General features: G+C 62.7%; 62 protein-coding genes (2 of these 62 only partly in view). 31 read left to right on the forward strand and 31 right to left on the reverse strand.

Annotated features, from left to right (window positions below):
• A protein-coding gene (locus tag C5J26_RS02470; protein WP_105400361.1) for a Zn-dependent hydrolase crosses the window boundary here: on the reverse strand, nt 1-1,087 show its 5' portion. The gene continues 167 nt to the left of window position 1, outside the view; only the first 1,087 of its 1,254 coding nucleotides appear in the window; the start codon lies at nt 1,085-1,087; the stop codon falls past the left edge of the window.
• A 251-nt stretch (nt 1,088-1,338) separates the two neighbouring features.
• Here C5J26_RS02470 and C5J26_RS02475 point away from each other — a divergent pair, with 251 nt between their 5' ends.
• Nucleotides 1,339-1,983 carry a TetR family transcriptional regulator C-terminal domain-containing protein gene (locus C5J26_RS02475; protein WP_105400362.1) on the forward strand — a complete coding sequence of 215 codons (645 nt, stop codon included), beginning with the start codon at nt 1,339-1,341 and terminating at the stop codon, nt 1,981-1,983.
• An 80-nt stretch (nt 1,984-2,063) separates the two neighbouring features.
• Here the strand turns inward: C5J26_RS02475 and C5J26_RS02480 are convergent, their stop codons facing one another.
• The gene (locus C5J26_RS02480; RefSeq protein ID WP_038544528.1) at nt 2,064-3,101 is read right to left on the reverse strand and encodes a glutamine synthetase beta-grasp domain-containing protein; all 1,038 of its coding nucleotides are present in this window, start codon (nt 3,099-3,101) and stop codon (nt 2,064-2,066) included.
• Nucleotides 3,102-3,548: 447 nt separating this feature from the next.
• On the opposite strand from C5J26_RS02480, the gene C5J26_RS02485 reads away from it, so the two are divergent.
• The gene (locus C5J26_RS02485; RefSeq protein WP_105400363.1) at nt 3,549-3,746 is read left to right on the forward strand and encodes a DUF2735 domain-containing protein; all 198 of its coding nucleotides are present in this window, start codon (nt 3,549-3,551) and stop codon (nt 3,744-3,746) included.
• Nucleotides 3,747-3,814: 68 nt separating this feature from the next.
• Here the strand turns inward: C5J26_RS02485 and C5J26_RS02490 are convergent, their stop codons facing one another.
• Complete coding sequence (locus tag C5J26_RS02490) at nt 3,815-4,855, reverse strand: YeiH family protein (protein WP_206051146.1); 1,041 nt, start codon at nt 4,853-4,855, stop codon at nt 3,815-3,817.
• A gap of 113 nt (nt 4,856-4,968) precedes the next feature.
• Between C5J26_RS02490 and C5J26_RS02495 the strand changes: the two genes are divergently transcribed.
• The 4 genes from C5J26_RS02495 (at nt 4,969) to C5J26_RS02510 (ending at nt 7,247) form a co-directional block, all read left to right on the forward strand.
• The gene (locus tag C5J26_RS02495) at nt 4,969-5,868 is read left to right on the forward strand and encodes a LysR substrate-binding domain-containing protein (RefSeq protein ID WP_105400910.1); all 900 of its coding nucleotides are present in this window, start codon (nt 4,969-4,971) and stop codon (nt 5,866-5,868) included.
• A gap of 224 nt (nt 5,869-6,092) precedes the next feature.
• Entirely contained in the window at nt 6,093-6,314 is a 222-nt protein-coding gene (locus tag C5J26_RS02500; protein ID WP_105400364.1) for a DUF680 domain-containing protein, read from the forward strand.
• Nucleotides 6,315-6,400: 86 nt separating this feature from the next.
• A complete protein-coding gene (locus C5J26_RS02505; RefSeq protein WP_105400365.1) occupies nt 6,401-6,625 on the forward strand; it encodes a hypothetical protein in 225 nt (74 codons plus the stop codon).
• A gap of 139 nt (nt 6,626-6,764) precedes the next feature.
• Nucleotides 6,765-7,247, forward strand: coding sequence for a hypothetical protein (locus tag C5J26_RS02510; RefSeq protein WP_105400366.1), 483 nt, complete (start codon nt 6,765-6,767; stop codon nt 7,245-7,247).
• A gap of 19 nt (nt 7,248-7,266) precedes the next feature.
• Here the strand turns inward: C5J26_RS02510 and preA are convergent, their stop codons facing one another.
• Nucleotides 7,267-8,580: an NAD-dependent dihydropyrimidine dehydrogenase subunit PreA gene (gene preA / locus C5J26_RS02515; RefSeq protein ID WP_105400367.1), complete on the reverse strand. Its 1,314-nt coding sequence runs from the start codon at nt 8,578-8,580 to the stop codon at nt 7,267-7,269.
• A gap of 12 nt (nt 8,581-8,592) precedes the next feature.
• A complete protein-coding gene (locus C5J26_RS02520; protein ID WP_105400368.1) occupies nt 8,593-9,966 on the reverse strand; it encodes an NAD(P)-dependent oxidoreductase in 1,374 nt (457 codons plus the stop codon).
• Between the two features lie 224 nt (nt 9,967-10,190).
• Between C5J26_RS02520 and C5J26_RS02525 the strand changes: the two genes are divergently transcribed.
• Together C5J26_RS02525 and C5J26_RS02530 are read left to right on the forward strand one after the other, a co-directional pair.
• Nucleotides 10,191-10,595 carry a DUF2325 domain-containing protein gene (locus tag C5J26_RS02525; protein ID WP_038593771.1) on the forward strand — a complete coding sequence of 135 codons (405 nt, stop codon included), beginning with the start codon at nt 10,191-10,193 and terminating at the stop codon, nt 10,593-10,595.
• Complete coding sequence (locus C5J26_RS02530) at nt 10,573-10,797, forward strand: hypothetical protein (RefSeq protein WP_371681881.1); 225 nt, start codon at nt 10,573-10,575, stop codon at nt 10,795-10,797. Before C5J26_RS02525 ends, C5J26_RS02530 begins: the two co-directional genes overlap by 23 nt.
• A 208-nt stretch (nt 10,798-11,005) precedes the next feature.
• Here C5J26_RS02530 and C5J26_RS02535 read toward each other — a convergent pair whose 3' ends face one another.
• From C5J26_RS02535 to xylF, 6 genes are all read right to left on the reverse strand, one after another.
• The gene (locus tag C5J26_RS02535) at nt 11,006-11,326 is read right to left on the reverse strand and encodes a DUF423 domain-containing protein (RefSeq protein ID WP_245441098.1); all 321 of its coding nucleotides are present in this window, start codon (nt 11,324-11,326) and stop codon (nt 11,006-11,008) included.
• Between the two features lie 55 nt (nt 11,327-11,381).
• The gene (locus C5J26_RS02540) at nt 11,382-11,771 is read right to left on the reverse strand and encodes a group II truncated hemoglobin (RefSeq protein WP_105400370.1); all 390 of its coding nucleotides are present in this window, start codon (nt 11,769-11,771) and stop codon (nt 11,382-11,384) included.
• Nucleotides 11,772-11,880: 109 nt separating this feature from the next.
• On the reverse strand, nt 11,881-12,060 hold the full coding sequence (locus tag C5J26_RS02545; RefSeq protein ID WP_105400371.1) for a hypothetical protein: 180 nt from the start codon (nt 12,058-12,060) through the stop codon (nt 11,881-11,883).
• Nucleotides 12,061-12,295: 235 nt separating this feature from the next.
• On the reverse strand, nt 12,296-13,081 hold the full coding sequence (locus C5J26_RS02550; protein WP_046635213.1) for an ATP-binding cassette domain-containing protein: 786 nt from the start codon (nt 13,079-13,081) through the stop codon (nt 12,296-12,298).
• 14 nt (nt 13,082-13,095) lie between these two features.
• Nucleotides 13,096-14,421 (reverse strand): sugar ABC transporter permease, encoded by a 1,326-nt coding sequence (locus tag C5J26_RS02555; RefSeq protein WP_105400372.1) that lies wholly within the window; start codon nt 14,419-14,421, stop codon nt 13,096-13,098.
• Between the two features lie 195 nt (nt 14,422-14,616).
• Nucleotides 14,617-15,657 carry a D-xylose ABC transporter substrate-binding protein gene (gene xylF / locus C5J26_RS02560; protein WP_105400373.1) on the reverse strand — a complete coding sequence of 347 codons (1,041 nt, stop codon included), beginning with the start codon at nt 15,655-15,657 and terminating at the stop codon, nt 14,617-14,619.
• Between the two features lie 200 nt (nt 15,658-15,857).
• On the opposite strand from xylF, the gene C5J26_RS02565 reads away from it, so the two are divergent.
• Together C5J26_RS02565 and C5J26_RS02570 are read left to right on the forward strand one after the other, a co-directional pair.
• The gene (locus C5J26_RS02565; RefSeq protein WP_105400374.1) at nt 15,858-17,084 is read left to right on the forward strand and encodes an ROK family transcriptional regulator; all 1,227 of its coding nucleotides are present in this window, start codon (nt 15,858-15,860) and stop codon (nt 17,082-17,084) included.
• Nucleotides 17,085-17,131: 47 nt separating this feature from the next.
• Complete coding sequence (locus C5J26_RS02570; RefSeq protein ID WP_105400375.1) at nt 17,132-17,356, forward strand: hypothetical protein; 225 nt, start codon at nt 17,132-17,134, stop codon at nt 17,354-17,356.
• Here C5J26_RS02570 and C5J26_RS02575 read toward each other — a convergent pair.
• From C5J26_RS02575 to C5J26_RS02595, 5 genes are all read right to left on the reverse strand, one after another.
• Nucleotides 17,353-17,823: a hypothetical protein gene (locus tag C5J26_RS02575; protein ID WP_105400376.1), complete on the reverse strand. Its 471-nt coding sequence runs from the start codon at nt 17,821-17,823 to the stop codon at nt 17,353-17,355. The genes C5J26_RS02570 and C5J26_RS02575 overlap by 4 nt on opposite strands.
• A 116-nt stretch (nt 17,824-17,939) precedes the next feature.
• Nucleotides 17,940-18,905 (reverse strand): hypothetical protein, encoded by a 966-nt coding sequence (locus C5J26_RS02580; protein ID WP_105400377.1) that lies wholly within the window; start codon nt 18,903-18,905, stop codon nt 17,940-17,942.
• 254 nt (nt 18,906-19,159) lie between these two features.
• Nucleotides 19,160-19,990, reverse strand: coding sequence for a transglutaminase family protein (locus tag C5J26_RS02585; protein WP_105400378.1), 831 nt, complete (start codon nt 19,988-19,990; stop codon nt 19,160-19,162).
• 27 nt (nt 19,991-20,017) lie between these two features.
• The gene (locus tag C5J26_RS02590) at nt 20,018-20,959 is read right to left on the reverse strand and encodes an alpha-E domain-containing protein (RefSeq protein ID WP_105400379.1); all 942 of its coding nucleotides are present in this window, start codon (nt 20,957-20,959) and stop codon (nt 20,018-20,020) included.
• Nucleotides 20,960-20,971: 12 nt separating this feature from the next.
• Nucleotides 20,972-22,381, reverse strand: a complete 1,410-nt coding sequence (locus C5J26_RS02595; RefSeq protein WP_105400380.1) for a circularly permuted type 2 ATP-grasp protein — start codon at nt 22,379-22,381, stop codon at nt 20,972-20,974.
• A 345-nt stretch (nt 22,382-22,726) separates the two neighbouring features.
• Here C5J26_RS02595 and C5J26_RS02600 point away from each other — a divergent pair, with 345 nt between their 5' ends.
• Nucleotides 22,727-23,602 carry a DMT family transporter gene (locus C5J26_RS02600; protein WP_105400381.1) on the forward strand — a complete coding sequence of 292 codons (876 nt, stop codon included), beginning with the start codon at nt 22,727-22,729 and terminating at the stop codon, nt 23,600-23,602.
• A gap of 85 nt (nt 23,603-23,687) precedes the next feature.
• A complete protein-coding gene (locus C5J26_RS02605) occupies nt 23,688-24,431 on the forward strand; it encodes an SDR family oxidoreductase (protein WP_105400382.1) in 744 nt (247 codons plus the stop codon).
• Between the two features lie 58 nt (nt 24,432-24,489).
• On the opposite strand, the gene C5J26_RS02610 is transcribed toward C5J26_RS02605, so the two are convergent.
• Nucleotides 24,490-26,199: a DEAD/DEAH box helicase gene (locus tag C5J26_RS02610; RefSeq protein WP_105400383.1), complete on the reverse strand. Its 1,710-nt coding sequence runs from the start codon at nt 26,197-26,199 to the stop codon at nt 24,490-24,492.
• A gap of 408 nt (nt 26,200-26,607) precedes the next feature.
• The gene (locus tag C5J26_RS02615; protein WP_371673487.1) at nt 26,608-27,072 is read right to left on the reverse strand and encodes a hypothetical protein; all 465 of its coding nucleotides are present in this window, start codon (nt 27,070-27,072) and stop codon (nt 26,608-26,610) included.
• A gap of 349 nt (nt 27,073-27,421) precedes the next feature.
• On the opposite strand from C5J26_RS02615, the gene C5J26_RS02620 reads away from it, so the two are divergent.
• Entirely contained in the window at nt 27,422-31,141 is a 3,720-nt protein-coding gene (locus C5J26_RS02620) for a response regulator (protein ID WP_105400912.1), read from the forward strand.
• 24 nt (nt 31,142-31,165) lie between these two features.
• On the opposite strand, the gene C5J26_RS02625 is transcribed toward C5J26_RS02620, so the two are convergent.
• Nucleotides 31,166-31,678, reverse strand: coding sequence for a chemotaxis protein CheD (locus C5J26_RS02625; RefSeq protein WP_105400384.1), 513 nt, complete (start codon nt 31,676-31,678; stop codon nt 31,166-31,168).
• Nucleotides 31,679-32,012: 334 nt separating this feature from the next.
• On the opposite strand from C5J26_RS02625, the gene C5J26_RS02630 reads away from it, so the two are divergent.
• Entirely contained in the window at nt 32,013-32,384 is a 372-nt protein-coding gene (locus tag C5J26_RS02630; RefSeq protein WP_105400385.1) for a hypothetical protein, read from the forward strand.
• A 67-nt stretch (nt 32,385-32,451) separates the two neighbouring features.
• Here C5J26_RS02630 and mnmD read toward each other — a convergent pair whose 3' ends face one another.
• Complete coding sequence (mnmD, locus tag C5J26_RS02635; protein ID WP_105400386.1) at nt 32,452-33,192, reverse strand: tRNA (5-methylaminomethyl-2-thiouridine)(34)-methyltransferase MnmD; 741 nt, start codon at nt 33,190-33,192, stop codon at nt 32,452-32,454.
• On the opposite strand from mnmD, the gene C5J26_RS02640 reads away from it, so the two are divergent.
• From C5J26_RS02640 to C5J26_RS02695, 12 genes are all read left to right on the forward strand, one after another.
• Nucleotides 33,191-34,381: an FAD-binding oxidoreductase gene (locus C5J26_RS02640; protein ID WP_105400387.1), complete on the forward strand. Its 1,191-nt coding sequence runs from the start codon at nt 33,191-33,193 to the stop codon at nt 34,379-34,381. The two genes, mnmD and C5J26_RS02640, sit on opposite strands and share 2 nt — an antisense overlap.
• 124 nt (nt 34,382-34,505) lie before the next feature.
• The gene (locus C5J26_RS02645; protein ID WP_105400388.1) at nt 34,506-35,213 is read left to right on the forward strand and encodes a DUF1045 domain-containing protein; all 708 of its coding nucleotides are present in this window, start codon (nt 34,506-34,508) and stop codon (nt 35,211-35,213) included.
• A gap of 67 nt (nt 35,214-35,280) precedes the next feature.
• Nucleotides 35,281-36,138: an AraC family transcriptional regulator gene (locus tag C5J26_RS02650; protein ID WP_105400913.1), complete on the forward strand. Its 858-nt coding sequence runs from the start codon at nt 35,281-35,283 to the stop codon at nt 36,136-36,138.
• A 198-nt stretch (nt 36,139-36,336) separates the two neighbouring features.
• Nucleotides 36,337-37,044, forward strand: a complete 708-nt coding sequence (locus C5J26_RS02655; protein WP_105400389.1) for an AzlC family ABC transporter permease — start codon at nt 36,337-36,339, stop codon at nt 37,042-37,044.
• Nucleotides 37,041-37,343, forward strand: a complete 303-nt coding sequence (locus C5J26_RS02660) for an AzlD family protein (RefSeq protein ID WP_105400390.1) — start codon at nt 37,041-37,043, stop codon at nt 37,341-37,343. The genes C5J26_RS02655 and C5J26_RS02660 overlap by 4 nt, the downstream gene beginning before the upstream one ends.
• Nucleotides 37,344-37,413: 70 nt before the next feature.
• On the forward strand, nt 37,414-38,340 hold the full coding sequence (gene puuE / locus C5J26_RS02665) for an allantoinase PuuE (protein ID WP_105400391.1): 927 nt from the start codon (nt 37,414-37,416) through the stop codon (nt 38,338-38,340).
• Entirely contained in the window at nt 38,337-38,834 is a 498-nt protein-coding gene (gene uraD / locus C5J26_RS02670; RefSeq protein ID WP_105400392.1) for a 2-oxo-4-hydroxy-4-carboxy-5-ureidoimidazoline decarboxylase, read from the forward strand. The genes puuE and uraD overlap by 4 nt, the downstream gene beginning before the upstream one ends.
• 68 nt (nt 38,835-38,902) lie before the next feature.
• On the forward strand, nt 38,903-39,193 hold the full coding sequence (locus tag C5J26_RS02675; protein ID WP_046635257.1) for a nucleotidyltransferase family protein: 291 nt from the start codon (nt 38,903-38,905) through the stop codon (nt 39,191-39,193).
• A complete protein-coding gene (locus C5J26_RS02680) occupies nt 39,190-39,552 on the forward strand; it encodes a DUF86 domain-containing protein (protein WP_105400393.1) in 363 nt (120 codons plus the stop codon). The genes C5J26_RS02675 and C5J26_RS02680 overlap by 4 nt, the downstream gene beginning before the upstream one ends.
• A gap of 28 nt (nt 39,553-39,580) precedes the next feature.
• The gene (locus tag C5J26_RS02685; protein WP_105400394.1) at nt 39,581-40,081 is read left to right on the forward strand and encodes an ureidoglycolate lyase; all 501 of its coding nucleotides are present in this window, start codon (nt 39,581-39,583) and stop codon (nt 40,079-40,081) included.
• Entirely contained in the window at nt 40,078-40,434 is a 357-nt protein-coding gene (uraH, locus tag C5J26_RS02690; RefSeq protein WP_105400395.1) for a hydroxyisourate hydrolase, read from the forward strand. Before C5J26_RS02685 ends, uraH begins: the two co-directional genes overlap by 4 nt.
• The gene (locus C5J26_RS02695) at nt 40,434-41,183 is read left to right on the forward strand and encodes a metallophosphoesterase (RefSeq protein WP_105400396.1); all 750 of its coding nucleotides are present in this window, start codon (nt 40,434-40,436) and stop codon (nt 41,181-41,183) included. The genes uraH and C5J26_RS02695 overlap by 1 nt, the downstream gene beginning before the upstream one ends.
• A gap of 4 nt (nt 41,184-41,187) precedes the next feature.
• Here C5J26_RS02695 and C5J26_RS02700 read toward each other — a convergent pair whose 3' ends face one another.
• Together C5J26_RS02700 and C5J26_RS02705 are read right to left on the reverse strand one after the other, a co-directional pair.
• Nucleotides 41,188-41,589: a type II toxin-antitoxin system HicB family antitoxin gene (locus tag C5J26_RS02700; protein ID WP_046635268.1), complete on the reverse strand. Its 402-nt coding sequence runs from the start codon at nt 41,587-41,589 to the stop codon at nt 41,188-41,190.
• Between the two features lie 2 nt (nt 41,590-41,591).
• Nucleotides 41,592-41,780, reverse strand: a complete 189-nt coding sequence (locus tag C5J26_RS02705) for a type II toxin-antitoxin system HicA family toxin (RefSeq protein WP_105400397.1) — start codon at nt 41,778-41,780, stop codon at nt 41,592-41,594.
• Between the two features lie 113 nt (nt 41,781-41,893).
• Here C5J26_RS02705 and C5J26_RS02710 point away from each other — a divergent pair, with 113 nt between their 5' ends.
• On the forward strand, nt 41,894-42,637 hold the full coding sequence (locus tag C5J26_RS02710) for a hypothetical protein (protein ID WP_105400398.1): 744 nt from the start codon (nt 41,894-41,896) through the stop codon (nt 42,635-42,637).
• Between the two features lie 28 nt (nt 42,638-42,665).
• Here C5J26_RS02710 and C5J26_RS02715 read toward each other — a convergent pair whose 3' ends face one another.
• From C5J26_RS02715 to puuD, 5 genes are all read right to left on the reverse strand, one after another.
• Nucleotides 42,666-43,811 carry an alpha-hydroxy acid oxidase gene (locus tag C5J26_RS02715; protein ID WP_105400399.1) on the reverse strand — a complete coding sequence of 382 codons (1,146 nt, stop codon included), beginning with the start codon at nt 43,809-43,811 and terminating at the stop codon, nt 42,666-42,668.
• Between the two features lie 171 nt (nt 43,812-43,982).
• Nucleotides 43,983-44,396 carry a DUF1508 domain-containing protein gene (locus tag C5J26_RS02720; RefSeq protein ID WP_105400400.1) on the reverse strand — a complete coding sequence of 138 codons (414 nt, stop codon included), beginning with the start codon at nt 44,394-44,396 and terminating at the stop codon, nt 43,983-43,985.
• The gene (locus C5J26_RS02725) at nt 44,389-44,709 is read right to left on the reverse strand and encodes a type II toxin-antitoxin system HigB family toxin (protein ID WP_105400401.1); all 321 of its coding nucleotides are present in this window, start codon (nt 44,707-44,709) and stop codon (nt 44,389-44,391) included. The genes C5J26_RS02720 and C5J26_RS02725 overlap by 8 nt, the downstream gene beginning before the upstream one ends.
• A gap of 13 nt (nt 44,710-44,722) precedes the next feature.
• Nucleotides 44,723-46,042, reverse strand: coding sequence for a guanine deaminase (guaD, locus tag C5J26_RS02730; RefSeq protein ID WP_105400402.1), 1,320 nt, complete (start codon nt 46,040-46,042; stop codon nt 44,723-44,725).
• Nucleotides 46,039-47,265, reverse strand: coding sequence for a urate hydroxylase PuuD (gene puuD, locus C5J26_RS02735; RefSeq protein WP_105400403.1), 1,227 nt, complete (start codon nt 47,263-47,265; stop codon nt 46,039-46,041). Before puuD ends, guaD begins: the two co-directional genes overlap by 4 nt.
• Before the next feature lie 305 nt (nt 47,266-47,570).
• Between puuD and C5J26_RS02740 the strand changes: the two genes are divergently transcribed.
• On the forward strand, nt 47,571-47,930 hold the full coding sequence (locus C5J26_RS02740; protein ID WP_105400404.1) for a hypothetical protein: 360 nt from the start codon (nt 47,571-47,573) through the stop codon (nt 47,928-47,930).
• An 87-nt stretch (nt 47,931-48,017) separates the two neighbouring features.
• Here the strand turns inward: C5J26_RS02740 and C5J26_RS02745 are convergent, their stop codons facing one another.
• Entirely contained in the window at nt 48,018-48,935 is a 918-nt protein-coding gene (locus C5J26_RS02745) for a LysR substrate-binding domain-containing protein (RefSeq protein ID WP_105400405.1), read from the reverse strand.
• A gap of 96 nt (nt 48,936-49,031) precedes the next feature.
• Between C5J26_RS02745 and C5J26_RS02750 the strand changes: the two genes are divergently transcribed.
• Nucleotides 49,032-49,259 (forward strand): hypothetical protein, encoded by a 228-nt coding sequence (locus C5J26_RS02750; protein ID WP_105400406.1) that lies wholly within the window; start codon nt 49,032-49,034, stop codon nt 49,257-49,259.
• Between the two features lie 104 nt (nt 49,260-49,363).
• A complete protein-coding gene (locus tag C5J26_RS02755; protein ID WP_105400407.1) occupies nt 49,364-49,744 on the forward strand; it encodes a nuclear transport factor 2 family protein in 381 nt (126 codons plus the stop codon).
• Nucleotides 49,745-49,750: 6 nt separating this feature from the next.
• Here C5J26_RS02755 and C5J26_RS02760 read toward each other — a convergent pair whose 3' ends face one another.
• Nucleotides 49,751-50,674 carry a LysR substrate-binding domain-containing protein gene (locus C5J26_RS02760; RefSeq protein ID WP_105400408.1) on the reverse strand — a complete coding sequence of 308 codons (924 nt, stop codon included), beginning with the start codon at nt 50,672-50,674 and terminating at the stop codon, nt 49,751-49,753.
• A gap of 110 nt (nt 50,675-50,784) precedes the next feature.
• Between C5J26_RS02760 and C5J26_RS02765 the strand changes: the two genes are divergently transcribed.
• Entirely contained in the window at nt 50,785-51,018 is a 234-nt protein-coding gene (locus C5J26_RS02765) for a hypothetical protein (RefSeq protein ID WP_046635430.1), read from the forward strand.
• Here the strand turns inward: C5J26_RS02765 and xdhC are convergent.
• Together xdhC and xdhB are read right to left on the reverse strand one after the other, a co-directional pair.
• Nucleotides 50,992-51,825, reverse strand: coding sequence for a xanthine dehydrogenase accessory protein XdhC (xdhC, locus tag C5J26_RS02770; RefSeq protein ID WP_105400409.1), 834 nt, complete (start codon nt 51,823-51,825; stop codon nt 50,992-50,994). The two genes, C5J26_RS02765 and xdhC, sit on opposite strands and share 27 nt — an antisense overlap.
• A 165-nt stretch (nt 51,826-51,990) precedes the next feature.
• Nucleotides 51,991-54,158: the 3' portion of a xanthine dehydrogenase molybdopterin binding subunit gene (gene xdhB / locus C5J26_RS02775; protein ID WP_105400410.1), read on the reverse strand. It continues 169 nt past the right edge of the window; 2,168 of the gene's 2,337 nt are visible here — the last part of the coding sequence; its start codon lies off the right edge, out of view — the gene reads right to left on this strand; the stop codon is at nt 51,991-51,993.

Here is a 54,158-nt window from a genome sequence, read left to right on the forward strand (position 1 = left end):
GGCCGGCGCCGGAGATGATGTTCATATGGCTGTAGCCGAGCTTTTCGGCCGCTTCGCGGACCCGGCCGACCAGGACCGGGTCGAAGGTCACCGGGTCGAAATGCCCGACCGCCTCGACAGAACAGCCAACGCCCAGCGGCTCGCAGATCTCGGCCGCCTGTTTCTCGATCGTCGCTCGCATCCGGTCCAGCTTTTCCTGGGAGGGCGTGCGGATGTCGACGGTGAACACCACCTTGCCCGGCAGCACGTTGCGGGAGTTGGGCGAGAAGAACACCTGGCCGACGCCGCCGACGGCGCCCGGCTGTTCGGACATCGCCACCGCCTGCACCATTTCGAGGATGCGGCCGAAGGCAAGGCCGGCATTGACGCGCAGGTTCATCGGCGTCGAGCCCGTATGTGCTTCGCGGCCGGTCAGCGTGAATTCCAGCCACCACAGTCCCTGGCAGTGGGTGACGACACCGATCTGCTTGTTCTCCGCCTCGAGGATCGGCCCCTGTTCGATATGGTATTCGAAATAGGCATGCATCTTTCGGGCGCCGACCTCCTCGTCGCCGAGCCAGCCGATGCGCTTCAGTTCGTCGCCATAGGTCTTGCCGTCCGGATCCTTGCGGCCGTAGGCGTAGTCGATCGAGTGAATGCCAGCGAACACGCCCGATGCCAGCATGGCAGGTGCGAAACGCGCGCCTTCCTCGTTCGCCCAGTTGGTGACGACGATCGGATGTTTCGTCCTGATCCCGAGGTCGTTCATGGTGCGGACCACTTCCAACGCGCCGAGCACGCCGAGAACGCCGTCATATTTGCCGCCGGTCGGCTGGGTGTCGAGATGGCTGCCGACATAGACCGGCAGCGCATCCGGATCGGTGCCGGAGCGGGTGGCGAACATCGTGCCCATCTTGTCGACGCCGACCGTCATTCCTTCGGCCTCGCACCATGTCTTGAAGAGGTGGCGGCCTTCGCCGTCCGCATCCGTCAGCGTCTGGCGATTGTTGCCGCCGGCTATGCCGGGGCCGATCTTCGCCATGTCCATGAGCATGTCCCACAGACGATCGCCGTTGATGCGCAAGTTCTCGCCGGGTGCTGCCACCATTTTTCAGTCCTCGCCTGTTTTCACGGCCACCCGTGCGGGCGGCATGCTTTTCGTTCCCATGGTCCTCCGCGCGCCTGCTTTGAAAAAGAGGCATGCGAAGATCGGCATTGCGTTTATTCTGCTTGTCGCCGATAATTTGACCGCTTGGTAAAACATTACAATTTCCTCGGCTCCACTCAAGACGAAAATCACGAAAAATCCAGAGGAATTTCCAAAGCGCCGGGTGGACGCGGAAGAGGGCAAGGACAGGCATGGCCATCCCAAGGGCGGCGAAGACGCAGAGACGCACCCGCATTCAGGAGGAGAAGGAGGAGCGCATCCTCGAAGCGGCGCTCGACGTGTTTTCCCAGAACGGTTTCCGCGGCGCAACGATCGACCAGATCGCCGATGCGGCGGGCATGTCGAAACCCAATCTGCTCTATTATTTCCGTACCAAGGAGGCGATCCACCGTCACCTGATCGACCGGGTCCTGTTCACCTGGCTGGAGCCGTTGCGGGCGTTCGATGCGGAGGGCAACCCTGAATCCGAGATCCGCTCCTATATCCGCCGCAAGCTCGAAATGGCCCGCGATTTCCCCCGCGAAAGCCGGCTTTTCGCCAACGAGGTGTTGCAGGGCGCGCCGCATATCGAGGATGAGCTGAAAGGCCCGCTGAAGGCGCTGGTCGATGAAAAGGCGGAGGTGATCCGCGCCTGGGCGCGGTCCGGTAAGATCGCCAAATGCGATCCCTACCACCTGATCTTCTCGATCTGGTCGACGACCCAGCATTATGCCGACTTCGACGTGCAGGTGCGCGCCGTGCTCGGCCAGGACTATGCGGGCGAGGGGCGTTTCGAGGATGCGGCGCGGTTTCTGGAGCAGCTCTTCATAGACGGGCTGCGGGCGCGCAACGCCTGAAATTCCTTCGTAAGTCCGAAAACGAAAAACGCCGGCGCTGAGGCCGGCGTCTTCTCATCTACCGATTGCCGGGCCTGGTATCAGGCTGCGGCGGAAGCCCGGTTGGTGGGGACTTCGGCGATCGTCTTCAGAACCTGGGAAGCGATCTGGTAGGGGTCGCCCTGGGAGTTCGGACGGCGGTCTTCCAGATAGCCCTTGTAGTCGTTCTTGACGAACGAATGCGGCACGCGGATCGAGGCACCGCGGTCGGCAACGCCGTAGGAGAACTTGTTCCACGGAGCCGTTTCGTGCTTGCCGGTCAGACGCTTGTCGTTGTCCGGGCCGTAGACGGCGATGTGGTCCATCAGGTTCTTGTCGAAAGCAGCCATCAGCGCTTCGAAATAGTCCTTGCCGCCAACTTCGCGCATGTATTTGGTGGAGAAGTTGCAGTGCATGCCTGAGCCGTTCCAGTCGGTGTCGCCGAGCGGCTTGCAGTGGTATTCGATGTCGATGCCGTACTTTTCAGTCAGGCGCTGCAGCAGGTAGCGTGCCATCCAGATCTGGTCGGCGGCCTTCTTGGAGCCCTTGCCGAAAACCTGGAATTCCCACTGGCCCTTGGCCACTTCGGCGTTGATGCCTTCGTGGTTGATGCCGGCTTCCAGGCAGAGGTCGAGATGCTCTTCGACGATTTCGCGGGCGACGTCACCGACGTTCGAGTAACCGACGCCGGTGTAATACGGGCCCTGCGGAGCCGGGTAACCCTGTTCCGGGAAGCCGAGCGGGCGGCCGTTCTGGTAGAAGAAGTATTCCTGCTCGAAACCGAACCAGGCGTCCTCGTCGTCGAGGATGGTCGCGCGGGCGTTGGTCGCATGCGGCGTGACGCCATCCGGCATCATGACTTCACACATGACCAGCGCGCCGTTGGTGCGGGCCGGATCCGGATAAAGCGCAACCGGCTTCAGCACGCAATCGGACGAGCGGCCTTCGGCCTGCATGGTCGACGAACCGTCGAAGCCCCACAGCGGCAGCTGTTCGAGCGTCGGAAAGGTGTCGAATTCCTTGATCTGCGTCTTGCCACGCAGGTTCGGTACCGGGGTGTACCCGTCGAGCCAGATGTACTCGAGCTTATACTTGGTCATATTTTATCTCTCAGGCCGTGACGTTCATGGTTGAGCCATCCTGAGGAAGCGGCATCGCAACGATACCGCGCCTCCGGGGTAACCAGAAGAACGCATTTCCCGTGCCAGTTTGCATCGGGGCGACGGTTTTGGATTAAAAAAGTGTGAACGAAGGGCCGCAGGCGGAGCGCTGAGAGGGACTAAAGGTCCGGTAGATCAGCACGGTCTCATGAAATCTCCGAGTTTTAAAGGTTCTATCCAGATTGCTCGGAACCGGGTTCGGTTGGCACACGTTTCCCCGCCGGAGGTTCCTGCGAGCAAAATAGATCGCCGGGACCGCGCTGCCGCTAAATTAGCGCCTAGCGCGAGTCGGAAAAATGATATAAAATCATGCAATAAGCACAAAAAATGTGCAGATTTGTGCTCTGTGCGTGTTTGGATGCACTTTTGAAGTTAGGAGACGATAGGATGGCAATTCACATCCATCGTGAATCGGCAACGATCTACCAGTTTCCGGTCCGCCCAAGGCGGCGGCTGGAGGATGGCCGGACCGTGCCGACCGGAATCCATGACGTTGCCTTGAGTGTTGTCGATACCAATTGCTGGTATCACGACGAAGCGGTGCGGGATTCCGACCCGAAGAACGACCAGCCGAAGCCCTGCTGACCCCTAGATGACGAAAAGGCCGCGCCCATTAGATGACGCGGCCCCTCATTCCATCGATCTGATTTTCCTCAGAACGCGAACAGCTTCAGCATCGCGTAGCCGAAAACCGCGATGAACAGCCAGCCGAACGCGCCGAGCGCGAGCGGCCGCCAGCCTTCCGCCTTCAGCTTGCGGATATCGGTCTGCAGTCCCATGGCCGCAAGCGCCATGGACAGGAGGAAGCTGGTCGCGGTCACGAGCGCCTGGCTCACCTCTGCCGGAATGGCGACCGCGCTGTTGACCAGCATCATCCCGATAAACCCGAGGACGAACCACGGCATCGGCGCCGAGGCCTTCGAGGGGCCTTCCGCGCCGGAGCGCATGGCAAGCGCGAGCGTCATGATCAGCGGTGCCAGCATGACGACGCGGGCGAGCTTGGAGATGGTGCCGAACTGTCCGGCGACATCGCCGCCCTGGAAGGCGGCGGCCACCACCTGTGCAACTTCATGGATGGTGGAGCCGCTCCACAATCCGTAACCGCGTGCGTCGAGCCCGAGCGGGGTGGCGAGCAGCGGATAGGCAAGCATCGACAGCGAACCAAACAATGTCACGCAGGCGACTGCGTAGGCGACATGCTCCTGCTTGCCGCGCACCACGGTATTGGCGGCGATGACCGCCGAGGCGCCGCAGACCGAGGTGCCGGCGGCGATCAGGTCGGTCAGCGACCGGTCGACACCCATGGCCCGACCGACCAAGCGGATCGCCACGAAGGTGGTCACCAGTGTCAGGGCCACCATGGCAAGGCCGGCGCCGCCGAGCGAGAGGATCTGGCCGGCCGTCACCTGCAAGCCGAGCAACACGATGCCGAAGCGTAGGATGCGCTTCAGCGAAAAGCCGATGCCGGGCTCGACGGCCACCGGGACAGGGGCCAGATTGCGGATCAGCATGCCGAAAACGATCGACAGGATGAGCGGGCTCAGCGCCATCCATCCGGTCAGGTTGCGGACGGTGAGGGCGACCGTCGCGATTGCGGCGGTCAGGAGAAGTCCGGGAAGAAGCTGGGCGAAAGCCAGCCAATAGGGCGAGGAGAGGTGGGCGCGCTGTTCCGCAGTTGGCTGGATCGGCTTCATGATTTTTCCACGACAGTCTCTATTCGTCGAAAATCATTCTCTCTTTTGTAGAAACACAAATCCAATTGATAAGTTTTCTGATATCGTTCGATAAAAGCGAATGGTTTTGGACGATGACCCTCGATCAGCTTCGAATTTTTCTGGAAGTCGCCGCGCGCGAACATGTGACTCGTGCGGCGGAGGCGCTGAACCTCACCCAGTCGGCGGTGAGTGCGGCGATCTCGGCGCTGGAGGCGCGGCATGCCGTGATCCTGTTCAACCGGGTCGGGCGGCGGATCGAGCTCACCGAAGCGGGAAAACTCTTCGTGCCGGAGGCGCGCGCCGTTTTGGAACGGGCGCAGACTGCCGAGCACGTGCTTGCCGATCTCGGCGGGTCGGCCTCGGGCATCCTGCGGATCCATGCCAGCCAGACGGTGGCAAGCTACTGGCTGCCGGCCCGGCTGGTCAGTTATCACGAGCGGTTTCCGCGCGTCGACCTGCGGCTCACCGTCGGCAATACCCAGAGCGCGGCTGAGGCGGTGCTGACCGGGGCGGCGGAACTCGCGGTCGTCGAAGGCGAGGTGTTTCTGGCGGGGCTCAAACGCCGCAAGGTGGCGGAGGACCGGCTGGTGCTGGTCGTGGGCAGCCGCCACCCCTGGGCGGACGGCCGCAAGATCCGCTCAAGCGATCTTCTCGAAACCAACTGGATCATGCGCGAACAGGGATCCGGCACACGCTCGGCCTTCGAGGCGCAGCTCTTCAATCTCGGCATTGAGCCGCAATCGCTGTCTGTCGTCCTGGAAATGCCGTCGAACGAAGCGGCGATGGCGGCGGTGGAGGCGGGGTTGAGCGCCACGGTGCTTTCAAGCCGGGCAGCATCGTCCCACTCCTTCTCCGGCCGGCTTCATATTGCCGATTTCCCGATGCCACTCCGTCAGTTCTCGGCGATCTTTCATGGCGAGCGGCACGTCACCCGGGCGCTGCGCGCCATGCTCGACCTACTGAACGAGCCGGCTGAAGACAGCTCCCGCTGATCCCTTGGCCATATCCCCCACGTAAGTGCGCGCCTTGTGTGAACGATAAAATTTAAGTCGTTCAGTATTTGCGAACAATACGTCTGCAACTTGCTGTCTATTCCCGGCGGCCGACTTGCACCATCTTGACCATCAGAAGCGCGGCAACGAGCTTCGAAAGACAAGATCAAACACGGAGAGGGGCTTCGAGGAAACTCGGCTCCACCACATCAAGGAACAAGACAATGAACAGAATTTCCTCCGCCATCGCCGCAGCCCTCATCGCTTCGGCTTCGTTCGGCTCTGCCGCTCTTGCCGAAGGCGACTATTACCAGGGTGTCCAGAACGCTCCTGCCGCTTCGGCCACCGTTGACCGCATCAGCACCGGCAGCATCGGCCAGAACGAGACGCTCCAGGCCGACGTCAACACCGGCGACTATTTCGACGGCGCCAACCGCCCGAACTAACTGCAGCTCATTCAAGATACCGAAACAATCTCCGCAGGCCAGGTCGCAAACTGAAAGCCGCGGGTAACTCTGAAGGGACTACCACCATGACCAAGATCACTTCCGCTATCGCTGCAGCCCTTATCGCTTCGGCCTCGTTCGCTTCCGTCGCTCTTGCTGAAGGCGACTATTACGAAGGCGCCTCCAAGGCTTCCGCCACCGTCGACCACGTTCAGACCGGCAGCATCGCTAAGGACCAGCAGAACGCCAACCAGATCCCGGCTCCGATCGGCCGCGGTGACTATTTTGAAGGCGCAAACCGCCCGAGCTAACCTGCATTACACACAGACGAAGAAGGCCCGGCAACCGCCGGGCCTCTTTGCGTTCGTACACCCGTCTCCAGGCAATTCGCATACGCCCCGGGTCGTGGTACAATCGCCGCATCGAAAGAAGTCTTGGGAGGCAGAAGCCATGGAGAGACTGCTTTTTAGGAACCTGCGGCCGCTATATGGCTGGCTTTTCATCGTCGCCTGGTTCGCCATTCTCGGATTGATGACCTGGGTGTTTTTCCGCAACAGCGGCGTAGCGCAAGAGCCGTTCAGGGCGCTCATCCTCGCCTTCTTCTGGGGACTGGGCGGTTGGCTGGCGTCCGGATCCCTTGCCCGGCCGATCGTCTCGGTCCGGCAGGAAAGCGATGGCAGCTGGATCGTCACCCGCCGTTGGCTCTGGACCCATGACGAGGAGCGTATCGATCCCGACCGCCTGCCGTCGCCGACGGTCGAGGCGGAAAGCGACGGGGAGGGCGGCATGCACTACCGTTGTCTCCTGAAGACGCCGGAACACGGCTCCGTGGAATTCAGCGAACACCTCAAGCTCGACAGGGCCGCGCTCGCCCGTGACCGGATGGCATCGCTGATCAGGAGCGCCAGAATGAAAATGCCCCGGCCGAGCTGACCGGGGCATAGGATATGGCTTACTCGGCGGCTTGCCTTGCCATCGGGTTGTTGGGATGCTGGGTCCAGTTGGCATAGGTCGGATCGACCACCTTGCCGGTGCGCTTGTCGAGGTCGCCGGCGGGCAGGGCTTCCATGGTGATGCAGTTCTCGACGGGACAGACGTTGACGCAGAGATTGCAGCCGACGCATTCCTCTTCCATCACCTCGAAATGGCGAACGCCGTCGACCATGCTGGTAATCGCCTGGTGGGACGTGTCCTCGCAGGCGATGTGGCAGCGGCCGCACTTGATGCAGGCGTCCTGGTCGATATGCGCCTTGGCGATGTAGTTGAGGTTCAGATATTGCCAGTCGGTGACGTTGGGCACTGCGCGACAGATGACGTCGTCGAGCGAGCGGTGACCCTTCTCGTCCATCCAGTCGGAAAGACCGGTGATCATCTCCTCAACGATCTTGAAGCCGTAGGTCATCGCCGCAGTGCAGACCTGCACGTTGCCGGCGCCGAGCGCCAGGAACTCGGCCGCGTCGCGCCAGGTGGTGATGCCGCCGATGCCGGAGATCGGCAGGCCGTAGGTCTCCGGATCGCGGGCGATTTCGGCGACCATGTTGAGCGCGATCGGCTTGACCGCCGGGCCGCAATAACCGCCATGGCTGCCCTTGCCGCCGACCGACGGGTTGGGCGAGAAAGTGTCGAGATCAACGGAGATGATCGACGAGATCGTGTTGATCAGCGAGACGGCATCCGTGCCGCCGCGTTTGGCGGCACGGGCGGGGTGGCGGATATCGCTGATGTTGGGCGTCAGCTTGGTGATGACCGGCATGCGGGTGTATTGCTTGCACCAGCGCACCACCATCTCGATATATTCCGGCACCTGGCCGACCGCTGAGCCCATGCCGCGCTCGGACATGCCGTGCGGACAGCCGAAGTTGAGCTCGATGCCGTCGACTTCGGTCTCTTCCACCAGCGGCAGGATCGCCTTCCAGGCCTGTTCTTCACAGGGGACCATGATCGAGGCGACGATCGCCCGGTCCGGCCAGTTCTTCTTCACTTCCTTCATTTCGCGAAGGTTGGTGTAGAGGTCGCGGTCGGTGATCAGTTCGATATTGTTCAGGCCGAGCAGGCGGCGATCGGCGCCCCAGATGGCGCCGTAGCGCGGGCCGTTGACGTTGACGACCGGCGGGCCTTCCTCGCCGAGCGTCTTCCAGACCACGCCGCCCCAGCCCGCCTTGAAGGCGCGCTCAACATTGTAGGCCTTGTCGGTCGGCGGCGCCGACGCCAGCCAGAACGGGTTGGGGGATTTGATGCCGACGAAATTGTTGCGGATATCAGCCATTGTCGTTCTCCCTCAAGCCACTGCGGTTGCCGGCTGCGCTGCGGCAGCCAGGGCTTTTGCGATGCTTTCCGCGGCGTCACGCCCCTGCGCAACGGCGGAGACGGTCAGGTCCTCGCCGGTGCCGATGCAGTCGCCGCCGGCCCAGACGCCCTCGAGCGAGGTGCGGCCCTCGGGATCGACTGATATCTTGCCCTTTTCGAACTGCAGCGCGCCGAGGCCCGAGGCGGAGAAGGTCTGGCCGATCGCCTTGAAGATCTGGTCGGCGGCGATGACGCCGGTCTCGCCGGTGCCGATCAGCTTGCCGTCGCGCATCGCGGTATATTCCACCTCGATGCCGGCAACCTTGCCGTCCTTGCCGATGATCGATTTCGGCGCCAGCCAGTGACGGATGATGATGCCGTTGGCGGTCGCCAGATCCTGCTCGTAGGGCGAGGCGTTCATGTTGTCCTTGCCGCGCCGATAGCAGATCGTCACCTCTTCGGCGCCGAGCAGCTTTGACTGGATGGCGGCGTCGATGGCGGTCATGCCGCCGCCGAGGACAACGACGCGCCGGCCGATCGGCAGCACGCTCTTGTCCTTCGCCTGGCGAAGGGCGGCGATGAAATCCACCGCATCCTCGGCGCCCGTGAGCGCCTCACCTTCGATGCCGAGGCCATTGACGCCGGCAAGGCCCATACCGAGGAAAACGGCGTCATATTGCGCCGTCAGGTCGGAAAGCGAGAATTCCCGGCCGAGCGCCTGGCCGTTCCTGATCTCGATGCCGCCGATCGCGGTGACATAATCCACTTCGCGGGCGGCGAAGTCGTCGACGGCCTTATAGGTGGCGATGCCGTATTCGTTGAGGCCGCCGGCCTTTTCGCGGGCTTCGAGGATCACCACCGAATGGCCGTGCATGGCCAGGCGATGTGCGGCCGCAAGGCCGGCGGGACCGGCGCCGACCACGGCGACCGTCTTTCCGGTCGGTGCCTTGCGGCTATAGAACTGCCGGCCCTGTTCCATGGCGATGTCGGTGGAATAACGCTGCAATTTACCGATCTCGACCGGCTTGTCCTCGGCAGTGTTGCGCACGCAGGCCTGTTCGCACAGCGTTTCGGTGGGACAGACGCGGGCGCACATGCCGCCCAGAATATTCTGGTCGAAGATGGTCTTTGCCGAACCGATCGGATTGCCCGTCTGTATCTGTCTTATGAACAGCGGGATATCGATGGAGGTGGGACAGGCCGTCATGCACGGCGCGTCGTAGCAGAAATAACAGCGATCGGATTCAACCAGCGCCTCGTGCCTGTCGAGACGCGGGTGGAGATCGGCGAAATTCGCCTCATAGTCGGCAGCGGCGAGGCGTCCAGCCTCGATTCCGGCCTTCGGACCGTTTCCCAGTCGTTCCATCCTAAGTTCCCTCTTTTATGGATTCATGGACAACTATTGGGCAAAAGGTACCACAGCATAAAAATTTATCAAACGGTAAATTTTTGGAAATGGCGGGCCGTATCAGGGCGCCCGATATATCATGATAAAAAGAGTCCACTTTAATCTTTACTCTGAAAATCAACTTTAATATGGTGCCGGCCATCGAGGAACTGCGGTTCAGCAGAATCGGCGGCGAGGGGCATATGGCCAAAAAGCAGAAGCACAAGAACGGCAATTCCGGCGCGGCACCGAAAGGCGCCGAAACGCGGGGGCCGGCTGTCACCGACGTCCGTAGCTTTCTCTATGTCGGCGGCCGTGACTGTCAGGTGGCGCACCTGAGGGAGATCGCCAGCAATTTCGGTGCAGAACTTATCCACCATGACGGCGGTTTGCGCGAGGCGGTTTCCCGCATCGATACCGTGCTGCCCTCGGTCGACTGCGTCTTCTGCCCCATCGACTGTATCAGCCACGATGCGTGTCTGAGGGTGAAGACCGGCTGCAAGAAGTTCGGTGTTGCCTTCGTGCCGCTTCGCAACGGCTCAAAATCCAGTCTGGAGCGGGCGCTTCAGACCATGAAGGAACGCAATGATGAACGAAGAACGTCGTGACACCAGCCTTTTCATCGGCCTGCACAAGCTCGCCGAACAGAACGGCGACGGGCTGGTGCCGGAACTTTACGCGCTGCTGACAAGGCGAGCGGAAGCGGCCGCGGACATGACCAATGTGGTGGTGCTGCCGAAGATGGTTCGGGGGTCGGAGACGGAAGTTTCTCCCGCCGAAAGCGCTCGGGTGCTGGCGTTTAAGCGGTAGGCTCAATTGGACCCACCCTCTTCTCCCCAACGGGGAGAAGGTGGCCCGAAGGGTCGGATGAGGGGCGCGCAGCCATGTTAGGCGCCGAACGCATGGCCCCCTCATCGCCTCGCATACGCTCGGCACTTCTCCCCGCTAGGGAGAAGAGGGAGTGCGCGGTGGCGTTCCACCTCTTTTCTTGCCTCTGTGCAGAAGAGACCGAGAAGCCTTAAACGTCCCTTACCCTAAAAAGTGCCCCAGCTGCCACGATCAGCCAGCCCAGCATCATCCCTGTTCCGCCCACTGGCGCGGCCATCGGAAACAGCCGGTCGCCGAGATAGTGCCGGGAGACCAGGTCACCCGCGAAGATGATCGTGCCGAGACCGAGCACCAGCGCGCCAAGCGTTGCCGTGCGAAAATGCCGGTGGCCGAGATAGAGCCCGAGCAGGACCGGCGCATGCGCCAGGCACATGGTCGAGGCGGAGCCGAGGAAAGCCGTATCGCCGCCGTGGCTTGCCGCCGCCGCCAGCACCACGCCGGCCGCGCCCATCAGGCCGCTCACAAACAGAATCAACGGCCTGATATTGTCGAGTCTTTGCAACGGCCTATTCCTTGTTCTGCATATGGAGAGCCAGCCGCTCGATGGGCGGCCAGATGATCTCGCGCAGTTTCGGATTTTCGATCGTCTCGTCCATGGCGCGGCGGAAGCAGAGCATCCATTCATCGCGTTCGAGAGGTCCGATCGCCGCGCCGAAATGGCGCGAGCGCAGCCTAGGATGTCCGTGCTTTTCCACATAGACCGGAGGGCCGCCGAGATAGCCGGTCAGATAATCGTAGAGTTTCGCCTCGCTGCCTTCGAGGCTCGGGGGATGAACGGCGCGGCAATGGGCCGCTTCCGGCAGCGTGTCCATCAGGTCGTAAAAGCGTTTCACCAGCGCCCGCACCGTCGCGTCGCCGCCGATCGCCTCGTAAAGTGTGATGGTTTCGTCCGCCATGCCCGCTCGGCTCGCTCGTTCTGATTGTCTCAAGCGGTGTTACCGATCCATGCCCGCACGGGCAAGCGCTACGGCGTCGCAGATGAGGAACTGGAGGACGATGCGCCGGTCAATCAGATCCCGCATCCACCTCTTTCGCATTGGGCTCGGGCAGCGAACCGGCACCGGGCGTTTTGTCCCTGTCGGTCAGATGCTCCTTGCCGTGCGGCCCTGCCGGCGGTTGCTGGGCCGTTTTCATCCGCTTTTCCGTGTGCTCGACGGTTTCCTGTGCAGTCCGATCTTCAGCCATGTCCGGTCCTCCGACGTTTCGGTTTCTGAAAAGCCAACGTCGAGGGAGGAGAGGAGTTCCGAGATCCGGGCGATCTCCGGAGGATGCCGCAGCTGCCAATGGCCAGCCGATGTCGCAGCACGGCGCGATCCGCTTTCAAGCGATAATGCGGAACCGGGAGAGTGCCCGGTTCCGCCTCTGCGCTACCCTTTATCAGCGGCGGGCTTCAAAGGGTCGGCGCAATTCTGTCTGGCAGTCACACCACCTTCATGGCGCCGGGGCCGGGCGTGGCGCCGGGTGGCACCTTGCCGAGGATGATCATGCCGAGCACCTCGTCCTTGGTGACGTCCTCGGTGCGGGCATGGCCGACCACCTTGCCGTTCTTCATCACGAAGACCCGGTCGGCGAGGTCGAAGACATCGTGGATGTCGTGGCTGATCAGGAAGATGCCGATGCCTTCGCGCTTCAGCTGCTTGATGAGGTCGCCCACCTGCGCCGTCTCTTGCGGTCCAAGCGCTGCCGTCGGCTCGTCCATGATCAGGATGCGGGCGTCGAACAGGATCGCCCGGGCAATCGCCACCGATTGCCGCTGCCCGCCGGACAGTGCCTTCACCGGTTCCTTGAAGCGCTTGAAGTTGGGGTTCAAACGCCCCATCACCTCGCGGGCGCTGGCCTCCATGGCGACGTCGTCGAGCGTGCCCCATTTTGTCTGCAGCTCGCGGCCGAGATAGAGGTTGGCGGCGGCATCGACATTGTCGGCAACGGCAAGCGTCTGGTAGATCGTCTCGATGCCGTATTTCTTGGCGTCGCGCGGGTTGCGGATATCGGCGGTCTCGCCGTTGATCATGATGTCGCCGTTGTCGCGCTTGTAGGCGCCCGACAGGATCTTGATCAGCGTCGATTTTCCGGCACCGTTATGGCCGAGCAGTGCCACGACCTCGCCGGGGAAAAGATCGACCGAGGCATTCTCGACAGCGTGGATCCCGCCGAAGGAGATGGAAATGTTCTTCATTTCCACGAGCGGAGTGGTTTGTTCCGTCACGATGAAAACTCCTGTTATTTGGCGCGAGAGCGATAGACGGTGTCGAGCCAGACGGCGGTGACGAGCACCATGCCGACGACGATGCGCTGGAACGGCGAGTCGATGCCGAGCAGCACCATGCCGGACTGAAGCGACTGCATGACGAGCGCGCCGAGCATGGCGCCGGCGATCGACCCCATGCCGCCGGCAAGCGACGTGCCGCCGATCACGGCTGCGGCGATCGTGTAGAGTTCGTCGAGCTCCCCTTGCGCATTGGTGGCGGCGTTGAGGCGGGCGGTGGAGATCGCCGCGGCGATGGCGCAGAGCATGCCCATCAGCGCGAAGATCTTGACCGTCACCCACCGGGTCTTGATGCCCGCAAGTTCTGCCGCTTCCGGGTTGCCGCCGATGGCGAAGACATAGCGGCCGAAGCGCAAGCGGGTGGCGATGAAGGTCATGACGATGCCGACCGCGATTGCAATCAGCACCGGGATGGCAATCCCCTGCGAGATGAACAGGCCGCCGTCCGGCCAGGGAATATTGTTTGCGTCCGCGTAGCGGCGGGCGATGGCGGCCGGCCAGGGATAGTCGTTAGCGATATAAACCGCGCCGAGCACGACGATGCAGCCGAGCGCGACCAGCACGTATTCGGCCCAGACCGGGCGGCGCGGGAAGGAGAATCGCTTGCGCTGTCGGCGGGCGTTGATGATCGCCGCGATGATGGCGAGACAGGCGAGGATGCCGACGATCCAGCTCCAGGTGGCGCCGATCGAGCCTTCCGTGCCGCCGCCCATCAGGCGGAAGTTGACGTCCATCGGCGCAACCGTCTGGCCGCTCGTCACGAACCATGTGGCGCCGCGCCAGATGAGCAGGCCGCCGAGCGTCACGATGAACGAGGGCACGCCGAGAAAGGCGATGATGGAGCCCTGCAGCGTACCGATCAGCGCTCCGATGGCGATGCCGCCGGCTAGCGTGATGATCCAGATGGCCGGGTGGTTGAAGCCGAACAGTTCCGGCAGGAGCCGGGCCTGCAGCACGCCCATGATCATGCCGGTGAAACCGAGGATCGAGCCCACCGAAAGGTCGATGTTGCGGGTGACGATGACGAGCACCATGCCGGTTGCCATGACGGCGACCGAGGCGGTCTGCACCGAGAGGTTCCAGAGGTTGCGCGGCGTCAGGAAGAGGCCGCCCGTCAGAATATGGAACCCGACCCAGATGATCAGCAGCGCGCCGATCATGCCGAGCATGCGCGTGTCGATCTCGGTCGCGCGGAAGAAGCGGGCAACGATATTGCCTTCCGCCTGTCCTGCCGCTCCCGATGTCTTGGAATTCGTTGTGGACTGTATTGTCTCGGCCATGATTCGCCGTTCCCCACTTTAGCGAGACGCTGCGGCTCGAAGATCTCGTGCCGGACCGCGCCTGCGCGACGTTCAGCCGCCGGGTAACCCGCCGGGGGTACCTTTTATGCGGCCGCGCCATCTTACGCCGAAAACCGACGCCGCGGCAGAAGTGCTGCGGCGTCGGTGAGTTTATCGTCTGCGCAAAGCCATGCGTTACTTGCAGGCAGCCACTGCGCCGGCCTTGACGCCCTGGCAGGCTTCAGCCTTGCTGATCCAGCCCGCTTCGATGACAACGTTCAGGTTGTCCTTGGTGATTGCCTGCGGCTTCAGGAAGACCGACTGCATCTTCACCTTCTTCGGACCGCCTTCGAAGGTCTGGACGCCCTTGATCTCGGTCAGCTTCTTGCCACCGGCAAGCGCCAGAGCGATTTCAGCGGCGTTCTTGCCGAGTTCTCGGCTGTCCTTCCAGACGGAAACCGTCTGAGTGCCGAGCGCCACGCGGTTCAGGGCCGCCTTGTCGGCGTCCTGGCCGGAGACCGGAACCGAACCTGCCAACCCCTGAGCGTCGAGTGCCGCGATCGCACCGCCGGCAGTGCCGTCGTTGGATGCCACGACCGCGTCGACCTTGTTGTTGTTCTTGGTCAGGAACTGTTCCATGTTCTTCTGGGCGTTTTCGGGCTTCCAGCCGTCGGTATAGGCTTCGCCGACATTCTTGATCTTGCCGCCGTCGACTGCAGCCTTCAGCACTTCCATCTGGCCGGCGAACAGGAAGTCCGCGTTCGGATCGGAAGAAGAACCCTTGATGAAGACGTAGTTGCCTTCAGGCTTTGCCTTGAAGACGCCCTGCGCCTGCAGGCGGCCCACTTCCTTGTTGTCGAAGGTGATGTAGAACGCGGCCGGGTTTTCGATCAGGCGGTCGTAACCGACGACCGGAATGCCTTCGGCTGCTGCCTTTTCGACGGCCGGGCCGATGGCGCTCGAATCCTGCGCCAGAACGATCAGGGCGTTGGCGCCCTGGGAAATCAGCGACTCGACGTCGGTGAGCTGCTTTGCGGCGGACGACTGGGCATCAGCGGAAATATACTTGGCACCGGCAGCCGTAAGTGCCTTCTTGATGGCTGCTTCGTCGGTCTTCCAACGCTCTTCCTGGAAGTTCGACCAGGAAACGCCGACGACGAGATTGGCCGCCATGGTAGCGGAATGCATGGAAACGAGGATGGCCGCGCCGGCCATCAGCTTTACGAATGATCTCATAATGTCCTCCCGAGTGACGGCGGATGGGCGCTAGCCTCCGTGCTCTCCCCCCGCCAGATAATCTGCCGGAGAAAGCATTCAGCTTTTTTCTCGACAGTCGAGAAATTAGATGTCAGAGATTCCGAGGGCTGTCAATCGGCACTTGTGAAGGGGAAGGCACTGCCGTATCGACAGTTGGAGTGAGGGAGGCTGCAGGCGGAATGCTGGCGAAATCGAGCACGGAACTGGTCCGGCAGCAGAACAGCGCGCTCGTGCTGTCCGCGCTGCGTCGCCACGGCCGGCTCGCGCATACGGAAATCTCGGATGCGACCGGGCTGGCGTCGGCCACGATCTCCTCGATCACCGCCGATCTGGAGCGCGCCCGCATCATCGAAAAGAGCGAGCAGCAGGCGACCGTCGGCCGGGGACGACCCCGGGTGCTGTTCAGCCAGCGGCGCAATTGCGGTTATCTCATCACCGTCATCATCTCGTCGGACCTGATCCAGTATTCGCTGGTCGATTATGCCGGCACGCTGCTCGACCGGTTCAGCGAATCCCGCGGCGAGGGCGGCACCGCAGCCTTCCTGGCAGCCATCTCGGCGGGCCTGGAACGGGCGGTCGAACGCTCCCGCATCGACCGCGGCAGCGTGCTGCTCGTATCGGTCAGCAGCAAGGGGCTGGCGCATCCGAGCGAACCGGTGCTCGTCTGGTCGCCGGTCTTCGGTTCCCAGCCGGTGGATTTTGCCGCGGCGTTGAAAGACGGCTGGCACGCCAAGGTCATCCTCAACAACGAGACGCTGCTGGTGGCGGGCGCGCTGCTCGAACGCCAGGTGAAGACGCAGGGCGGCGGCGAGCCTGTTCTCGCGGCGCTTTCGCTCGGCCACAGCATCGGGCTCGGGATCGCACGCCGGGTCGCCGGCGGGGTTCCTGAAATCTCGGCGCCCAATTTCGGGCACATGCTGCATATGCCGAACGGTGGGCTTTGTCGCTGCGGTGCGCGCGGCTGCGTCGAGGCCTATGCCGGTTTCTACGCCATCCTGCGCGCCGCCTTCGAGGTGCCGGTGGATACGATCCCCGCGAAATTCGTGCCGGTCGCCGAAATCGACAAGATCGCCACCCGAGCCCGACAGGGCAACCGCATGGCACAGCTCGCCTTTCGCAATGCGGGCGCCGCGTTGGGCTATGGCCTCTCACGGCTGCTCAGCCTGCATGGCCACATGCCGGTTTTCATCACCGGTCCCGGCACCCGCTACCAAGACCTGCTGCAGGCGGGCATAGAGGAGGGGCTGGCGCAGACGCATGTGGTGCGGCTCGGCGGCATGCCGGGCCTGACCGTCGTGCCGGACGAACCTTCCCTAGTGTTCGAGGGACATCTCAACCTTGCATTTTCGATCGTCGACCAGGATATCATCGGTTCACGCCAGAGCATGCAGGCCGCCGGGGAATGACCCATGGCGAGTGACTGGCAGCGAACGACTGGCCGGGAGTTAAGACTATGATCGATCCGAACCATCCCTTCTACGAGCCGCTCTGGCGCCGGGTGCTGATCCCCGCGGTCTGCGCCGCGTGGGCGATATTCGAACTGGTTGCCGGAGAACCCTTCTGGGCGATCATCGTCGGCGCCATGGGTGCCTATGCCGCCTACAAGCTGTTCATCGAAAGGAAAAAGCCGCCGGCGGAGAAGCCGGCCGACGAGCCGCAGGACCAGGATCTAAACTAGCGCCAGAACAGGCCTTTGATCGCGGTGTCGATCAGCAGGTTGGCAGTCTTCATGCGGGTATTGGCGTTCTCCCGGAATTCCGGTGCGACCCCGTCGGGATGGTTGGCCTTGGCGAAATGTCGGCGTTTTTCGCCGAGCGTCGCCTCCGTGTCGGCGGCCGTGATGTCAAGCTCCGCGGCGACCTCCTCGGTCGTCAGCCGCAACAGGTGGGCGGGGATGACCGGTGCCGGCGGCTCCTCTTGCGTCAGCAGCGATTCGATTGCGATCTCGGTAACGTCCGGAAGGAAAGCGAAATAGGCCTCGGTCCCGGTGGCCGTCACCACCGGGCCGTCATCCTGCGGCGCGACGAAACCCATGCCGAGCCCCTTGATGCGGAAACCCGTGCCTGCCTCTTCGGCCTCGTCTTCACTATGCTCTTGCTTCAGTCGCGTCAGAACCGACTGGAAGACCGATTGCCCAAACAGCATGCGCCACCTCTTTTATGGGGCGGGACCAGAACATGCGAAGGTGGTGTCGAGCTTGTGCGGGCATATTGGCGGCTATCGGATGAGCCCCTCGGGGGCTCATCGAGCCGTAAGGCTCATCAGCGTACGACGGGTTCGCCGTGATATCTGCGCTTTGAGGGTTTCGAGACGCCGAAGCCGACTTCCATCATGAGCCTCGGGTGATGTTTGGCGACCGTCCCCATATGGAAGCCGAAGGGGTCTTCGACGAACCCGTAGCCGGCCTTGCCCGTCTGGGTGAGGGCGCTTTCCTCTCCGTAGAATTCGAGCACTTCTTCTGCCGGATGACCAACGAGCAGGGTCAGCTGGTGCTTGAGCCGCCGCTTGTTGTGGCTGCCGCGCATATAGACGTGCGGGCCAGCGTCCTCATCGACATTCGACAGGTAGAAGAAGAACTTCAGCATCCGCCAGTCGTCGAGATCGAAATGAAACTTGAAAGAGGCACGGCTGAGATCGGCCTCCGAGGCGGATTGAGTGGGAAAGCTCCACCACGTCCGGGTGGTGATCAGCTTGGCTTCGCCACCGAGATAGTGCCTTGCGATATCCAGAAGAAGAGGATCCTGCTGCACTGCGACCGCCGCCTCGCAATCGGCGATCCTTTCGAAATGATGACCGCTCAAGATCGCCCGTCCGAATCGGCGCTCGGCTTCCGCGTGTTCGCCGGCACGGAATTCGAGTTTCCGCTCGAAATTGCCGAAACAAGGGGTTTCGGATGCAAAACGGGCGATCTCCTGCCGAATCCCATCGGGCAGGACGAGGCCGGTAAAGATCCCGTTCCGTCGGAGTTCGTCGGCGACCATATCGGCTTCGATATCGCCGAACATCGATGTTTGCCGCTGCGCAGACTTCGAGATGGGCTTGGCGGTCAGCCAATGCGCCCGCCTGAACGGAATTGTCCGGGCCAAAAGGAACATCGGAAGCCAAGCCGGGTTTTCCCGCAGGTCGGTGAAATAGGTGGGCAGGCGTGCGGCCATTCGCCGGAAAGTTCCGCCATGGCGCGCGATCGATTCGAGATCCTGCGGCTTGGTTTTGGACGTCTCAAGCATCTGGTATCCTCATTCGGGCATGGCATTTGCCATGCGTTTCGGTAACCCGCAGCCCCGCGCATCGTAGGCAGCAATAGTCCGTGCCGCAATGCAGCATAGATTGCCGCCTCCGGAATCTTCAACCCTTGAACTGTTTGTGAAATCGGGAACACGGTGCGTGGTTAAGAAACCATTGCGCCGCACAACGGTGTGAGCCGGTGATTTACGGTCGGCCGAGAACGCCTGCTATGGCGTCCCCGGTTGTTGCGCGTCCGTCACCCCTGGGATTGCGTCTGGCCCTGCTGGCTTTGGGCCTGCGCCACCGTCAGCGAGACCTTGAGGTTTTCGCCGGCCGGGCCGAGGCGCATGCCGGAGACGGGGGCGCAGTCGCGATAGCAGAGGCCGGAGGCGACCCGCACATAACTGTCGTTCGGGCAGATCTTGTTCGACGTGTCGAAGCCGACCCAGCCGAGGCCCGGCAGATGCACTTCCGCCCAGGCATGGGTGGCGGCCTGTTCGGTCTCGCCTTCCATCAGCAGGTAGCCGGAAATGTAGCGCGCCGGGATATCCAGCAGGCGGGCGGCCGTGATGAAGATATGGGTATGGTCCTGGCAGACGCCGGTCTTTGCCTCGAGCGCCTGTTCGGCGGTCGTCTCGGTGCCGGTCGCACCCGGCACATAGGCAACGGTCTCATGGATCGTTTCCATCAGCGCGTGCATTTTTGCAAGCTCGCTGTCGCCCTTCAGGCTTTTGGCGAGTTCGCGGATGAGCTTGCCCGGCTTGGTCAGCGCCGTCTCGCGCAGGAACAGCCAGAGCGGGCAGAAACCCTGATGCGGGCCGAACACGCCGGCGCGGTCGAGGGTCTCCACCTCGCCGGAGGCGACGATGCGGATCATGTGTTCGGTGCCCTCGGTGGAGACCAGCTCGACACGGTTGCCGAACTGGTCGGCATAACCCGCCTCGATCTTGGCGCCATCGACGGTGATCGACCAGTTGATGACCTTCTGGCCGGGACCGTCGGTCGGCGTCAGCCTGAGCCGCTGCAGCGAATAGGGCACCGGCTCGTCGTAGAGATATTCGGTCGTATGGGAGATCTTCAGCCGCATGTGCGGTAAATCCTGTGCCTGTTGGGCCTACTGATAAAAGCGGTAGCCTTCGGAGATTTCGGCGCTGAGCTGGTTATTGCGGCTGACGAAATCCTCCAGGAATTCGTGCAGGCCCTGGTCCATGATGTCGGAGATCGAGCCGCGCTTCAGCGTCGAGCGGATCGCCGCCGCCGTCTCGTGCGCCTTCAGTCGCTCATCATAGGTCTGTGCCAGATAATCGAGATTGCTGGTGATCTTCTCGTAACAGTAAGCCAACGAGCGCGGCATCTGGACTTTCAGGATGAGGAAGTCGGCGATGTTGGCGGATTGATATTCGCCGTCATAGACCCAGCCGTAGGAACGGTGGGCCGAGACCGAGCGCAGAATCGATTCCCATTGGTAGTTGTCGAGCTTCGATCCGACCTGGCTGATCGCCGGCAGCAGCACGTAATATTTCACGTCGAGAATGCGGCTGGTGTTGTCTGCGCGCTCGATGAAGGTGCCGATGCGCGAGAAGTTGTAGAGGTCGTTTCTCAGCATCGAGCCGTGGAAGGCGCCGCGGATCAGGCCGCAGCGGTGCTTGATGACGTCGATCAGTTCCGGGAGGTCGGTCTGCTTCAGCTTGCGGGAAAGCCGGGCCTTCAGGTCGATCCAGCATTCGTTGGTCGCCTCCCAGGTTTCGCGGGTCAGAGCGGTGCGCACCATGCGGGCGTTGTTGCGCCCGAATTCGATGCAGGACATGACGCTCGACGGGTTCGAGGTGTCGCGCAGCAGGTAGTCGATGGCGTCCGCCGCCGTCAGTTCGGCGTGCACTTCCGAATAGGCTTCGCGCACGCCGGCGCTTTCGAGCACGCCGTGCCAGTCCTCGTCGGAGGAGCCGGCGCGGGTCAGCGATACGCGCAGGCCGGCATCGACGAGGCGAGCGATATTCTCCGCCCGCTCGATGTAGCGGAACATCCAGTAAAGGCCGTTTGCAGTTCTTCCGAGCATGTATCTACGACCTCAATCTTCCAGTACCCAGGTGTCCTTGGTGCCGCCGCCCTGGCTGGAATTGACCACCAGCGAACCCTGTTTCAGGGCCACGCGGGTCAAGCCGCCGGGGATGATCTTCACCTTGTCGGAAACCAGCACATAGGGGCGCAGGTCGACGTGACGGGGGGCAATCCCCTTGTTGACGAAGATCGGCACGGTGGACAGCGCCAGCGTCGGCTGGGCGATGTAGTTGTCAGGCCTGGCCGCCAGCTTCTCGGCGAAGTCGGTGCGCTCCTTCTTGCTGGCCGTCGGGCCTACCAGCATGCCATAGCCGCCCGAACCGTGCACTTCCTTGATGACGAGTTCCTCGATGTGCTCCAGCACGTATTTGAGGCTGTCGGGTTCGGAACAGCGCCAGGTCGGCACGTTTTCGAGCAGCGCCTTGCGGCCCGTGTAGAACTCGACGATCTCCGGCATGTAGGAATAGATCGCCTTGTCGTCGCAGATGCCGGTGCCGGGCGCGTTGGCGATGGTGATGTTGCCGGCCCGGTAGACGTCCATGATGCCTGGAATGCCGAGCGCCGAATCCGCGCGAAAGGTCATCGGATCGAGGTAGTCGTCGTCGACGCGGCGGTAGAGCACATCGATCGCCTCGTAGCCGCGGGTGGTGCGCATCTTGACGCGGCCGTCGATGACGCGCAGGTCACCGCCCTCGACGAGCTCGACGCCCATCTGGTCGGCGAGGAACGAGTGTTCGTAATAGGCCGAGTTGAAGATGCCGGGCGTCAGCACCGCGACGCGTGGCCGCCCCTTGCAGCCCGGAGGGGCCAGCGAGGCGAGCGACTGGCGCAGCAGCCGCGGATAGTCCTCGACCCGCTGCACCTTGTTCAGCGCAAACAGTTCGGGGAACATCTGCATCATGGTTTCCCGGTTTTCCAGCATGTAGGAAACTCCGGACGGCGTGCGGGCATTGTCTTCCAGCACGTAGAACTGGTCCTCGCCGGTGCGCACGATGTCGGTGCCGACGATATGGGTGTAGACGCCGCCGGGCGGCTTGAAGCCGATCATTTCGGGAAGGAAGGTGACGTTCCTCTCGATCAGCGCGCGGGGAATGCGGCCGGCCTTGATGATCTCCTGCTTGTGGTAGATGTCGTCGAGGAAGGCGTTGAGCGCCAGAACTCGCTGCTCGATGCCCTGCGCAAGCTTGCGCCATTCACGAGCCGAGATGATGCGGGGAATGATGTCGAAGGGGATGAGCTTTTCGGAACTGTCTGCGTGTCCATAGACCGCGAATGTGATGCCTGTCTTTCTGAATATGTTTTCCGCGTCTTGGGTTTTGCGGATCAGGTGCGCAGCGTCCTGACTGGCATACCATTCGTGGTAGGTCTTGTATGGCGGTCGCGGAAGGTTTTCCGCAGTCAACATTTCATCAAATGCCAAAGGCGCATTCCCCTTTTTTGGCCATAAGAGTACAACGGTGCAGGCAATGCAAGAACTGTGCGCAATTCGCGGAAAAGAATTCTGCGCGTCAAAAAATACAGGCTCCGGGCCCCACCCGTCAGTAAATGCGCTGATTCTAGCGCTCGGCAAGCATCCTATTTTAGGAGGAGGTGAATAAGCCTCCTGCCTTGAAAAACATCATCTGCCCCAAGTGGTGTCCAAGCATTGTTCAAGCGCTGCTCATCGCAATCATCAGTTTTTCTGCTTTGACGATGAAACGGGGTGGGAATAAGCAGGCGGTTTCCATGAAAGCGGCCGCTGCCGAAATCTCCGCCGGACATCCCCATCATGCTCGACCGCCTGGCTCCGGCCCTCTTCGTCCTCCTCTGGTCCACGGGCTGGATCGTCGCGAAATATGCGGCGGTGCACGCCGATCCCCTGACGTTCCTGGCCGGACGGCACGCGCTCGCCGCCGCGGCGTTTTTCGCGGTCTGCCTGATCACCCGGGCCAAGTGGCCGAAGAGCCGGGCCCAGCTCGGCCATGCAATGTTCTCGGGCGTTTTCCTGCACGGGCTCTATCTCGCCGGCGTCTGGTATGCGATCGGACAGGGTGTGCCGGCCGGCCTTTCCGGCATCATCGCCGGGCTGCAGCCGCTGCTGACCGCCATGGTCGCGCCGCTTTTCCTCGGCGAGCGCCTCAAGTCCTTGCAGAAGGTCGGGCTGGCGCTCGGGTTTGCCGGCATCCTGATCGCGATCTCGCCGCAGCTTCTCGACCTCTTCGAGCGCGGACTGGCCGGACTTGCGGTTCCCGTGCTGATCAATTTGGTCGCCATGACCTCGGTTACCTACGGGACGCTCTATCAGAAGCGGCACCTGCAGGAGGGCGACCTGTTCTCGATCGCCACGCTGCAATTCGTCGGCGCGCTGATCGTCACTATCCCGCTGGCGCTCAGCCTTGAAAACCTGCGCTTCGACTGGACGCATGAGGCGATCTTCGCCATGGCCTGGTCGGTCCTCGGCCTGTCGATGGGCGCCGTCGGCCTGCTGCTCTACCTCATACGCCGCGGCCAGGTGTCCCGCGCCGCCTCGCTCATCTACCTGATGCCGCCGGTGGTGGCGATCGAGGCGGCGATCCTTTTCGGAGAACCGCTGACCCTGCCGATGATCGTCGGCACGGTGATCGTAGTGGCGGGCGTCTACATGGTGAACCGGAAGGCCTGAGGGAGTTTTTCATTCGGTCAGGAAACGGGTGTCGATGCGAAACGGGCAGCCTTAGACAGCGGATGTAACCAACAGGAGGTACATCATGCTAACCGACAAAGTGGCCATCGTGACCGGCGCATCAAGCGGCATCGGCCGGGCTGCCGCCCTTCTCTTCGCCCGGGAAGGGGCTGCCGTCGTTGCCAACGCGCGAGGCGAGGCGGAATTGCAGAAGCTTGTTTCCGAGATCGAGGCGGCCGGCGGACGTGCGGTTGCCGTGGCAGGCGATGTCGCGGACGAGGAAACTCACCGGACATTGCTCGAAGCCGCGCTTGGCCGGTTCGGCGGCCTCGACATCGCCCTGAACAATGCCGGCACGGTCGGGCCCTACAAGCCGTTAGGCGAGGTGACGCTGGAGGAGTGGCAGCATACCCTGGCCATGAACCTCACGAGCGCCTTCCTCGGCGCCCGTTTGCAGATCCCGGCCATGCTCGAGCGCGGCGGCGGGTCGATCATCTTCACCTCTACCTTTGTCGGCACCAGCGTCGGCATTCCCGGCATGGGGGCCTATGGCGCGTCCAAGGCCGGGATCATGGGTCTGGTGAAAGGGATTACCGCCGACTACGGAGCGCGCGGCATACGCGCCAATGCGCTGCTGCCCGGCGGTACGGACACCCCGATGGCGGGAGACGCGGCGCAAAAGGAATGGGCGGCGGGCCTGCATGCCCTCAAGCGCATCGCCCAGCCCGAGGAAATCGCCCGGGCCGCACTTTTCCTGGCAAGCCCGATGGCGAGCTTCGTGGCAGGGTCCGCGCTCTATGCGGACGGCGGGAACGCCGCGGTCAAATGACAAAAAAAGAGGCCGCGCGAGCGGCCTCTTTGCTATGTTTCCCTATGCAGGGTTGCCGTTACGCCGGGCGGCGTGTGCGGCCCTGCTGGCCGGAGCGGTTGTCGTTGCCGAACTTTACCGGGCCTCCGTTGCCGCCAGCGGCCGGCCGGGCGGCTTCGACGCGCGGGCCGCGGTTGTTGCGCTGGGCAGCAGGCTCATGGGCGCCGTGTGCGGCATGGGGGTTCTGAGCCCCATTGCCGCCCTTGCGGTGTTCCTTGCGGGGCTCGGTGCGCGCCGGGCGGCCTTCGCCGTTCTGGGGACCGAACTGCTTCTTGGCCGGGCGGAAATCCGACGTGGTCGTCAGGTCGTTGTCGACTTCCGGGCGCGGAGCGTCCTCACCGCGGCGCTGGCCGCGGAAATCGTCGTTGCGACGGTTGTCGCGCTGCGGGCGATCACCATGGGGACGAGCCGGACGCTGGGGACGGTCGCCGCCCTCGGCACCTTCTGCTGCAAAGAACGGCTTGCGGGCCGGACGGTCGCGGCGCTCGGGACGGCCTTCGCCGTTGCCGCGTGCCTGGCCGTTGCCGCCCCGGCCGCTTTTGGCCGCGCCGCCACGGTTGTTGTTACCGGCACCGCCGCGTGGCTGGCGGCCGCCTTCGGGGCGTTCGCCGGATGCGGTGGTGATCTCGATGTTCATCAGACGCTCGATATCGCGCAGCAGACGCGCTTCATCGGGAGCGCAGAAGGCGATCGCGATGCCGTCACGACCGGCACGTGCGGTACGGCCGATGCGGTGAACATAGGCGTCCGGGACTTCCGGGAGATCGTAGTTGAAGACGTGGGTAACGCCGGGGATGTCGATGCCGCGGGCAGCAACGTCGGTGGCGACCAGAACGCGGATCTCGTTGTCGCGGAAGGCCTTGAGGGCGCGTTCGCGCTGGCCCTGGCTCTTGTTGCCGTGGATCGAGGCGACCTTGAAGCCGATATGCTCGAGATGCTTGGAGAGCTTCTCGGCGCCGTGCTTGGTGCGCAGGAAGACCATGGCGCGGCCGGTCGGGTTTTCTTCGAGCGACTTCTTCAGAAGGTCCGTCTTGTCGTTCTTGCCGACCACGAAGTGGACGAACTGTTCGACCTTGTCGGCAGCCTTGCCGGGAGGCGTGACCGAAACCTGGACCGGATCCTTGAGGAAGTCGGAGGCAAGATCTGCGATCGCCTTCGGCATGGTGGCCGAGAAGAGCAGGGTCTGGCGCTTGTTCGGCACCATCTTGGAAATCTTGCGCAGATCGTGGATGAAGCCGAGATCGAGCATCTGGTCGGCTTCGTCGAGAACGAGGTAACGAACCGCGGTCAGGCCGATGGCACGGCGGGCGATCAGGTCGAGCAGGCGGCCCGGGGTGGCGACGAGAATGTCGGTGCCCTTTTCGAGCTGCAGCTGCTGCTTGTTGATCGAGGCGCCGCCGACAACGGCGTTGATCTTCATCGGCGTGCCGCGCACGTAGCTCTTCAGGCTGGCGGCGATCTGGTTGACCAGTTCGCGGGTCGGAGCGAGGATGAGCGTACGGGTGGTGCGGTTGTCAGGACGCTTCGGGTCCTTGGCAAGCATTTCGATGATCGGGAGACCGAATGCAGCGGTCTTGCCGGTGCCGGTCTGAGCAAGGCCGATCATGTCGCGGCCTTCGAGAAGCTGGGGGATGGCCTGGGCCTGGATAGGGGTAGGCGTTTCGTAACCGAGCGCAAACAGAGTGGCTACGGTCTGCTTGGACAGACCAAGCTCGTGGAAATTCGTCAAGTCGAATACCTTTTCGGGGCGCCAAAAGCGTATCGCCGGACTGGCACCATGCCGTCCGGTCTGCCTTTGGCGTCAAGAACCCCGCGTGAAGTGGGAACTTGCAAGTTGGAAATTGCTCTCCAGCGCTTAAACCCTCCGGGATCGAGGGCGATCTATCTGTGCGCCTTGTTCCTTCTTCGCGGTGTCTTTAATGACGCGGGGCCAACTCACGCGGCGGCCGGAAGGTGAAAGCTGAAGCGCATTTGGTGGTTTTCCGGGCAAAAGTCAAGCAGATGTTTCGCAATCGCGAAATGGCGTGGCTTCCCCGCCGAGGCAGACGCGGCGCTCCGAATGTCTCCACCACAGCAAAAAGCCTGCCTCCGCCGGCGGCGGAAACAGGCCCTTAGGATATGCGATCAGCCTTGCGGATCAGCGCGAGCAGACTTCGACGCGATAGGGTTCGCCATAGCGGTTGCGGCGCCATTCGAGCTCGCAGACCGGCGGGTAGTCGCGGTAATAGGCGCGGCGGTAATAAACGGGCGGCGGGGGCGGGGGAGCATAGTCGTATTCCGGCTCCACATATTCAGGCTCGGCGTAGGCCGGCCGCTGCGATCCGGCGACGATCGCGCCGCCGATGATGCCGCCGGCAAGGCCAGCCGCCACGCCAGGCCAGACGTCGCGATGGCGGTCGCGGGCTTCAGCCGCAGGAGCGGTCACCGTCAGGGCGCCCGCTACGGACAGTGCGACGAGGCCGAGTGATATCGTCTTCTTCAGTGCCGACATGTTCTTTTCCTTTCCCTTTTTGTCCTCAAGGGGTGCAGAAATCGTGGCGCGCAAAGGCGGCGGATTGATGAAGACGATTTCCCGATAGTCTGAACGGACGTTCAGCTTCATGCCGCTTTCGGTTGATTTTCGTCAAGCCTGAGCAATCGCCAATGGAGATCGTGGCGAGATCGTGGCAATCTCATGGCAAGGGTTTGGCGGTGCAAAATCGGCCAAGCCTTCGATTCTCCTTCCCGATCGATCCGCGACAGCTTCATCCGCGACGCGGGCGGCGAACATTGGTACTCGACCTGAGGCTGTATTTTCGACGGGAGGCCCTGGCTTCCGATTGACAAATGCCAAAGATGATAAGTCGTACCGTTTCAACAACACGATATTAACACTCGCTATGGTGTTATCAGTCGATTGGGAGACAAACGAATCGAGCCGGATATCGGCCGGCACGAAGGAGCGGGGGAAGGTGGACACGGAAAGCGAACTCTTGAAAACGGCGTGCGAGCGGATCAACGATCTCGCCGAGCCCGCCTTCATCAAGGACAGCGCCCTCATCTACGTGGCGGTGAACGCCGCCTATGCACGCCTTTTCGGCATGCATCCGAGCGATTTTGCCGGCAATACCAGCCGCGGCCTTGCAGGCGCGCCGGAAGATGCCGACCGCAAGGAAAAGGAATGCCGGGCGATCGTCTTCGGCACCGACGAGACGGCGCTCTGCTTCGACCGCTCGGGCGTCGTCCGCCATGAAATCCACATCGAGCGTTTCCTCACGGAAGACGACCACACCTATCTCTTCGGCACGTTTGCAGCGGTTCCGGGCATTGATGCCGGGTTTGAACCGAAGCTGGTCGCCCCGGTTGCCGGCACCTCGATCACCGGTGCAAGGCCCATCGCCCCGTTCTCGCCGTTCAACAATGCGCTTCTCGACGATGCCCTCGACATGCTCGAAATGGGCATCGGCATCTACGACAAGCATAACGTCCTGCTCTACTGCAACTCCCAGCTCATCAACCATTTTGCGTCGATCTCGATCGATATCCAGCCGGGGATCACCCTCCAGGATATCCTCGGATTTGCCTATGATCGCCGCCAGCGCGTGTCGCCGGCGAGTTTCGGTCCCGATGCGCCGAGCAAGGACGCATGGATCGCCGAGCGGATGAAGCCGTTCGAGCTTCCCTATTCCGAAAGCACCGACCAGCTTTCCGACGGGCGCTGGCTGCGGAGCATCAACAAGCGCCTCGAGAACGGCCTGCTGATCGCCATCCGCCACGACGTGACCGAATTCAAGGAGCAGGAAATGCTCCTGCGCACCCATGTCTCGGAGACGGACCTGTTCCGCGCGGTCCTCGAAGACCTGCCGGTGCCCGTGTTCGTGCGAAACAGCGACCGCCAGCTCACCTATGCCAATGCCGCCTACGAGGCGATGCTCGGCAAGCCCAGGAGCCATTTTCTCGGCAAGACCGAAATGGAAATGTTCCCCGACGCGGCCGATCGTTTCCGTGTCGAGAACGACCGGGTGATGACAGGCGAGGACATCGAGAAGTCGGAGGACATCACCTTTCCCGACGGAACAGTTGTCCCGGTCATCACGCATCTGCGCCGGGTGACCACCAATGACGGCGCCCACAACCTCGTCGGCTCGCGCATGGACGTCTCTCGCATCAAGGAGGCGCAGAACAAGGCGGAGAAGATGGGCAAGGATCTTCAGACGATCCTGCACACCATGCCCGTCGGCGTGGCGATCCTCGACGAGCAGTTCCTGTTCGAATACGCCAACCCGGCCTTCTATTCCTTCTGGGATGCCGGAGAGCAGTTCGATCTGCCCGGCCGTTCCTACCGGGACTTCCTCAAGGTCAATTTCGACCACGGCATCTATAGCGGCTCGACGAGCAGCTTCGAGGAAATCTACCAGGAGCGCATCGCCGCCTTGACCGATGGCCAGGAACGGCCGCCGATCGAGGTGAAAAGCCGCACCGGTCTGGTGATCGTCATTTCCGGCACCCAGCTTTCCGGCGGAAAGATCCTGCTGAGCTACATGGACATCACGGCTGTCCGCAAGCGCGAGCAGGAGATCCAGGAAGCCCGTGCCGCGCTTGAAACTCACGGCGCGCTGATGCGCGACGCGACGAGCGCGATGTCGCAAGGGCTGCTCATCCTGCATGACGGCGAGATCATCTTCTCCAACGACGCGCTGCCGGCCATGCTCGACATGTCGGCCGAGATGGTGCGCGCCGGAGGCCTGTGGCGCGATCTCTTCCGCCATTGCGTCGAGCGCGGCGATCTCGGCACGCCCGAGGAGGCAGCGGCGACCCTCAAGGCCTGGGAAGACAATGTCGCGGCCGGCAAGCCGGTGTTTGCCGCTTTCCGCGTCGACGGCCGCAAGTGGATCCATGTCGAAGCCAAGCTTACCGGCAGCGACCACTGGCTGGCGGTGTTCACCGACGTTACCGAAATGAAGAGCCGCGAGGAGGAACTGACCCGCCTCCTGCACCGCGCCGAGGCGGCTGACCGCGCAAAGTCGGAATTCCTCGCCAACATGAGCCACGAGATCCGCACGCCGATGAACGGCGTGCTCGGCATGGCCGAACTGCTCGCCAAGTCCAATCTCGACACCCGCCAGAAGACGTTCATCGATATCATCGTCAAGTCGGGCAACGCGCTCCTGACGATCATCAACGACATTCTCGACTTCTCCAAGATCGATGCCGGGCAAATGACGTTGCGCAAGGCGCCGTTCGACCCGGTCGAGGCGATCGAGGACGTGGCGACGCTTTTGTCGTCATCAGCCGCCGAGAAGGATATCGAACTCATCGTGCGCGGCGACGTCTCGATCCGCGAGACGGTGATGGGCGACGCGGGGCGTTTCCGCCAGATCATCACCAACCTCGTCGGCAACGCGGTAAAATTCACTGAAAAGGGGCATGTCTTCATCGACCTGAGGTCGGGGGCGAAAGGCCCCGGCGAGATGATGCTGTCGATCCGCATCGAGGATACCGGGCTCGGCATTCCCGAAGAGAAACTGAAATCGGTCTTCGAGAAATTCTCGCAGGTCGATACGTCCTCGACGCGCCGCCACGAAGGCACCGGCCTGGGGCTTGCGATCACCGCCGGCCTCACCGAACTCTTCGGCGGCTATATCGACGTGACCAGCGAAGTCGGACGGGGCTCGGTCTTCACCGTGCATCTGCCGTTCGAGGTGGTCAGCGAACGCAATGTGCTCACCAGCCTGCCGATCAACACGAGCGGCGCCCGCATCCTCGTCGTCGACGACAATGCGGTCAACCGCCGTATCCTCAACGAGCAGCTCACCATGTGGGGCTTCGATACGGTCGCAGCCGAGAGCGGCGCCGAGGGTCTGGCGATCCTCAACGAAGCCGCCCGCATCGGCGTCACCGTCGACGCCATCGTGCTCGACTACCACATGCCCGAGATGAACGGGCTCGATTTCGCAAAACACCTCAGGCGCGACGCACGCTTCGACGGCACCGGCGTGGTTTTCCTGACCTCCATGGACATGGCTGGCGACGACAGCATGTTTGCCGCCCTCAACGTCCAGGCCCATCTGATGAAGCCGGCGCGCGCCAATCTGCTGCGCAGCACGATCATCGATGTCGTCCGCTCGATCCGCACCAAACGGCGGGCGGTCGAAGCGGGGCAGGCGGCTGCTCGCCCTCAGGCCACAGTGCGGACCCTCGCGCCGGTTGCCGCACCCACGCTGGTTTCTTCGACGCCGGTGATTGCCGAACAGCCGGCGGCGCCGGTCTCCACGCCGCCCATGCAGGCGGCGCCGACGCTCGACGTGCTGGTCGCCGAGGACAACGAGGTCAACCAGATCGTTTTCACCCAGATTCTGCAGACTACCGGCTGGCTGTTCCAGATCGTCAAGAACGGTGCGGAAGCGGTCGAGGCGTGGAAAAAGCACGATCCCGCGGTGATCATCATGGACGTCTCGATGCCGATCATGAACGGGCATCAGGCAACCCAGAAAATCCGCGAGCTCGAACAGGAGACGGGAACTCATACACCGATCATCGGCGTCACGGCGCATGCGCTGGAAAGCGACCGCGAACTCTGCTTCCAGGTCGGCATGGACGATTATCTTTCCAAGCCGATCAGCCCGGAGGCACTGGAAGCCAAGGTGCGCAACTGGCTCGGCGGCGCGATCGTGAGTTCCGTTTCAAGCTGAGCGGGCAGGACGTATCCAACCCTTTCAATATCGCCTTTCCCGCGCCGCCCCGGCAACCGAGGGAGCGGGCATGGTGTCGGTAATCCTCATCTGCACCTTGCCTGTCGTCGGTTGAAACGTGATCCAGCGCGCCAGATCGTCGCCGAGGCTGGTGTCGACAAGCTTGATGCCCTCTTCCAGAAGGAACCGCCTGGCGAATGCGGAATTGAGAGAGCCCGGATCGTAGCCGCTCGACTTTCGCGTGCGGCCGCCAAAGAGCTTGGCCCTGAGATTTCGGCGTTCGGCACCGAAACGATAGAGATCGTCGACCAGTGTGCGCATGGCCAGATCGCCATAACGTTCCGGGCGTTCGGCGATATCCAGTCCGCCGCACGTCGGCAGGATGAAATGGTTCATTCCCCCGCTATTGGTGACGGGATCGTAGATGCAGGCGGAGACGCAGGAGCCGAGAACGGTCATCAGGATCGTATCGGGATCGGCGGATACGGCATATTGACCGCCCAGGATATGAATATGGCGGGTGTCCGTGAAGTTCATCCAATGCTCCGATCCCGTGCATGCTGTTATCACTTTCCCGCAAAAGTATGAAGGCGCTACGCGAACGGGAAGGCCCAACAATGAATGACGAGAAATACTGGCTGGCACGCATTTTGTAATTCCAGGGACGGGGGCAGGGGGCGGTCCGCGCTCGATCGGGAGCGGCACGCGCGCGTAGAGCCGACCGGACACCTCGCGGTCGATCCTGTCACAGGCTTTCTGCCGCGAGGGGCTTTCCGTTCAGGGAGCGTTAAGCAGGGCATGTGCATTGTCCGGGAATATCGGGCCTTTTCCTGCCGCTCGCAGGCGCTCGGTGGAAACGGAGACGCTTGTGATGAAGAAGATAATTGTCTCGGCGCTAATCCTGGCGGCCACCTGCACCAGTATCGTGGTACCGGCCGGTGAAGCCGCGGCCCAGCAGTGGGACAGACACTACGACCGATATGATCGATATGACCGATACGATCGCCGCGATCCTCCGCCTCCGCCGCGCAGGCGTCATAACAACGACGGCGCCGTGATTGCCGGGGGGCTGGCCGCCGGCGTCATCGGCGGCCTGATCGGCGGCGCGCTCGCCAATGGCGGCGGGCCGCGCTACATCGATCCGCCACCGCCGCCTCGGCCGCGCTGCTGGTTCGAGGATCGTCGCGTCCGCAACGCCTATGACGGCGGCTGGCACATGGAAAGCCTGCGCGTCTGCCAATAGGCGGCCGTGCGATGTGATGGATGGCAGCCGGTCTCAGGGCCGGCTGTTTTGCGTTGGGCAGAGCCGATCAGGGCGCCGGTTTTATGCCGCACAACATCTCGCGCTTGCCAGCAAAGCCGGGCCGCCGCTCGACCGTGAAACCGGCGGCCTGCAGGTTCCGCCTCACGAAGCCGGCGGCCGCATAGGTGCCGAACGTGCCGCCGGATAAGGTCTTGTCGTAGATCGCCTGCATGATTTCCGGCGACCACATGTCCGGATTGCGCGCCGGTGCAAAACCGTCGAGGAACCAGGCGTCGAAATCCGCATCCGCTACAGAGACGCCTTCGAGCGCGGGGCCGCAGACGACCGTCAACCGGGTCTCAGCGTCAGCGTCGATCACGACATGGCCGGCGGGTTTGTCCGGCCAGACCTCGATCAGCGCCTGCCGTTCCGCATCGATCTCCGGCCAGCGGGCAAGCGCCCGGTCGATCTCGTCGCGCTGCATCGGGTAAAGCTCGAACGAGGTGAAATGAAGCTTCGCGCCTGCGGATCGAAAAAGCTTCCACTGCCGCCATGTTTCGCAGAAGTTCAGCCCGGTGCCGAAACCCAGTTCGCCGATCCGGAAAGTCCGGTGCCTTTCCCAGCGCTCCGGCAGGCCCCAGCGCTCAGGCAGGCCATTGCCGGCCAGAAACGTGTGGCCGCATTCCAGCCGACCGTCGGTGCGGCAATAAAAGTGATCGCCAAACTTTTGCGAATAGGGCATATCGCCGTCATGCCAGTCCAGGGTCTGGCTTTCGGTCACACGAATTTCAGGATCACGGTCGCTCATGGGACATGCGGATAATCCTGCCGGCTCCGGCGGTCAATCTCATGTCCTTCCGCCATCCGCCGATCTCGTCATCCTGGGCGGCGGCATCATGGGCCTCTGGGCGGCGGTCAAGGCGGAGCGGCTCGGTATCAGTACCCTGCTTGTCGATGCTGGCCCGCTGGGGCAGGGGGCGAGCGGCGGGCTGCTCGGCGCCCTGATGCCGCACATGCCGGACAAGTGGAACGACAAGAAACAGTTCCAGTTCGATGCGCTTCTGTCGCTGGAAGACGAGATCATAGAGCTCGAAGCCGAGACCGGCGTCACCTGCGGCTACCGCCGCTCCGGCCGACTGATCCCGCTGCCGAAGCCGCACTTACGGAAGATCGCGCTCGGGCACTCGGCCGATGCGGAAGCCTGCTGGCGGCGCGGCGACCGCCGTTTCCATTGGCATGTGCTCGACCGTCCCCCGCAAAAAGGGTGGCCGGATGCCTCATTCGCAGCTGCCGGACTGGTGCATGACACGTTTGCCGCCCGGGTTTCGCCGCGTGGCCTCGTCTCGGCGCTCGTCGCTTATCTGCGGACGGCCAGCAACGTTCGGATCGTCGAAGGCGTGGAGGCGGAGGCGATCGACGCCGCAGGATATAGGATTATATTCCGTAACGGCGAAACCGTCGCCTTTGGCCACTGTATCGTCTCGACAGGCCACGGATCTTTTTCGCTGCTCCATGGCATTTCAGCGCCGCTGAAGCGCCCGATCGGCCAGGCGGTCAAGGGGCAGGCAGCGCTCCTCAAGGCAGACATCGATCCCGCCCTGCCGGTGATCTTCCTGAACGGCCTTTACGTGGTCGCCCATGAGGGCGGTCACGTCGCTGTCGGCAGCACCAGCGAGGATGTGTTCGACGACCCGTTCTCGACCGATTCCCAGCTGGATGAGCTGATCGCGCGCGCCCGGGCGCTGGTGCCGGCCTTGGCCCAGGCCCCGGTCGTCGAACGCTGGGCGGGATTGCGGCCGAAGGCGATCGACCGCGATCCCATGGTCGGCGCGCATCCCGATCACGCCCGAGTGATCGCGCTCACAGGCGGTTTCAAGGTGAGCTTCGGTATCGCGCACAGGTTGGCCGATGCTGCCCTCAACGCCCTGAACGGCCGGGAAATGCGGCTTCCAGCGTCGTTCACGCTCGCCAATCACCTTGCCGTCGCCTCGCGTTAAACGCGAACTTTCGGTTCCTCGCGTCGTTATTCTGTCACGCAAATCACTTAACCCCCACGGCAGGGATTGTTGAGCAATGCGTAAAACACGGGGTTGCTGAAAAAGGACGTTCAGAAGGTGACGCATGCGCTATGCCATTCATTTCACGCCTCCGGCGCATGATCCGCTGACGCTTGCCGCGGCCCAGTGGCTCGGTCGCAATGCCTTTTCGGGCGAGGCGATGGAGCCGCCGGCAATCCGCGGTATCGGCATCCACGACATTGCCTTCAATACCGCGCTGCCGCGGCGCTACGGTTTCCACGCGACGCTGAAGGCGCCGTTCCGGCTGGCGCCCGACGTCACCGAACCGATGCTGCTGCGCCACCTGATGCGCTTTGCCGGCACCCACAGCCCGTTCGAACTGCCGAAGCTCGAAGTCGTCCGGCTCGGCAATTTCTTCGGCCTCGCGCCGATTGTCCCGTGCGATACGGCCCGGTTCCTGGCCGCTTCCGTGGTCCAGGAGTTCGACAATTTCCGTACGCCGCTGTCGGAAGCCGAGCTGGAGCGCAGCGATTCAGGCGATCTCTCGGCGCCGCAATTCGCCAACCTGTATCGCTGGGGCCACCCTTACGTGATGGACGAGTTTCGTTTCCACATGACCCTGACCGGTCCGCTGTCGCCGATCGAGATGCCGCGTTTCGAAATTGCGCTGCGCGATTATTTCGAGCCCTATCTGAAAAAGCCGGTCGAGATCGCCAACCTGGCGCTGTTCATCGAGGAGGAGCCCGGCGCGCCCTTCCAGGTGCACTCACTGCACCCGATGGGACGAGTGGCGGCACGCAAGACCGCCTGAGATTTTGGGTGCCGGCGGCGCACTTTTGTTCAAGAGCAACCGCGCTGTCATCTGCTATATTCTCCCCATGGAGAATATCTCGCAGGAACAGGCCACCGACCACATGCCGCTGATGCCGGCAGAGGTGACCCGTTTCTGGCGCGACGATCGCTTCGGCGGCATGGAATGCCTGCGCGCGACATTCCTCACCCACGAATTTGCGCCGCATGCGCATGATACGTTCAGCATCGGTGCGATCGAGCAAGGCATGCAGGTCTGCACCATCAAGGGCAGCCGCGAAAGCGCCGGGCCGGGCGGGCTCTACCTGATCAATCCGGGCGAGACACACGACGGGGCGCCGCGGGGTGGCGGTTATCGCTACCGGATGATCTATCCGGATGTCGCACTGCTCCGCGAGATCCTCGAAGACGTCACCGGCAAACCCTTCCGGGGCACGCCCGCCTTCGGCATCCAGCTTCTCCACGACCAGGCGCTTGCCAACGCTTTCCACGAGGCGCACCGGACGCTGGAGGAGGGCTCCGGCGCGCTCGAAGCCAGCCAGGCGATGTTCCTGGTGCTCGACGCAATGTTCCGTCGCCACGGCAGCTCGATCATCGTGCCGGCCGATTCGACCGAGCGCACCGCCGTGCGCCAGGCCCGCGACTACCTCACCGAGCATTTTGCTTCCGATGTCGGGCTGGAGGAACTCGCGACCGTCGCAGGTCTTAGCCGCGCCCACCTCATCCGCGCGTTCCGCAAGGAGTTCCACATTACCCCGCATTCCTTCCTGACCGATATCCGCATCCGCGCGGCCCGCAAGCGGTTGAGGGAAGGCGGCCAGCCGGCCGAGATCGCGCTCGAATGCGGTTTTGCCGACCAGGCCCATTTCACCCGCCACTTCAAGGCTCGCACCGGACTGACGCCTGGGCAATACCGGGCTCGCTGATCACTTTCGTTCAAGACGGTAGATGCTGCGCGCTCTAAGCCTCCCCCTCATCCGCCTGCCGGCACCTTCTCCCCGAGGGGAGAAGAGACCCGCCGGGCCCTTGCTATTCCCTCCTCTCCCCTCGGGGAGAGGGTGGCCGAGCGAAGCGGAGGCCGGGTGAGGGAGCGACGTGCTCTGACATCAGATCAAGGTTATTGGATGAACAACGATACGAAACTGCAAGACTTCCTCGGCGGCATGCGGGCGATCTCGCCGCTGATCGCCGCGGTCATCCCGATCGGCCTTGTTTTCGGGGCGGTGGCGGCGACAAAAGGACTGTCGCCGGCGGAAGCCGGCCTGATGAGCGCGCTCGTCTTTGCCGGCGGCTCGCAATTCGTGGCGATGGATATCTGGACCCATCCGGCCTCCTGGACGGGTATCGGTTTTGCAGCCCTTCTGGTCAACATTCGCCACGTGCTGATGAGCGCCTCGCTCGGCACAAGGATGGAGGCTTTCAGCCAGCCGGCGCGCTATCTCTCGATGCTGTTCCTCGCCGACGAAATCTGGGCGATGGCGGAGTTCCGGGCCAAGGTGGCGCGGCTGACGCCCGCCTGGTTCGCCGGCCTCGCCATGCCCTTCTATCTCGCCTGGGTGCTCTCGGGGTTGGCTGGTGCCGCGCTCGGTGCCTTTCTCGGCGACCCGGTGGTGCTCGGGCTCGACTTCGCCTTCCCGGCCGTCTTCATCGTGCTGGTCATGGGCTTCTGGAAGGGACCGGAAACCGGGGCCGTGCTGCTGGCGAGCGGCGCCGCCGCCGTTGCCACCCAACATTTCGTGCCGGGCGTCTGGTATATCGCCGCCGGCGCCGTCGCCGGCCTTGCCGCCGCCCTGGTAACCGGCAAAACCCGGGACGTCGAGGTGACGCCATGACTGTCGATGTCGCCACGCTTATCGCCATCCTCGCCATGGCGGCTGCGACAGCGCTCACCCGGTTGAGCGGCCTCGTGCTCATCCGCCACATTTCCCTTGAAGGCAGTCGCCGCAAGGCGATCGAATCGATTCCGCCCGCCGTGCTAATGGCCGTCGTCGCGCCGACTGCGTTTGCCACCGGGATTGCCGAAACCTTGGCCTGCGCGGTGACTGCTTTTGCGGCACTTCGGCTGCCGATGCTCGTTTCCGTGGCACTCGGGGTCGCCTCGGTCGCGATCCTTCGGGCGCTCGGCCTCTAAGCGTCGTTTCCATCTCGACATGGCCGGAAGGGGTGCGCTACCGTCCGGCCTCATTCGTCGAAGGTGACCCATGCAGGCAAAAGACTATCCGCGCGAACTCGTCGGCTATGGCCGTTCCACCCCAGATCCGAAATGGCCGGGCGGCGCCCATGTCGCAGTCCAGTTCGTGATCAATTACGAGGAGGGCGGCGAGAGCTCGATCATGGACGGCGATCCGGCCTCGGAGAACCTGCTGTCGGAAATCGTCGGCGCCGCGCCTTGGCCGGGCCAGCGCAACCTCAACATGGAATCGATCTACGAATACGGCTCGCGTGCCGGCTTCTGGCGGCTGTGGCGGCTGTTCACCGAGCTCAACGTCCAGACCACCGTCTATGGCGTAACGCTCGCCATGGCCCGCAATCCGGAAGCGGTCGCCGCCATGAAGGAAGCCGGTTGGGAAATCGCCAGCCACGGCTACCGCTGGCTGGAATACAAGGATTTCCCGGAGGCAAAAGAACGCGAACACATCCTCGAAGCCGTGCGCCTGCACACCGAACTCGTCGGCGAGCGGCCCTACGGCATGTACCAGGGCAAGCCCTCCGACAACACGCTGAAACTGGTGATGGAAGAGGGCGGTTTTCTCTATTCTTCCGACAGCTACGCGGACGATCTACCCTATTGGGTACCCGGCCTCGACCGGCAACCGTTCCTGATCATCCCCTATACGCTTGAGACCAACGACATGCGGTTTGCGACACCGCAGGGGTTCAACACCGGCGACCAGTTCTTCACCTACCTCAAGGATGCCTTCGACGTGCTTTACCAGGAGGGCAGGGAAGGTTCGCCGAAGATGATGTCGGTCGGCCTCCACTGCCGCCTCGTCGGGCGCCCCGGCCGCGCCGCCGCGTTGAAGCGTTTCATCGAATATGTGCTCAGCCACGACAAGGTCTGGATCCCGCAGCGCATCGAGATCGCCAGACACTGGCACGAACACCATAAGCCGGCGGCCGCGCTATGAGCGCGCGCGGGGATTTCATCGCGATGTTCGGTGGCGTGTTCGAACATTCTCCCTTCATCGCCGAACGCGCCTATGACGCCGGCCTGATGCTGGTGCCGCTGACGTCCAAGAGCGTGCATGACGCGCTCACCTCGATCTTCCGCCGGGCAAGCCGCGAGGAACGCCTCGGCGTGCTGCGCGCCCATCCCGACCTTGCGGGCAAGCTGGCGATTGCCGGCGAACTGACCGAGGACAGCAAAAAGGAACAGGCCGGTGCCGGGCTCGACCGATTGAGCGCTGAGGAACACGCCCGGTTTACCGAACTCAACGCCGCCTACGTGGAAAAATTCGGTTTCCCCTTCATCATCGCGGTCAAGGGTCTCACCAAGGACGACATCCTGGCCGCCTTCGAGAAGCGCATCGACAACTCGGCGGACGAGGAGTTCGATACCGCCACCGCCCAGGTGGAAAAGATCGCGCTCCTGCGTCTGCAATCGCTGCTGCCGGGACATTGAGGCCTTGGACGCTGCTTTCCTCCGCCCCTTCCGTCGCTTATATTGGCGATATCAGGAGTGACGCCGCCATGAGACCGTCGGAAGTGCTGGAGAAGAACCGGGAGGCGATCCGCGAAGCGGCAACACGCTTCAACGCGGCGAACCCGCGCGTCTTCGGTTCGGTTGCGCGCGGCGAGGACGGGCCGGACAGCGATATCGACATTCTTGTCGATGCGCTTCCCGGCACCACCCTGTTCGATCTCGGCGGGCTGCAGGACACGCTCGAAACGCTACTTCAGGTCAAGGTCGACCTCGTCACGTCCGGAGGCATCCGCAACTCGATGCGCGACCGGATACTGTCGGAAGCGGCTCCCATATGAGTGCTGACCGCCTGAGGGAATATCTCGACCAGATGCATTCCGCAGCACTTCAGGCCTGCGAATTTGTGGCCGGGATGGAGCAGGAGACGTTTCTCGCCGACATTCGCACGCAGATGGCGGTCGGCATGGCATTGATCCTGATCGGCGAGAGTGCCGCGAGGATCATGACGCACCATCCCGACTTCCCCGTCGATCATCCGGAGATTCCGTGGTCGAAAATGAAGGGCATGCGCAATTTCGTCGTCCATGACTACTACGAGCTGGAGCTTCCCATCGTTCTGGAGACGGTAAAAACCTCGCTGCCGCAGCTTCTGTCCCAGCTCGACGCCCTGCGCAACTGGCGTGCCCAGGGCGAATGATGAAGCCGAATGATCGAAGGCGAATGACGTGACCGAATATCTTGAAATCCTGCCCCTCACAAAGGAAGCCTTCGCGCTCTTTGGTGATGTCATCGAGGCCGATCCGGCGACCATGCGGTTGATCAACGACGGCACGACCGAGCGCTATCATGCGCTCGCCGAGCCCGTGGTGATCGGCGAGCCGGAGCGGCTGATCTTCAGCATCTTCCGCAGCAAGCCGCGGCAGTTCCCTTACGCGATCACCATGATGGAGCGGCATCCTTTCGCCAGCCAGAGCTTTTCGCCGATCTCCGGCCAGCCTTTCCTGATCGCCGTTTCGGATGATGAAGGCGGACGGCCGGGCAAACCGCAGGTCTTCCTCGTGCAGCCGCATCAGGGCGTCAATTATTTCCCCAATTCGTGGCATCATCCCCTGATGGCGATCGGCGTCGTCAGCGATTTCCTGGTCGTCGATCGCGACAACCCAGCCGCAAATTACGAGGAAGCGTTCTTCGAGACCCCGTATCTCATCGCGGAGCCAAGCCTATGACGGGCCTCACCACCCATGTCCTCGACACCGCCAGCGGTACGCCTGCGGAGGGGCTTTCGATCGATCTCTACCGGCTGAACGGCGAGACTCGCGAGAGGCTGAAGACCATCGTCACCAACAGCGACGGCCGCGTCGATGGCGGGCCGATTCTGGTTGGCGAGACCTTTCTTGCCGGCGAATACGAACTGGTTTTCCACGCCGGCGCCTACCTTCGAGCCCGCGGCGTCGCACTTGCCGAGCCGGCTTTTCTCGACGTGATCCCGATCCGTTTCGGCATTTCCGACACGACGGCGCACTATCATGTGCCGCTGCTGCTCTCGCCCTACGGTTATTCCACCTATCGGGGGAGCTGATGCGTTTTGCCGCGATCGCCGACATCCACGGGAATTGCGTAGCGCTCGAAGCGGTGCTTGCCGACATTCACGCACAGGGCATTACCGAAATCGTCAATCTCGGCGATTGCCTGAGCGGACCGCTTGAAGCCGGGCGCGCCGCGGATCTGCTGCTCCTTCTCGATACGATGGCGACGCTGACGGTGCGCGGCAATCACGATCGCTACCTGATCGAAAACCCGGCGGATGCTATGCCGTCGTGGGAAGTGCACGCCTTTTCGCAACTGGCGCCGCGACACCTGCAATGGCTGCGCAAGCTGCCGTTCAGCGCCGTTTATCGGGACGAGGCCTACCTTTGCCACGCCACGCCGCAGTCGGACAGCGTTTATTGGCTGGAGCAGGTATCGAGCGAAGGCCATGTCTTCCTGAAGCCGCTGGAGGAGATCGAGGCGCTGGCTGATGGCATCGAGCAGCCGCTGATCCTCTGCGGCCACAGCCATATTCCGCGGGCGGTGCAACTGTCCGATGGCCGGCTGATCGTCAATCCCGGCAGCGTCGGCTGTCCGGCCTATGACGACGACACGCCGCATTTCCACAAGGTGGAAACCGGCCACACCATGGCGTCCTACGCGATCCTCGAAAAGACCTCCGCCGGCTGGATACCGCAATTCCGCAACGTGTCCTACGACCATCTGGCGATGTCGCGCCTCGCCGCCGAAAACGGCCGCGCCGACTGGGCGGTGGCGCTGGCGACCGGCCGGGCGGGTTAGGTTTTCAGCCGGTGCTGCGTTCGATCTCGTGGCTTGCAGCGCGGGCAAGGAAACCCGATCGCGACAGGCCATGATCCGCGGCGAACCGGTCGATCCGTTCCAGCACGTCTTCCGGCAGCGTGATATTGATGCGGACGGCCTTGGCTGTCTGGCTTTTCAGCGTCACGAGGATCGCCACACCGTCGCGATTGTCCGGATCTGCCATCACGCTTTCAAGGCTCGACGGTTCCGGGATCGTTTCGCCATCCTCGACCATGCCTTCGACGTGAAGGGCAAGCGCCTCCTCCGCCATATGGCGCGCCTCGTCGAGCGTCGCGCCGGCGGTGACCACACCCGGAAAATCCGGGAAGGAGACGCCGTAGTCGCTCTCCGCGTCCTTATGGATCAGGCCGATATAGTTGCTCATGATCACCTCAGCTTCAGTCCAGCTTGCTTCTCGATACTGCGCAATGTGCCGAGCGGAATATCGCGCTTCGGATGGGGCACGGTCACACGGCCCGGTTTTTGCGGATGTTTGAACTGAACATGACTGCCCTTCTGGGCAACCTCCATCCAACCATCCCGGCGCAACAGCGCGATGACCTCGGCGCTTTTCATCGGTTGAATTTATACACACTCATACACAATATCAATCCTTGCCTGAAGGAGCGGAAACCTTTCGGCAATCCTTCCCCCCGATACTTCTTTCCGATTCGACAGGAGAGATCGTCATGGCTCAAACGCGCGGCAAATCCGGTTCTCGGCGCAAGAGTTCGCCGAAGCGGTCGTCGGGCTCCGGTTCCTCGCTCTGGCCTTGGCTCGGGGCGCTGGCGGTGGTTGCCGGCGGTATCGCGCTTTATGAAAATTCCGCGGAGGCCCGGCGTTTCGTCAAAGGCCTGACGTCCGGCAGCCAGGTGCAGGTTGCCGCAAAACCGGTGCCTGCAAAGCCTGTGCAGGCAAGTTCCGGGCCGTCGCACCGCCCACTGTCGCCGAAGCCGATGGCGGCTCCAGATCAGAGCCACACCGCCGCGATCATCCCGCCTGCGCCTATCGGCAAGCCGGTCATCGAGGAAATGCAGAAGGTCGCCGAGCAGCCAAAGAGCAGCGAGAGCCTCGCCGGCGCCTATCAGGCGAAATTCTACCTGTGCGGTTCGGCCAAGCAGGACGACTGCGTCGTGGCCGCGGACCGTTTCGTATTCCACGGCCAGAAGATCCGGCTGGTCGGCATCGAGGTGCCCGACATCAAGAAGCCGCGCTGCGAGGCGGAGCGGATCAAGGCGAGCGATGCGGAGCTGCGGGTGCGCGCCTTCCTGGATTCCGGTCCGTTCGAACTCGTCACCTGGCAAGGCAACGAGGACGAGGTCGAAGGCCACAAGCTGCGCGAAGTGACGCGCAACGGCCGCTCGCTCGCCGATGTCCTTGTCAACGAGGGCCTGGCCAGGCGACCGGGCGCCGGCAAGGGCGGCTGGTGCTGATCGCAGCACCGACCACTCTCGGCAGTCGTCAGAACGGCATGTTGGCGAGGATGTTGCGGTCGATATCTTGGACATCGCGCTTTCCGCAGAGCGCCATGGTGATGTCGAGTTCCTTGCGGATGATCTCGAGTGTCGTGGTGACGCCTTCCTTGCCCATGGCGCCGAGGCCGTAGAGGAAGGGCCGGCCGATATAGGTTCCGCGGGCGCCGAGCGCCACGGCCTTCAGCACGTCCTGGCCGGAGCGGATACCGCCATCCAGATGCACTTCGATTCGGTCGCCGACCGCCTCGACGATCCTCGGCAGCATGCTGATCGATGAGGGGGCGCCGTCAAGCTGGCGGCCGCCGTGGTTGGAGACGATGATCGCATCCGCGCCGGTGTCGGCGGCGGCGCGCGCATCCTCTTCGTCGAGTATGCCCTTGATGATCATCTTGCCGCCCCAGAGGTCCTTGATCCAGCGGATATCGTCCCAGGACAGCCGTGGGTCGAACTGCTCCGCCGTCCAGGCGCCGAGCGAGGAGAGGTCCGAAACATTGCTCGCATGGCCGACGATATTGCCGAAACCGCGGCGCTTGGTTGCCAGCATTTCCAGGCACCATCTCGGCCGCGTCACGAGCTGCAGCGCCGCGTTGAGCGTCGGCTTCGGCGGAGCGGCAAGGCCGTTGCGCAGGTCCTTGTGGCGCTGGCCGAGGATCTGCAGGTCGGCGGTGACGACGAGCGCCGAGCATTTCGCCGCCTTGGCGCGGCCGATCAGCCGTTCGACGAAGCCGCGGTCCTTCATCACGTAGAGCTGGAACCAGAAGGGTTTGGTGGTCACCGAGGCGACGTCCTCGATCGAGCAGATGCTCATGGTCGACAGCGTGAAGGGCACGCCGAATTCTTCCGCCGCCTTGGCGGCCAGCATCTCACCGTCGGCATGCTGCATGCCGGTCATGCCGGTCGGTGCCAGCGCCACCGGCATCGCCGCTTTTTCGCCGATCATCGTGGTTTCGAGCGTGCGGTTGGTCATGTCGACAAGGACGCGCTGGCGCAGCTTGATCCTCGAATAGTCTTCCTCGTTCGCCCGATAAGTTCCCTCGGTCCAGGCGCCGCTGTCGGCATAATCGAAGAACATTTTTGGCACTCGACGGCGGGCAAGTTTTTTGAGGTCTGCGATGGTCAGCGGTTTGGACATCGGTCGAATTGCTTTCGAAGGCGGGGAGACAAGACGGGCAAGGAACTAGCATAAATTTTCGGCGCTGGTCACCGAAAATGATCGGGTTTCCCGCGGTGCGTCCAGGCATTCGTCGGGCAGCGGCCGGCGACATATGGAGGGCGGCACAGCTGTGCTCCATACAGCAGGCTTTTAGGCCGCCTGTTCGACGATCTTCGAGTGAGAAGCACTCTCTTGGAGCAGCCTGATGGCATTGATCGCATCGGATTTCGTATCGAACGTCTCCGAATGAAGGATAATTTTGCCCTCTCCCGCCAAAAGGCGAAATGCAAAGCGGCCCGCTTTATCTTTGAAGACCTGAAAGACAAGCTGGTTTTCGAGCGACGCTGCCAAAGCTTCCTGCTGCTCCTTTTCGAAAGCTGCCAGTGCTTCGGGACTGGGGGCATCCATCGGAAAATGCTCCTTTTCATACGCGTCAATCAACGTCGCGAGAATATCGAGCTGATCGCCCTCCGGCGTTCCGCTGGCTGCTCCCCAGAGCTGGGAGAGGGTTCGTAGAGCGCCTTCATAGTCCTCTTCCGAACGGATGGGCCGGATCTCAATCATATTCCACCTTTGCCGCGTCGATGTGATCGTATTCCTTGTGTGTGCCGAGCCATTTTATCCAGATAATCGACTTGTCGAAATCGATAGCGACTACCAGTCTATAGTCGTTTCCCTTGATATTGAAAACGATGCGCTCTGCATTGACGATGCTCGCCGTGGCGAAAGTTTGCCGAACGTCGGCAGAATTCCTCCATTGAGCCTTGCTGGCACGATCATGCCAGACGTCAATCGCGTCCTTGGCAGCAGGATGATCCCGCCGACCTGCGAGGCTCTCCACAAATCTAGTTAGAGTCCGGCGGGCAATGATCCTCATGGCAGAGGCGGTCTCATATCACACCTACCAACTCGCCCTTCATCGCCTTGCCCGCCACATAGGTCTCGACCACGGCGCGGTCGTCGCCCATGGTCTGCAGCAGGAAGAGTTCCTCGGCCAGCGTCTTCACCGTTTCCATCCGCAGCCGCATGGCAGGCGTCGAGGCGCCGTTCAGCACCACGAGGTCGGCATCGGTGCCGGGCTCCAGCGTGCCGATATGTGCCGCCATCGACAGCGCCTCGGCATTGCCCCTTGTCATCAGGTAGAAGCTTTCGAGCGGGTTCAGACGCTCGCCGAGGAGCTGCTGGATCTTGTAGGCCTCGTCCATCGTGCGCAGCATCGAATAGCTCGAACCGCCGCCGATGTCGGTTGCGACCGCCACCCTGACCGGCTTTTGCCGCCGCATCAGCGATTTCATCGGGAACAGGCCGGAGCCGAGGAAGAGGTTGGAGGTAGGGCAGTGGACGGCGACGGCGCCGGTCTCGGACAACACGTCGGCTTCGCGGTCGGAGAGATGGATCGCGTGGCCGAGCAGGGTCTTGGGCCCGAGAAGGCCGTAATGGGCGTAGATGTCGGTATAGTCCCTGGCGTCCGGATAGAGCTCGCCCGTGTAGCGGATTTCCTCGTGGTTTTCGGAGAGATGCGTCTGGATATGCAGGTCGGGAAATTCCCGCGCCAGCGCCTGGGCGGCCTTCATCTGGGCGGGCGTCGAGGTGATCGCGAAGCGCGGGGTGATGGCGACGTGGCAGCGGCCCTTGCCGTGCCAGTCGGCAATCACGGCTCTCGTCTCGTCATAACCCATCTGCGGCGTGTCGAGCAGGCCCTGCGGGGCGTTGCGGTCCATCATCACCTTGCCGCCGACCATGCACATGCCGCGCTTCAGCGCTTCGGCAAAGAAGGCGTCGGCCGAGGTCTTGTGAACGGAGCAATAAGCGACCGCCGTCGTGGTGCCGTGGCGCAGCAACTCGTCATAGAAATGTGTGGCGATGCGCGCCGCATGCTCGCTTTCGACGAACCGGCATTCCTCCGGAAAGGTGTAGGTGTTCAGCCACTCGAGCAGGTTGGCGGCATAGGAGGCGATCACCTGCATCTGCGGAAAATGCAGGTGCATGTCGATGAAGCCGGGCAGGATCAGATGCGGCCGGTGGTCGATCTCCTCTATTCCCGCGGGCGCAATCGCCTTGACCGTTCCGTAGCTCCCGGCAACCGAAATCTTGCCCCCGTCGATCAGCAATGCGCCGTCGCTCTCATAGGCGTAACTGTCCGTGTCGGTCAGGGAGTGCGGAGCGCGCTTGAAGGAGAGCAGCCGTCCGCGGATCAGCATCTGGGTCATCGGGATATCGTGCTTTCGTACCAGGCCACCAGCAGCCGTCGTTCTTCCGGCGAGATGGCGGTGACATTGCCGGGCGGCATGGCATGACTGCGGCCCGCCTGGATATAGATCTCCCGCGCGTGGGCGGCAATCTCCGCGTCCGTTTCCAGCTTGACGGATTTAGGGGTGAAACTGACACCCTCGTAAACAGGTTCCGCCGCATGACACATGGAACAGCGCGCCTGCACCACGTCCCTTGCTGCGCCGAAATGGGCGTTGGCGGCGAATTGTTGGGCGATCGGGGTCATCGAGGTCTCGGTCTCGCCGGTCAGCACCTTCGGAACGGTCGAGAGCCACATGATGACGATGAAGAGCAGCACCGTCACCAGCCAGGTCCAGGTCGGCTTGCCCTTGCGGGCATGGGTGGTGTTGAACCAGTGCCTGATCGTCACGCCCATCAGGAAGACCAGGGCGGCGATCACCCAGTTGAAATGGGTCGCGAACGCCAGCGGATAGTGGTTCGACAGCATGAAGAAGATGACGGGCAGCGTCAGGTAGTTGTTGTGCAGCGAGCGCTGTTTCGCGATGGCGCCGTATTTCGGGTCCGGCGTGCGCCCCGCGATCAGGTCGGCGACGACGATTTTCTGGTTGGGAATGATGATGAAGAAGACGTTGGCCGACATGATCGTCGCGGTAAACGCACCGAGATGCAGGAAGGCGGCGCGGCCGGAGAATACCTGCGTATACCCCCAGGCCATGACGATCAGCACCAGGAAGAGCAGGCCCATCAGCCCCCAGGTGTTTTTCCCCAGCGGCGACTTGCAGAGCAGGTCGTAGATGATCCACCCGACAGACAGCGATGCGAGCGATAGGCCGATCGCCTGCCATGGCGCGAGATCCATCACGGTGCGGTCGATCAGGAACAGGTCGGCGCCGCCGTAATAGACGACGCAGAGCATCAGGAAGCCGGAAATCCAGGTGAAATAGCTCTCGTATTTGAACCAGGTCAGGTGCTCGGGCATCTGTGCCGGCGCCACCAGGTATTTCTGGACGTGGTAGAAGCCGCCGCCATGCACCTGCCATTCCTCGCCATAGACGCCGGCGGGCATGTTCGGGCGCTTCGTCAGCCCCAGATCGAGCGCGATGAAATAGAAGGACGAGCCGATCCAGGCGATCGCCGTGATGACGTGGAACCAGCGGGCGGCGAAACTCAGCCATTCCCAGGCGACGGCATATTCATACATTCAGACTTCCCCTTTTTGCCCCCCGACTCGTCACTTTGGGGAAAAAACCCGGCCAAGGGAAGGGGGCGCTGCCGGGAACACTTTTTGTTCCGCAACGGAACCGGGGCTGGCAGCTTCGAGTTCCTTTCGCGCGATCCCCATGATTGGCAATAGTAGAGTGTTCTTAATTGTGCATCGCGATAAGTAAGGGTTAATTGGTCAGATCGACTCGCGTATTGTGACAGTTGCAAGTCAGCCGGCGAAAGCTTGGTAATGCGTGCGGTTCGAGCCGGTGATGGGGGCATTCATCAACGGAGACTAAGCTCATGCGTGGTATTCTGACAGGTGTGATGATTGCGTACGCGTCCTGCATCCAGATCGGTTCGGCCAGTGCCCACGAGGCACACAGCGCGACCGGCGTGACCTGGAAATATGACGGCTTCTGTTGCAATGGCGACAACCATACCGGCGATTGCCAGATGATCTCGACCAAGAACGTCAAGATCATCGACGGCGGCTACGAGATCATTTTGGGTCCGGGCGATCATCGGCTGATCACCCGCCCGCATGATTTCAAGCTGCCGCAGAGCCAGGCGAGGAGAAGCCAGGACGAGGAATATCATCTCTGCCTCTATCCGACCGAAGATACGCTGCGCTGCTTCTACGCGCCGGATATGAGCTATTAGAGGCCGTCAGCGGCCAGAAGTAACATGTCCAGCCGGTTTTCCGTCCAGCAAAGCGGCGGATAGAAAACCGACTGCAGGGTCCCGACCCTAGTCCCGGAATGTCGGCATGGTTTTCCGCATGAAGTCGCGGAAGGCGCGGATTTTCTTGGAGTTCCTGCGGGCTTCCGGGTAGACGAGCCAATAGTCGCTGCCGTCATAGCCGAGAATGTCGAAAGGCTGGACCAGCCGCCCTAGGGCGATGTCGTCGGCATAAAATTCCGGCTGCAGGATACCGACCCCCTGGCCGGCGATCGCGGCGGCGGCCTCGAAGGCCTGCGCCCCGTACCTGCTCACCGGCCGGCCGGTGAGATCGACATCCGGCAGGCCGGCTGCGGCAAACCAGGAAGGCCACCATGGATCGCCCGGATCGATGATCCTGAGCTTCAGGATGTCCTCTGGCGTCTTCACGCCGCCGATCGTGGCGGCGAAATCCGGACTCAGCATCGGCGTGAAATGATTGCGCATCAGAAAATGCCCGCGCAGGCCCGGCCATTCGCCCTTGCCGCTGCGGATCGCGATATCCGCCTGCGCCCGCGAAAAATCGATCATCTCCTGCGATGTTTCCAGCCTGACGGCAATGCCCGGATTTTCGAGCTGGAAGGTGCCCAGATGGCGCGCCAGCCAGCGCGAGGCGAAGGTCGCCGTCGAATGGATGATCAGCGTGCCCTCCGATGCATCGTGCAGGGTGGAGAGCGCATCGCCCATGATCGCGAAAGCCTCGGTGATCCTCGGCGCCAGCCGCTCCCCTGCTTCCGTCAGCGAGACCTGCCGCGGCCGGCGCAGGAAAAGCTGTTCGCTGAGCGTGTCCTCCAGAAGCTTGATCTGGTAGCTCACCGCCGTCTGGGTGAGCCCGAGTTCCTCGCCGGCCCGGGTGAAACTCATCAAGCGGGCGGCAGCTTCGAACACCCGAAGCGCATTCAGCGGAAACTGTTTCGACATCTTCATAGATAAGGTCTCTTGATCCATGCAGACGGTAATTCGATTGGATTACCGAGATTTTCCGGCGCAAATTACCTCCATATCGATCAAATGAAAACGGGGTATCCCCGTTGGAGGCAAGAGATGTTTTCCATCCTCACCTGGCCGTTCGAGCAGTTCATGCCGAAGCTCGGCATAGCCGATGCCATCCGCCGCCGGCTGGCGGTCCGCCGCAACAATCTCGATCTCGAAGAAATGCCGCAATCCTTCCAGCGCGACCTCGGTCTGCTCGACGGTCGCGACAGGCGCGGTCCGCAGGACGAGGGCGCCTTCCACGCGGCAAGGCTCCTCTATTCGCAGCGGAATTTTTGAGCATGCGGCAGGTGGCGGGCTGGTCTGCTTGACGAGCAGCCATCGGCCCGCTTTATTCGCGGCGGGCCGCCTGGAGCCTGCCTCGATCGCTTGAAGGATTCTGAATGGCCCGGCCCTCTGACCTCGATCACATCGCCGGTCTCCTGCAGGCGAAGGCTTCCGCCCTCCTGCGGCAATCGAGGGCGGACCTGGAAGCGCTGCTCGACGAGGAATTCACCTATATCAATGCGCGCGGCGAGGTCTGCGACCGCCATCAGTATCTGGACCGGTACTGTTCCGAAACGGGCCTGCGTTTCCTGAAGCAGGAGACGACCGTGGTGCGGATTGTCCCATTCGAACCTGTCGTCGCCGTCGTGCTCGATTGCGAGGACGAATTCGAGTTCCGGGGCGAGCGGTCCGGCGGTCTTTATCGCGCCCTCTACATGTTCCGCAAACAGGCGGACCGCTGGCTGTGGTGCGCCGGACAAGCCACCGAGATCCGGTAGCGCCTGCTAGATCGCCTCGCTGCGATTCGTGCCTATGGTCGCAAGGTCATCGGCAAGGGCCGACTGGATCCAGGTCGCAAAGGCCGTGATCTTCGCGGCATTTCGCGGCGCCGGCGCGTAACACAGCCAATAGGTCTTGCCGTCGCCGACGCAGAGGTCGAAAGGCTGGAGGAGACGGCCGGATGCCAAATCCTCCCGGAATAGGAACGGGCTCAGCATTGCCACGCCATGGCCGGACATGGCGGCCCTTGCCTCCAGGTCGAGCGCGCCGAGAGCGTTCAGGCTCGTGTGCCTGATCTGCTTCGAGTCGATTTGAGTAGCCTCAAACCATTCGTGCCACCAGTCACGGGTGTCGGTGATCCAGGGCAGTTTCAAAAGATCGGAAGGCTGCCGTATGCCACCCACGCTTTCCGCCAGTTGCGGAGACAGCATGGGCGCATAGTTGAGCCGAAAGAGAGGATGGCTGATCAACCCGTCGGATGGCCGGGCGCTGATACAGATCGTGACATCGGCCGAGCCATGGTGGTCGATGTTATCCAGCTGGCGCAGCAGGCGGACCTCGATTTGCGGGTGCAGGGCCTTGAAAATGTGGAGATGCGGCGACAGCCATTGCGCGGCAAACGATGGGGGCGAGTGGATTTCCAGCGTTTCCTCGATGCCGTTGCGCGTCGATTGCACCGCTTCGGTCAGCAGCGTGAAAGCCTCCGCCACCTTCGGAAGCAGCTTTTCACCCGTTTCGGTGAGTTTCAGCGCCCGTGGGCGGCGCAGAAAAACGGTGTCGCCAAGAAATTCCTCCAAGAGCTTGATCTGGTAGGTCACCGCCGTCTGGGTCATGCCGAGTTCTTCCGCGGCGCGGGTAAAATTTTCCAGGCGCGCGACGGCCTCGAAGACCCGAAGTGCATTCAGCGGAAACCGGCGTGACAATTTCATCGATAAGTTCTCTTGATCGCGACCGACTGTATTTGAATTGGAATTCTCCGGCAATCGGCTCCATTGATGGTTGCAACCAAATAATCCTTTCCTGTCGATGTGGAGCAACCATGCTGTCCGCGGACGCCTATCCGTTGCCTTTGAAATCCTCCCGCCCGGTGTCCGCCTGGCGGCAGCTCGGCCGGTTTTTCCGCAGGCTCCTGCAGCCCGCGGGTCCAAGCATCCCGGCACTGCCGGACGAGCTGCGCGGCGATGTCGCGCTCCCGGAAGCCGGGCCGCAAAGCCGCGAGGCGGCATTCTGGGACGGGAAACGGCGCTCAGGCGGTCGGGATCTGCCGCTTTGAGGTCTGCGCCTGCCGAGCGGCGTAAGTTTCCAGCAATTCGGCGGCGACGAGTGCTGCGATCACGGCCGGGCGCTTGTCGCTGACCGCCATGCCCCCGATCGGCAGCACGAGACGGGAGAGCGTTTCATAGCCTCCGCCTTCGCGCTTCAGCCAGTTGGCGAAGGTGGCGCGTTTGGTCCGCGAGCCGATCATGCCGACATAGGCAAGGTCGGTGCGTGCCAGTGCCTTTTGGGCAATCAGGAAATCCAGCGCATGGTCGTGGGTGAGGATGATCGCGGCGCCGCCGGCGGGGATCTTTTCGACAAAGGCTTCCGGCATCGCGGTCAGGTGTTTTTCCGTTTCGGCCGGCAGGTCGTCCAGCGCTTCGGCGCGGGTCTCTATGACGGTCACCGCGAAGGGCAGGGGGGCCAGCGCCCTTGCGAGCGCCTGGCCGACATGACCCGATCCGAACAGCGTGACCGCCGGCCGGTCGTCCTCCTCGTCGCGCAGGCGCTTTTCCAGCGTCTCCGCCAGCTCCGGCATCAACGGCTGGAAGGCAAGCCGGGTATGGCCGCCGCAGCACTGGCCGATCTCCGGCCCGAGCGGAATGTCCATCACCGCCTCGCCACCGCCCGACAGCATCGCCCTGGCATTGTCGATCGCCATATATTCGAACTGCCCCCCGCCGATCGTCCCCCAGATCGCGTTGTCGGCGACCAGCATGAACGTGCCGGCTTCGCGGGGCGTGGAGCCCTTCGCCTCCTGGATTTCGACGAGGATTGTGCGTGGGTGGGTGGTGATGAAGGTGGGAAAGGAGAGGTCAGGCATGGCGGGGTGCGTGCCCCTCATCCGCCTGCCGGCACCTTCTCCCCGTCTGGACGGGGAGAAGGACAAATGCCGCGCCGCCCTCGTCCAACTGCAGCGTTGCGCAGGGCACGTCCCCTCGCCCCGCGGGCGGGGAGAGGGTTAGGGTGAGGGGCAATCGTCGAGCCATCACATCGCCTTCAGCCGTTCCACCGCCATCAGCACCCGTTCCGGCGTTGCCGGCGCGTCGAGCCGCGGGCAGGCCGAATAATCCGCCACGCTTGCCACGGCCATCGACAAGGCCTCCAGCACCGAGATCGCCAGCATGAACGGCGGCTCACCGACGGCCTTGGAGCGGCCGATGGTCGGTTCGGCGTTTTCGGCCCACTCGGCGAGCTTGACGTTGAACACTTTCGGCCGGTCGGAGGCGAGGGGGATCTTGTAGGTCGAGGGCGCGTGGGTGCGCAGCCGCCCCTTGTCGTCCCACCACAGTTCCTCGGTGGTCAGCCAGCCCATCCCTTGAACGAACGCGCCCTCAACCTGGCCGATATCGATCGCCGGATTGAGCGACTTGCCGACGTCGTGGAGGATGTCGGTGCGCTCGACCATGTATTCCCCGGTCAGCGTGTCGATCGAGACTTCCGAAACCGCTGCGCCGTAAGCGAAGTAGTAGAACGGCCGGCCGCGGCCCGCCTTGCGGTCCCAGTGGATGCGCGGCGTCTTGTAGAAGCCGGCGGCCGACAGCTGCACGCGGTCGTAATAGGCAGCCCTGATGAACGTGTCGAAGGGCACGATTTCGCCGCCGATGCGCAGCCGGTTGGGCAGGAACTCGACCTTGTCGCGGCCGACCTTCCATTGCCGCATGGCGAAATCGATCAGCCGTTCCTTGATCTGGCGGGCGGCGTCATAGGCGGCCATGCCGTTGAGGTCGGTGCCTGATGAGGCGGCGGTGGCGGAGGTGTTGGGCACCTTGCCGGTGGTCGTCGCTGTGATCTTCACCCGGTCGATATCGACCTGGAACGTATCGGCCACCACCTGCGCCACCTTGGTATAGAGGCCCTGGCCCATCTCGGTGCCGCCGTGGTTCAGGTGGATCGAACCGTCATTGTAGATATGCACCAGCGCGCCGGCCTGGTTGTAGGCGGTCATGGTAAACGAGATGCCGAACTTGACCGGCGTCAGGGCGATGCCCTTGCGGATCACCGGGCTGTGCGAGTTGAACTCGAGGATCGCCTGCCGGCGGGCCTGGTATTCGGACGAGGTTTCCAGCTCGTCGACAACCCTCGCGATGATGTTGTCCTCGACGTCCTGGTGATAGGGCGTCATCGTCCGGTCCGAACCGCGCTGGCCATAGAAGTTCAGCTTGCGGATCTCGAGCGGATCCTTGCCGACCGCATAGGCGATCTCCTCGATGATCCGCTCACCGCCGAGCATGCCCTGCGGCCCGCCGAAACCGCGGAACGCGGTGTTGGAGACGGTATGGGTCTTCAGCGGCTGCGAGGTCAGGCGTACATGCGGGTAGAAATAGCTGGAATCGGCATGGAAGAGGGCGCGGTCGGTGACCGGGCCGGAGAGGTCGGCGGAAAAACCGCAGCGCGCCGCATAGATCGCGTCGACCGCGTGGATGCGGCCTTCCTCATCGAAGGCGACGTCGTAGTCGACGCGGAAATCGTGCCGCTTGCCGGTGATCGACATATCCTCGTCGCGGTCGGGGCGGAATTTCACCGCCCGCTTCAGTTTCTTGGCCGCGACCGCCGCGAGAGCCGCGAACTGGTTGCCCTGCGTTTCCTTGCCGCCGAAACCGCCGCCCATGCGGCGGGTCTGGACGGTCACCGCATTGTTGGCGACGCCGAGCACGTGCGCCACCATGTGCTGCACTTCGCTCGGATGCTGGGTGGAGGACCAGACGATGACTTCATCGTCTTCGCCGGGGATGGCGAGCGCGATATGGCTTTCCAGGTAAAAATGCTCCTGGCCGCCGATATACATGTGGTTCTGGACGCGCAGGGGCGCGTTCTCGATCTCGGTTTCCGGCTCGCCGCGCTTCAACGTCATCGGCTCGACGACATAAGGCGCGTCGTTTTCGCGGGCGCTGTCGATATCGGTCCAGTGCGGCAGGTCGCGGTATTCGATCCTTGCGAGCTTTGCTGCCCTGCGGGCCTGGTCGCGGGTCTCGGCAATGACGGCGAAGATGATCTGTCCATGGAACTGGACGTTGGTGGTGGCAAGCAGCGGCTCGTCGTGCTGTCCGGTCGAGGCGACGTCGTTGAAGCCCGGAATGTCCTCCGCGGTGATCACCCAGACGACGCCGGGTGCGCTCTTCACAGCCGAAAGATCGACCGAGACGATTTCCGCAT

The organism is Neorhizobium sp. T7_12 (assembly GCF_002968535.1).
Taxonomy (GTDB): domain Bacteria; phylum Pseudomonadota; class Alphaproteobacteria; order Rhizobiales; family Rhizobiaceae; genus Neorhizobium; species Neorhizobium tomejilense.

Bases quoted from the DNA above. Each gene is read 5' to 3' on its own strand.
- puuE (WP_105400391.1), top strand. From the start codon at position 37,414: ATGCAGGCAAAAGACTATCCGCGCGAACTCGTCGGCTATGGCCGTTCC.
- C5J26_RS02575 (WP_105400376.1), bottom strand. From the start codon at position 17,823: ATGCTGTTTGGGCAATCGGTCTTCCAGTCGGTTCTGACGCGACTGAAG.
- C5J26_RS02500 (WP_105400364.1), top strand. From the start codon at position 6,093: ATGAACAGAATTTCCTCCGCCATCGCCGCAGCCCTCATCGCTTCGGCT.
- C5J26_RS02555 (WP_105400372.1), bottom strand. From the start codon at position 14,421: ATGGCCGAGACAATACAGTCCACAACGAATTCCAAGACATCGGGAGCG.
- C5J26_RS02630 (WP_105400385.1), top strand. From the start codon at position 32,013: ATGAAGAAGATAATTGTCTCGGCGCTAATCCTGGCGGCCACCTGCACC.
- C5J26_RS02590 (WP_105400379.1), bottom strand. From the start codon at position 20,959: ATGCTCGGAAGAACTGCAAACGGCCTTTACTGGATGTTCCGCTACATC.
- C5J26_RS02740 (WP_105400404.1), top strand. From the start codon at position 47,571: ATGCGTGGTATTCTGACAGGTGTGATGATTGCGTACGCGTCCTGCATC.
- C5J26_RS02520 (WP_105400368.1), bottom strand. From the start codon at position 9,966: ATGGAACGACTGGGAAACGGTCCGAAGGCCGGAATCGAGGCTGGACGC.
- C5J26_RS02755 (WP_105400407.1), top strand. From the start codon at position 49,364: ATGGCCCGGCCCTCTGACCTCGATCACATCGCCGGTCTCCTGCAGGCG.
- C5J26_RS02605 (WP_105400382.1), top strand. From the start codon at position 23,688: ATGCTAACCGACAAAGTGGCCATCGTGACCGGCGCATCAAGCGGCATC.
- xylF (WP_105400373.1), bottom strand. From the start codon at position 15,657: ATGAGATCATTCGTAAAGCTGATGGCCGGCGCGGCCATCCTCGTTTCC.
- C5J26_RS02510 (WP_105400366.1), top strand. From the start codon at position 6,765: ATGGAGAGACTGCTTTTTAGGAACCTGCGGCCGCTATATGGCTGGCTT.
- puuD (WP_105400403.1), bottom strand. From the start codon at position 47,265: ATGTATGAATATGCCGTCGCCTGGGAATGGCTGAGTTTCGCCGCCCGC.
- C5J26_RS02680 (WP_105400393.1), top strand. From the start codon at position 39,190: ATGAGTGCTGACCGCCTGAGGGAATATCTCGACCAGATGCATTCCGCA.
- C5J26_RS02475 (WP_105400362.1), top strand. From the start codon at position 1,339: ATGGCCATCCCAAGGGCGGCGAAGACGCAGAGACGCACCCGCATTCAG.
- C5J26_RS02720 (WP_105400400.1), bottom strand. From the start codon at position 44,396: ATGATTGAGATCCGGCCCATCCGTTCGGAAGAGGACTATGAAGGCGCT.
- C5J26_RS02640 (WP_105400387.1), top strand. From the start codon at position 33,191: ATGGGACATGCGGATAATCCTGCCGGCTCCGGCGGTCAATCTCATGTC.
- C5J26_RS02525 (WP_038593771.1), top strand. From the start codon at position 10,191: ATGGCCAAAAAGCAGAAGCACAAGAACGGCAATTCCGGCGCGGCACCG.
- C5J26_RS02710 (WP_105400398.1), top strand. From the start codon at position 41,894: ATGGCTCAAACGCGCGGCAAATCCGGTTCTCGGCGCAAGAGTTCGCCG.
- C5J26_RS02660 (WP_105400390.1), top strand. From the start codon at position 37,041: ATGACTGTCGATGTCGCCACGCTTATCGCCATCCTCGCCATGGCGGCT.
- C5J26_RS02490 (WP_206051146.1), bottom strand. From the start codon at position 4,855: ATGAAGCCGATCCAGCCAACTGCGGAACAGCGCGCCCACCTCTCCTCG.
- uraD (WP_105400392.1), top strand. From the start codon at position 38,337: ATGAGCGCGCGCGGGGATTTCATCGCGATGTTCGGTGGCGTGTTCGAA.
- preA (WP_105400367.1), bottom strand. From the start codon at position 8,580: ATGGCTGATATCCGCAACAATTTCGTCGGCATCAAATCCCCCAACCCG.
- C5J26_RS02615 (WP_371673487.1), bottom strand. From the start codon at position 27,072: ATGAAGCTGAACGTCCGTTCAGACTATCGGGAAATCGTCTTCATCAAT.
- C5J26_RS02505 (WP_105400365.1), top strand. From the start codon at position 6,401: ATGACCAAGATCACTTCCGCTATCGCTGCAGCCCTTATCGCTTCGGCC.
- C5J26_RS02480 (WP_038544528.1), bottom strand. From the start codon at position 3,101: ATGACCAAGTATAAGCTCGAGTACATCTGGCTCGACGGGTACACCCCG.
- C5J26_RS02725 (WP_105400401.1), bottom strand. From the start codon at position 44,709: ATGAGGATCATTGCCCGCCGGACTCTAACTAGATTTGTGGAGAGCCTC.
- C5J26_RS02675 (WP_046635257.1), top strand. From the start codon at position 38,903: ATGAGACCGTCGGAAGTGCTGGAGAAGAACCGGGAGGCGATCCGCGAA.
- C5J26_RS02765 (WP_046635430.1), top strand. From the start codon at position 50,785: ATGCTGTCCGCGGACGCCTATCCGTTGCCTTTGAAATCCTCCCGCCCG.
- C5J26_RS02530 (WP_371681881.1), top strand. From the start codon at position 10,573: ATGATGAACGAAGAACGTCGTGACACCAGCCTTTTCATCGGCCTGCAC.
- C5J26_RS02570 (WP_105400375.1), top strand. From the start codon at position 17,132: ATGATCGATCCGAACCATCCCTTCTACGAGCCGCTCTGGCGCCGGGTG.
- C5J26_RS02485 (WP_105400363.1), top strand. From the start codon at position 3,549: ATGGCAATTCACATCCATCGTGAATCGGCAACGATCTACCAGTTTCCG.
- C5J26_RS02655 (WP_105400389.1), top strand. From the start codon at position 36,337: ATGAACAACGATACGAAACTGCAAGACTTCCTCGGCGGCATGCGGGCG.
- C5J26_RS02580 (WP_105400377.1), bottom strand. From the start codon at position 18,905: ATGCTTGAGACGTCCAAAACCAAGCCGCAGGATCTCGAATCGATCGCG.
- uraH (WP_105400395.1), top strand. From the start codon at position 40,078: ATGACGGGCCTCACCACCCATGTCCTCGACACCGCCAGCGGTACGCCT.
- C5J26_RS02645 (WP_105400388.1), top strand. From the start codon at position 34,506: ATGCGCTATGCCATTCATTTCACGCCTCCGGCGCATGATCCGCTGACG.
- xdhC (WP_105400409.1), bottom strand. From the start codon at position 51,825: ATGCCTGACCTCTCCTTTCCCACCTTCATCACCACCCACCCACGCACA.
- C5J26_RS02650 (WP_105400913.1), top strand. From the start codon at position 35,281: ATGGAGAATATCTCGCAGGAACAGGCCACCGACCACATGCCGCTGATG.
- C5J26_RS02705 (WP_105400397.1), bottom strand. From the start codon at position 41,780: ATGAAAAGCGCCGAGGTCATCGCGCTGTTGCGCCGGGATGGTTGGATG.
- C5J26_RS02715 (WP_105400399.1), bottom strand. From the start codon at position 43,811: ATGTCCAAACCGCTGACCATCGCAGACCTCAAAAAACTTGCCCGCCGT.
- C5J26_RS02540 (WP_105400370.1), bottom strand. From the start codon at position 11,771: ATGGCGGACGAAACCATCACACTTTACGAGGCGATCGGCGGCGACGCG.
- C5J26_RS02695 (WP_105400396.1), top strand. From the start codon at position 40,434: ATGCGTTTTGCCGCGATCGCCGACATCCACGGGAATTGCGTAGCGCTC.
- C5J26_RS02700 (WP_046635268.1), bottom strand. From the start codon at position 41,589: ATGAGCAACTATATCGGCCTGATCCATAAGGACGCGGAGAGCGACTAC.
- mnmD (WP_105400386.1), bottom strand. From the start codon at position 33,192: ATGAGCGACCGTGATCCTGAAATTCGTGTGACCGAAAGCCAGACCCTG.
- C5J26_RS02625 (WP_105400384.1), bottom strand. From the start codon at position 31,678: ATGAACTTCACGGACACCCGCCATATTCATATCCTGGGCGGTCAATAT.
- C5J26_RS02545 (WP_105400371.1), bottom strand. From the start codon at position 12,060: ATGGCTGAAGATCGGACTGCACAGGAAACCGTCGAGCACACGGAAAAG.
- C5J26_RS02750 (WP_105400406.1), top strand. From the start codon at position 49,032: ATGTTTTCCATCCTCACCTGGCCGTTCGAGCAGTTCATGCCGAAGCTC.
- C5J26_RS02745 (WP_105400405.1), bottom strand. From the start codon at position 48,935: ATGGATCAAGAGACCTTATCTATGAAGATGTCGAAACAGTTTCCGCTG.
- C5J26_RS02565 (WP_105400374.1), top strand. From the start codon at position 15,858: ATGCTGGCGAAATCGAGCACGGAACTGGTCCGGCAGCAGAACAGCGCG.
- C5J26_RS02760 (WP_105400408.1), bottom strand. From the start codon at position 50,674: ATGAAATTGTCACGCCGGTTTCCGCTGAATGCACTTCGGGTCTTCGAG.
- C5J26_RS02585 (WP_105400378.1), bottom strand. From the start codon at position 19,990: ATGCGGCTGAAGATCTCCCATACGACCGAATATCTCTACGACGAGCCG.
- C5J26_RS02495 (WP_105400910.1), top strand. From the start codon at position 4,969: ATGACCCTCGATCAGCTTCGAATTTTTCTGGAAGTCGCCGCGCGCGAA.
- guaD (WP_105400402.1), bottom strand. From the start codon at position 46,042: ATGACCCAGATGCTGATCCGCGGACGGCTGCTCTCCTTCAAGCGCGCT.
- C5J26_RS02535 (WP_245441098.1), bottom strand. From the start codon at position 11,326: ATGGGCGCGGCCGGCGTGGTGCTGGCGGCGGCGGCAAGCCACGGCGGC.